48 protein-coding genes and 3 pseudogenes (1 of these 51 only partly in view) are annotated in these 57671 nt (G+C 62.5%); 28 read left to right on the forward strand and 23 right to left on the reverse strand.

Translation table 11 applies throughout. From position 1 onward, the window contains the following. The first annotated feature begins 329 nt into the window (after positions 1–329). A complete protein-coding gene (locus tag H620_RS0119955; protein ID WP_023378274.1) occupies positions 330–515 on the forward strand; it encodes a hypothetical protein in 186 nt (61 codons plus the stop codon). 85 nt (positions 516–600) lie between these two features. Here H620_RS0119955 and ntrC read toward each other — a convergent pair whose 3' ends face one another. The 4 genes from ntrC to glnA form a co-directional block, all read right to left on the reverse strand. After that, the gene (ntrC, locus tag H620_RS0119960) at positions 601–2037 is read right to left on the reverse strand and encodes a nitrogen regulation protein NR(I) (RefSeq protein WP_023378275.1); all 1437 of its coding nucleotides are present in this window, start codon (positions 2035–2037) and stop codon (positions 601–603) included. Beyond that, the gene (glnL, locus tag H620_RS0119965) at positions 2034–3119 is read right to left on the reverse strand and encodes a nitrogen regulation protein NR(II) (RefSeq protein WP_023378276.1); all 1086 of its coding nucleotides are present in this window, start codon (positions 3117–3119) and stop codon (positions 2034–2036) included. Before glnL ends, ntrC begins: the two co-directional genes overlap by 4 nt. 255 nt (positions 3120–3374) lie before the next feature. Then, positions 3375–3917: a chorismate mutase gene (locus H620_RS0119970; RefSeq protein ID WP_027907928.1), complete on the reverse strand. Its 543-nt coding sequence runs from the start codon at positions 3915–3917 to the stop codon at positions 3375–3377. Between the two features lie 148 nt (positions 3918–4065). Next, on the reverse strand, positions 4066–5472 hold the full coding sequence (gene glnA, locus H620_RS0119975; protein ID WP_027907929.1) for a glutamate--ammonia ligase: 1407 nt from the start codon (positions 5470–5472) through the stop codon (positions 4066–4068). Positions 5473–6086: 614 nt separating this feature from the next. Between glnA and thiI the strand changes: the two genes are divergently transcribed. Together thiI and typA are read left to right on the forward strand one after the other, a co-directional pair. Further along, the gene (thiI, locus tag H620_RS0119980; RefSeq protein ID WP_023378280.1) at positions 6087–7541 is read left to right on the forward strand and encodes a tRNA uracil 4-sulfurtransferase ThiI; all 1455 of its coding nucleotides are present in this window, start codon (positions 6087–6089) and stop codon (positions 7539–7541) included. A gap of 129 nt (positions 7542–7670) precedes the next feature. After that, the gene (typA, locus tag H620_RS0119985; RefSeq protein WP_023378281.1) at positions 7671–9491 is read left to right on the forward strand and encodes a translational GTPase TypA; all 1821 of its coding nucleotides are present in this window, start codon (positions 7671–7673) and stop codon (positions 9489–9491) included. A 97-nt stretch (positions 9492–9588) separates the two neighbouring features. Here typA and H620_RS0119990 read toward each other — a convergent pair whose 3' ends face one another. After that, positions 9589–9993, reverse strand: coding sequence for a YkgJ family cysteine cluster protein (locus tag H620_RS0119990; protein ID WP_023378282.1), 405 nt, complete (start codon positions 9991–9993; stop codon positions 9589–9591). Between the two features lie 188 nt (positions 9994–10181). Between H620_RS0119990 and H620_RS0119995 the strand changes: the two genes are divergently transcribed. From H620_RS0119995 to H620_RS0120005, 3 genes are all read left to right on the forward strand, one after another. Next, positions 10182–12632, forward strand: coding sequence for a glycogen/starch/alpha-glucan phosphorylase (locus H620_RS0119995; protein ID WP_027907930.1), 2451 nt, complete (start codon positions 10182–10184; stop codon positions 12630–12632). 207 nt (positions 12633–12839) lie between these two features. Further along, on the forward strand, positions 12840–13850 hold the full coding sequence (locus tag H620_RS0120000; RefSeq protein WP_023378284.1) for a class 1 fructose-bisphosphatase: 1011 nt from the start codon (positions 12840–12842) through the stop codon (positions 13848–13850). A 3-nt stretch (positions 13851–13853) separates the two neighbouring features. Beyond that, positions 13854–14450, forward strand: coding sequence for a DUF924 family protein (locus H620_RS0120005; RefSeq protein WP_023378285.1), 597 nt, complete (start codon positions 13854–13856; stop codon positions 14448–14450). Positions 14451–14513: 63 nt separating this feature from the next. Here H620_RS0120005 and H620_RS27890 read toward each other — a convergent pair whose 3' ends face one another. Together H620_RS27890 and H620_RS27895 are read right to left on the reverse strand one after the other, a co-directional pair. Beyond that, a complete protein-coding gene (locus H620_RS27890) occupies positions 14514–15302 on the reverse strand; it encodes a methyl-accepting chemotaxis protein (protein ID WP_374374106.1) in 789 nt (262 codons plus the stop codon). Between the two features lie 66 nt (positions 15303–15368). Next, positions 15369–16406, reverse strand: a pseudogene (locus H620_RS27895) (HAMP domain-containing protein); the annotation flags it as partial. Positions 16407–16632: 226 nt separating this feature from the next. Here H620_RS27895 and bamE point away from each other — a divergent pair. Beyond that, positions 16633–16887, forward strand: a complete 255-nt coding sequence (bamE, locus tag H620_RS0120015) for an outer membrane protein assembly factor BamE domain-containing protein (RefSeq protein ID WP_023378287.1) — start codon at positions 16633–16635, stop codon at positions 16885–16887. Continuing rightward, entirely contained in the window at positions 16884–17456 is a 573-nt protein-coding gene (locus tag H620_RS0120020) for a lipocalin family protein (protein ID WP_023378288.1), read from the forward strand. The genes bamE and H620_RS0120020 overlap by 4 nt, the downstream gene beginning before the upstream one ends. Positions 17457–17529: 73 nt before the next feature. Here the strand turns inward: H620_RS0120020 and H620_RS0120025 are convergent, their stop codons facing one another. After that, on the reverse strand, positions 17530–18894 hold the full coding sequence (locus H620_RS0120025; RefSeq protein WP_023378289.1) for a formimidoylglutamate deiminase: 1365 nt from the start codon (positions 18892–18894) through the stop codon (positions 17530–17532). A gap of 144 nt (positions 18895–19038) precedes the next feature. On the opposite strand from H620_RS0120025, the gene hutC reads away from it, so the two are divergent. The 10 genes from hutC (at position 19039) to hutG (ending at position 30278) form a co-directional block, all read left to right on the forward strand. Further along, positions 19039–19749 carry a histidine utilization transcriptional repressor HutC gene (hutC, locus tag H620_RS0120030; protein WP_177325254.1) on the forward strand — a complete coding sequence of 237 codons (711 nt, stop codon included), beginning with the start codon at positions 19039–19041 and terminating at the stop codon, positions 19747–19749. Next, positions 19746–20324, forward strand: coding sequence for a HutD/Ves family protein (locus H620_RS0120035; RefSeq protein ID WP_023378291.1), 579 nt, complete (start codon positions 19746–19748; stop codon positions 20322–20324). The genes hutC and H620_RS0120035 overlap by 4 nt, the downstream gene beginning before the upstream one ends. A 317-nt stretch (positions 20325–20641) precedes the next feature. Beyond that, positions 20642–22321 (forward strand): urocanate hydratase, encoded by a 1680-nt coding sequence (gene hutU, locus H620_RS0120040; RefSeq protein WP_023378292.1) that lies wholly within the window; start codon positions 20642–20644, stop codon positions 22319–22321. Positions 22322–22486: 165 nt separating this feature from the next. After that, complete coding sequence (locus H620_RS0120045; RefSeq protein WP_023378293.1) at positions 22487–23455, forward strand: ABC transporter substrate-binding protein; 969 nt, start codon at positions 22487–22489, stop codon at positions 23453–23455. Between the two features lie 26 nt (positions 23456–23481). After that, positions 23482–24333, forward strand: a complete 852-nt coding sequence (locus H620_RS0120050) for an ABC transporter permease (protein ID WP_023378294.1) — start codon at positions 23482–23484, stop codon at positions 24331–24333. Then, the gene (locus H620_RS26020; RefSeq protein ID WP_023378295.1) at positions 24330–25160 is read left to right on the forward strand and encodes a quaternary amine ABC transporter ATP-binding protein; all 831 of its coding nucleotides are present in this window, start codon (positions 24330–24332) and stop codon (positions 25158–25160) included. The genes H620_RS0120050 and H620_RS26020 overlap by 4 nt, the downstream gene beginning before the upstream one ends. Positions 25161–25168: 8 nt before the next feature. Continuing rightward, positions 25169–26692: an HAL/PAL/TAL family ammonia-lyase gene (locus tag H620_RS0120060; protein ID WP_023378296.1), complete on the forward strand. Its 1524-nt coding sequence runs from the start codon at positions 25169–25171 to the stop codon at positions 26690–26692. A gap of 20 nt (positions 26693–26712) precedes the next feature. Beyond that, the gene (gene hutH / locus H620_RS0120065; protein ID WP_023378297.1) at positions 26713–28245 is read left to right on the forward strand and encodes a histidine ammonia-lyase; all 1533 of its coding nucleotides are present in this window, start codon (positions 26713–26715) and stop codon (positions 28243–28245) included. 13 nt (positions 28246–28258) lie between these two features. Beyond that, positions 28259–29464, forward strand: a complete 1206-nt coding sequence (gene hutI, locus H620_RS0120070) for an imidazolonepropionase (protein ID WP_027907932.1) — start codon at positions 28259–28261, stop codon at positions 29462–29464. Between the two features lie 10 nt (positions 29465–29474). After that, positions 29475–30278 carry an N-formylglutamate deformylase gene (gene hutG, locus H620_RS0120075; protein ID WP_027907933.1) on the forward strand — a complete coding sequence of 268 codons (804 nt, stop codon included), beginning with the start codon at positions 29475–29477 and terminating at the stop codon, positions 30276–30278. 69 nt (positions 30279–30347) lie between these two features. Here the strand turns inward: hutG and H620_RS26025 are convergent, their stop codons facing one another. Continuing rightward, positions 30348–35873, reverse strand: coding sequence for a dermonecrotic toxin domain-containing protein (locus H620_RS26025; RefSeq protein ID WP_049818835.1), 5526 nt, complete (start codon positions 35871–35873; stop codon positions 30348–30350). 147 nt (positions 35874–36020) lie between these two features. On the opposite strand from H620_RS26025, the gene pip reads away from it, so the two are divergent. The 7 genes from pip to H620_RS0120115 all read left to right on the forward strand — a co-directional run bounded on the left by pip (position 36021) and on the right by H620_RS0120115 (position 44780). Further along, a complete protein-coding gene (gene pip, locus H620_RS0120085) occupies positions 36021–36992 on the forward strand; it encodes a prolyl aminopeptidase (protein WP_023378301.1) in 972 nt (323 codons plus the stop codon). Next, positions 36989–37426 (forward strand): D-aminoacyl-tRNA deacylase, encoded by a 438-nt coding sequence (dtd, locus tag H620_RS0120090; RefSeq protein WP_023378302.1) that lies wholly within the window; start codon positions 36989–36991, stop codon positions 37424–37426. The genes pip and dtd overlap by 4 nt, the downstream gene beginning before the upstream one ends. A gap of 263 nt (positions 37427–37689) precedes the next feature. Further along, complete coding sequence (locus H620_RS0120095; RefSeq protein WP_209439668.1) at positions 37690–39420, forward strand: glucan biosynthesis protein G; 1731 nt, start codon at positions 37690–37692, stop codon at positions 39418–39420. Beyond that, a complete protein-coding gene (gene mdoH / locus H620_RS0120100; RefSeq protein WP_023378304.1) occupies positions 39413–41986 on the forward strand; it encodes a glucans biosynthesis glucosyltransferase MdoH in 2574 nt (857 codons plus the stop codon). The genes H620_RS0120095 and mdoH overlap by 8 nt, the downstream gene beginning before the upstream one ends. Before the next feature lie 230 nt (positions 41987–42216). Then, positions 42217–43014, forward strand: coding sequence for a transporter substrate-binding domain-containing protein (locus H620_RS0120105; RefSeq protein WP_027907935.1), 798 nt, complete (start codon positions 42217–42219; stop codon positions 43012–43014). Positions 43015–43090: 76 nt separating this feature from the next. Beyond that, positions 43091–44053 (forward strand): amino acid ABC transporter permease, encoded by a 963-nt coding sequence (locus H620_RS0120110; RefSeq protein WP_027907936.1) that lies wholly within the window; start codon positions 43091–43093, stop codon positions 44051–44053. Beyond that, positions 44046–44780 carry an amino acid ABC transporter ATP-binding protein gene (locus H620_RS0120115; protein ID WP_023378307.1) on the forward strand — a complete coding sequence of 245 codons (735 nt, stop codon included), beginning with the start codon at positions 44046–44048 and terminating at the stop codon, positions 44778–44780. Before H620_RS0120110 ends, H620_RS0120115 begins: the two co-directional genes overlap by 8 nt. Positions 44781–45034: 254 nt before the next feature. Here H620_RS0120115 and H620_RS27900 read toward each other — a convergent pair whose 3' ends face one another. The 13 genes and pseudogenes from H620_RS27900 to ubiE form a co-directional block, all read right to left on the reverse strand. Next, positions 45035–45928 (reverse strand): methyl-accepting chemotaxis protein, encoded by an 894-nt coding sequence (locus H620_RS27900; protein ID WP_412458210.1) that lies wholly within the window; start codon positions 45926–45928, stop codon positions 45035–45037. 9 nt (positions 45929–45937) lie between these two features. After that, a pseudogene (locus H620_RS27905) lies at positions 45938–46978 on the reverse strand (methyl-accepting chemotaxis protein); the annotation flags it as partial. A gap of 199 nt (positions 46979–47177) precedes the next feature. Further along, positions 47178–48050 carry a methyl-accepting chemotaxis protein gene (locus H620_RS27910; protein ID WP_409288179.1) on the reverse strand — a complete coding sequence of 291 codons (873 nt, stop codon included), beginning with the start codon at positions 48048–48050 and terminating at the stop codon, positions 47178–47180. Beyond that, a pseudogene (locus H620_RS27915) lies at positions 48033–49094 on the reverse strand (methyl-accepting chemotaxis protein); the annotation flags it as partial. The pseudogene H620_RS27915 and the gene H620_RS27910, both read right to left, overlap by 18 nt. Positions 49095–49196: 102 nt before the next feature. Further along, positions 49197–49904, reverse strand: coding sequence for a 16S rRNA (uracil(1498)-N(3))-methyltransferase (locus H620_RS0120130; RefSeq protein WP_023378310.1), 708 nt, complete (start codon positions 49902–49904; stop codon positions 49197–49199). Further along, positions 49901–50689, reverse strand: a complete 789-nt coding sequence (gene tatC, locus H620_RS0120135) for a twin-arginine translocase subunit TatC (protein ID WP_023378311.1) — start codon at positions 50687–50689, stop codon at positions 49901–49903. Before tatC ends, H620_RS0120130 begins: the two co-directional genes overlap by 4 nt. Further along, positions 50686–51057 carry a Sec-independent protein translocase protein TatB gene (tatB, locus tag H620_RS0120140; RefSeq protein ID WP_023378312.1) on the reverse strand — a complete coding sequence of 124 codons (372 nt, stop codon included), beginning with the start codon at positions 51055–51057 and terminating at the stop codon, positions 50686–50688. Before tatB ends, tatC begins: the two co-directional genes overlap by 4 nt. A 3-nt stretch (positions 51058–51060) precedes the next feature. Then, positions 51061–51333: a twin-arginine translocase TatA/TatE family subunit gene (locus H620_RS0120145; protein WP_023378313.1), complete on the reverse strand. Its 273-nt coding sequence runs from the start codon at positions 51331–51333 to the stop codon at positions 51061–51063. A 167-nt stretch (positions 51334–51500) separates the two neighbouring features. Then, the gene (locus H620_RS0120150; protein WP_023378314.1) at positions 51501–51836 is read right to left on the reverse strand and encodes a phosphoribosyl-ATP diphosphatase; all 336 of its coding nucleotides are present in this window, start codon (positions 51834–51836) and stop codon (positions 51501–51503) included. Between the two features lies 1 nt (position 51837). After that, positions 51838–52230 (reverse strand): phosphoribosyl-AMP cyclohydrolase, encoded by a 393-nt coding sequence (gene hisI / locus H620_RS0120155; protein WP_023378315.1) that lies wholly within the window; start codon positions 52228–52230, stop codon positions 51838–51840. 73 nt (positions 52231–52303) lie between these two features. Next, positions 52304–53923, reverse strand: coding sequence for a ubiquinone biosynthesis regulatory protein kinase UbiB (gene ubiB, locus H620_RS0120160; RefSeq protein ID WP_023378316.1), 1620 nt, complete (start codon positions 53921–53923; stop codon positions 52304–52306). Then, positions 53920–54543 (reverse strand): ubiquinone biosynthesis accessory factor UbiJ, encoded by a 624-nt coding sequence (locus H620_RS0120165; RefSeq protein WP_027907938.1) that lies wholly within the window; start codon positions 54541–54543, stop codon positions 53920–53922. The genes ubiB and H620_RS0120165 overlap by 4 nt, the downstream gene beginning before the upstream one ends. Further along, positions 54543–55313 carry a bifunctional demethylmenaquinone methyltransferase/2-methoxy-6-polyprenyl-1,4-benzoquinol methylase UbiE gene (ubiE, locus tag H620_RS0120170; RefSeq protein WP_023378318.1) on the reverse strand — a complete coding sequence of 257 codons (771 nt, stop codon included), beginning with the start codon at positions 55311–55313 and terminating at the stop codon, positions 54543–54545. Before ubiE ends, H620_RS0120165 begins: the two co-directional genes overlap by 1 nt. A gap of 123 nt (positions 55314–55436) precedes the next feature. On the opposite strand from ubiE, the gene H620_RS0120175 reads away from it, so the two are divergent. The 3 genes from H620_RS0120175 (at position 55437) to H620_RS0120185 (ending at position 57071) form a co-directional block, all read left to right on the forward strand. Continuing rightward, positions 55437–55712, forward strand: coding sequence for a polyhydroxyalkanoic acid system family protein (locus H620_RS0120175; RefSeq protein WP_023378319.1), 276 nt, complete (start codon positions 55437–55439; stop codon positions 55710–55712). Positions 55713–55852: 140 nt separating this feature from the next. Next, positions 55853–56272 (forward strand): phasin family protein, encoded by a 420-nt coding sequence (locus H620_RS0120180; RefSeq protein ID WP_023378320.1) that lies wholly within the window; start codon positions 55853–55855, stop codon positions 56270–56272. A 10-nt stretch (positions 56273–56282) separates the two neighbouring features. Further along, the gene (locus H620_RS0120185) at positions 56283–57071 is read left to right on the forward strand and encodes a phasin family protein (protein ID WP_023378321.1); all 789 of its coding nucleotides are present in this window, start codon (positions 56283–56285) and stop codon (positions 57069–57071) included. 92 nt (positions 57072–57163) lie between these two features. Here the strand turns inward: H620_RS0120185 and H620_RS0120190 are convergent, their stop codons facing one another. Continuing rightward, positions 57164–57671, reverse strand: partial view of a TetR/AcrR family transcriptional regulator gene (locus H620_RS0120190; protein WP_023378322.1) — the 3' portion only. Its footprint extends 107 nt past the window's final position; 508 of the gene's 615 nt are visible here — the last part of the coding sequence; its start codon lies off the right edge, out of view; the stop codon is at positions 57164–57166.

Raw genomic sequence — 57671 nt, forward strand, 5'->3', positions numbered from 1 at the left:
GCGTGTAAAAGAGGGGATGTCTCGGCCTGCCTGTACCAAGGTCCCCAAAACTGGAGCGACTGCGAATAAAAGAGGGGTTCACCCGGCCTGCCTGTACCGAGGCCCCCGAAACTGTAGGTACAGGTCTTATTGCAGATGGCGTGCCAGTTTTGAAATACCCGGAAACAGGCGGGTTTAGGGTGATTTGGCCGACTTTTGAGGGGGTTTGTGCCTTAGCAAGGTGCAGCGGGCACAGGATCGGTGCAGGAAGCCTTACCGAGTTCAGTCAAGGGCGCTTGGGTTTTAGTGTCGATATCGGCATTTGCCATCCATCGAAACGGAGATGAATCATGAGCGAAGACAAGCAGCCCACCACCGTGGAGCAGGCGATGAAGATCCTGGATGATCTGTCCCAGCTGGGGAAAGTCGAAGAGATCGGGAAGGGCGGCCAGCAGTCGCTGGCGCTTCTGGTCGATAAGCTCCTGGGTGTCCGTGGGGCCTTCGACAAGTGGCGGGCCAAAGCCCAAGCAGAGTAATTGATCCAAATGCTGGTCGCCCTACACCACTGGCCTGCCAGATTGGCCGGTGGTGCAGGGCAGCGACGGGTTTGAGGATTGGGACTTAACCTTCCTCGTCTCCATCGTCATCCGCGGCATCGACATTCATGCCCAGTTCCTTGATCTTGCGGGTCAGCGTGTTGCGACCCCAGCCCAGCAACACCGCGGCATCCCGGCGACGGCCAGCAGTGTGCTTGAGCGCTGTCTCGATCATGATCCGCTCGAAACTGGGCACCGCGCTGTCGAGCAAGTTCGACTGCCCGCGTGCCAGTGCCTGGTCGGCCCACTGACGCAGGGCCTGCTCCCAGTTGGTCACCGGGGCGGCGTCCTGAGGCAGGTTGAGCAGTTCAGGGGGCAGGTCGCCAATCAGCACTTCGCGGCTGGATGCCATCACCGTGATCCAGCGGCAGGTATTTTCCAGCTGGCGCACGTTGCCCGGCCACGGCAGGTTACGGATGAACTCCTCGGTCTCAGGCTTCAGCAGCTTCGGCTCGACCGCCAGCTCCTGGGCCGCGCGGCCGAGGAAATGACGAGCCAGGGCCGGAATATCTTCACGACGGTCCGCCAGGCGCGGAATGTGGATACGGATCACATTCAGGCGGTGGAACAGGTCTTCACGGAACTTGCCAGCCTGTACCAGGGATTCGAGGTTCTGGTGCGTCGCGGCGATGATGCGCACATCGACCTTCACCGGAATATGGCCGCCGACCCGATAGAATTCGCCATCGGCCAGGACCCGCAGGAGACGGGTCTGGGTGTCGGCGGGCATGTCGCCGATCTCGTCGAGGAACAGCGTGCCACCGTCGGCTTGCTCGAAGCGGCCACGGCGCAGGTTGGCCGCACCGGTAAATGCGCCTTTCTCGTGGCCGAACAGTTCCGATTCCATCAGATCCTTGGGAATGGCCGCCATGTTCAAAGCGATGAACGGCGATGCCGCTCGCGGACTGTGGCGGTGCAGGGCGTGGGCCACCAACTCCTTGCCGGTACCGGATTCGCCGTTGATCAGTACGGTGATGTTGGAGTGGCTGAGGCGGCCGATGGCGCGGAATACCTCCTGCATGGCCGGCGCTTCGCCGATGATTTCCGGCGTGCGCGCCAGGCTTTGCGGAACATCCAGTCCCTGCTGCTCCTGTGCGTGCTGGTTGGCCCGCTTGACCAGCGAGACTGCCTCGTCCACGTCGAACGGCTTGGGCAGGTACTCGAAGGCGCCGCCCTGGTAGGACGCCACTGCGCTGTCCAGGTCCGAGTGGGCCGTCATGATGATGACCGGCAGGCGTGGGTGCTGTTCGCGGATCTGTGCCAGCAGGTCGAGGCCGCTGGCACCCGGCATGCGGATGTCAGAGATGATCACATCCGGTTGCTGGCGGGCCAGCCGGCTCATCACGCCATCGGCGCTGTCGAAGCTCTGGGTGGCCATGCCTTCCTGTTGTAGGGCTTTTTCCAGGACCCAGCGAATGGAACGATCATCGTCGACGATCCATACGGTTTCACTTCGGCTCATGAGGCAGTGGCTCCTTGTTCCAGGGGCAGGAAGATCGAGAAAGCGGTATGGCCGGCATGGCTTTCGCACTCGATCAGGCCCTGGTGCTGGCTGATGATGTTCTGGGTGATGGCCAGGCCCAGCCCGGTACCGTCCGGGCGTCCACTGACCATGGGATAGAAGAGGGTGTCCTGCAGTTCCGCCGGAATGCCTGGGCCGTTGTCGATGATCTCGACCCGGGCGACCAGGCGGTGGCGCACATGGCCGATGGTGAACTGACGCACCGCACGGCTGCGCAGGGTGATGCGGCCAAGGCGCAGTTCGTTCTGCGAGCTGATCGCCTGCATGGCGTTGCGCACGATGTTGAGCACCGCCTGGATCATCTGCTCGCGGTCGATCAGTACGTCTGGCAGGCTAGGGTCGTAGTCACGCACCAAAGTGATGCAACCCTGGCTTTCGGCCTCCACCAAGCTGCAGACCCGCTCCAGCACCTCATGGATGTTGGTCATGGCCAATGACGGCAGCTTGTTCGAGCCGAGCATCCGGTCGACCAGATTACGCAGGCGATCGGCCTCTTCGATGATTACGTTGGTGTAGTCGCGCAGTCCGTCATCGGGCAGTTCGCGCGATAGCAACTGCGCCGCGCCGCGAATGCCGCCAAGGGGGTTCTTGATTTCATGGGCCAGGCCGCGCACCAGCATCTTGGTGGTTTCCTGCTTGCTCAGCTGGGCTTCTTCCTTGGTGATGCGCAGCAGTCGGTCACGCGGGTGCACCTCCAGCAGCAGCAAGGTATTGCCCAGGTGCAGGATTGGCGTGACGGCATAATCGACGGTGATGGTCTGGCCGGTCAGCGACGTCAGTTGCGCCTCGCGCTTGGTGAACGGGTGTGCCTGTTCCACCGCCTGGCGCAGCGAATTGAGCGCTTCGGTCGATTCGGTGAACAGCTCGCTGATGAACTGCCCGTGGCTGCGCTGACCGCTGACTGCCAGAAGCATTTCGGCAGCCGGGTTCATGTACTCCAGACGCAGCTCCGAATTGAGCAGGAGCGTGGCCGTGGTCAGGTTGTCCAGAAGCAGACGGTGCTGTGCATCGCTGATGGTCATAAGGCGTCGGTGACCTCTTTTTGCGCTGGCGTATCCTTGGCCGTGCCAGGGATGGGGGCGCTATGGATCCGCTGATGCCAGGAAAATGCAAGAAACAAACCAAAGCTCCGAAAAGAAGCGGTATTCCGTGACAAAGTCCCGAAATTGCGCTTATTCGGATCAAAAAGCGGTGGTTTAACGTTTCAAGTGACCTTTTTTGGGCTGCAGCGTGGGGCGTCGATCATTGTTGCGCACCAATATAGAGCATAGCGATGGTCAGGACTTCACGCACAGCTGCGCCGTGGCTCGGACCAGCGCTATGTGCCGTAGCGGATCATTGGTGCGTTGTTGCAGTGCGCTAGCCAGCTTTTTCGGGCAGTCACGCATGTCGAGCAGGTCAAAACGGCGGAGCTCGTCCAGCAAAGTCGCTTGAAGCGTGTCCAGCCGTGGGCGAAGTTCGTGCACGAGGTCGCGGGATGTGCTGGTGGGCTGACTGCCCAGGGCATTCCAACGATCGATCAGCGTGTATTGAACGAGCTTGTTGGCTTCGATCTGGTCGCTGAAGAATGCCGCTGCGCGAGGTGGATCGAGGTCGTAGTCGGGCGCATCCTGGCGGACCTTGGCCAGGACTTGCTGCTCGCGTTCAGGGGCTTGGACCGGTAGCGTGAGTTTCCATTTGTGCGTCGCGACCGAAACAGCAAGGTCCAGGCGGTGTTCGATGGCGGTGAGCAACGGGTCGAATTCGGGCTGGGTGGGCGAGGTTGCGCGGCAGCCGTTAAGGGCCAAGGCCAAGCACATCATGGCGGGGATAAGGCGCATGTTGATCTCCTTTTCGTGGAGACCTGAGTGTGGCCAGTCTGCGGGCTTTCACTTGTAGGAAGCTGCTGATAGGTCTGTGCGTAAACAAAAACGGCCTTCGTATGAAGGCCGTTTCTGGTGATTCAATCAGCGCAGCGCGCCGATGTCATCAAACGCTGTAGTACAGGTCGTATTCCAGCGGGTGAACGAAGGTACGGACCTTGATCTCTTCTTCCGATTTCAGCTCGATGTAGGCATCGATGAAGTCGTCGGAGAACACGCCGCCCTTGGTCAGGAACGCACGGCCATTGTCCAGCTCTTCCAGAGCTTCCTTCAGGCTGCCGCAAACCTGCGGGATTTCCTTGGCCTCTTCAGGCGGCAGGTCGTACAGGTTCTTGTCGGCTGCATCGCCGGGGTGGATCTTGTTCTGGATACCATCCAGACCAGCCATCAGCAGGGCGGCGAAGCACAGGTACGGGTTGGCAGCTGGGTCCGGGAAGCGCGCTTCGATACGGCGGGCTTTCGGGCTGGAAACGTAAGGGATACGGATCGAGGCCGAACGGTTACGGGCCGAGTAGGCCAGCATGACCGGCGCTTCGAAGCCAGGTACCAGACGCTTGTAGGAGTTGGTCGCCGGGTTGGTGAAGCCGTTCAGGGCCTTACCGTGCTTGATGATACCGCCGATGAAGTACAGGGCGGTGTCGGACAGGCCGGCATAGCCTTCGCCCGAGAAGGTGTTCTTGCCGTCTTTGGAGATCGACATGTGAACGTGCATGCCGGAGCCGTTGTCGCCGTACAGCGGCTTCGGCATGAAGGTAGCGGTCTTGCCGTAGGCATCGGCAACGTTGTGCACGCAGTACTTCAGGGTCTGAACTTCGTCAGCCTTGGTGACCAGGGTGTTGAAGCGCACACCGATTTCGTTCTGGCCGGCAGTGGCCACTTCGTGGTGGTGAACTTCGACGACCAGGCCCATTTCTTCCATGGCGTTGCACATGGCGGTACGGATTTCGTGGTCGTGGTCGCACGGCGGAACCGGGAAGTAGCCGCCTTTCACGGCAGGGCGGTGGCCCTTGTTGCCGCCTTCGACGTCCTGATCGGTCATCCAGGAGCCTTGCTCGGAGTAGATCTTGAACATCGAGCCCGAGATGTCGGACTTGAACTTCACCTGGTCGAAGATGAAGAACTCAGGCTCCGGGCCTACCAGTACGGTGTCACCGATACCGGTCGACTTCAGGAATTCTTCGGCACGCTTGGCGATGGCGCGTGGGTCGCGGTCGTAGCCTTGCATGGTGGACGGCTCGATCACGTCGCAGACCAGGATCAGGGTCGGCTCTTCGGTGAACGGGTCCAGGACGGCGGAGGAGTCGTCCGGCAGCAGGATCATGTCGGAAGCTTCGATGCCTTTCCAGCCTTCGATCGACGAGCCGTCGAACATCTTGCCAGCTTCGAAGAAGTCGTCATCCAGCGCGTCGCGAGCGGGCATGGTGACGTGGTGCTGCTTGCCTTTGGTGTCCGTGAAACGCAGATCAATCCACTTGACGTCATGATCTTTGATGAGTTGAACCGACTTCGACATGTTGTCCTCCGGATGGTCTAGGGCGCTTAGCCGCTGCCCTGGAAAAAGGGTGTCGCCGGGCGCGCATAGTCGGCCAAGCTTACCTGCCTCACAAGAGAGCAAATTGCATGCCAGTGCCCAAAAATGGCGAGGGCGGGATAAAAGGGGGCGTTTACGGGCATCTGGCCGGCGTCTGGCGTACAAAAGTGCATCTTTTGAGGGCGCTTTCTGGTGCTCGCGCACCAAATATGTGCGTGTCGTGGTTTTTGTGGTGCGCCTGAGGTCGCACCGCCCGCGCGGCGCATCGCGAGCAAGGCTCGCTCCTACATTTGTTTCTGGCCTATGAGGTCTGTGGGATCTACGCGCGAACGCCTTGGTGCCCGGCACGATATCGCGGCGTACACACAAGGCGGTCGCGCGCGCCTGTCATTGACGTTAGTGGCCAGGAACAAATGTAGGAGCGAGCCTTGCTCGCGATGCGTCGCGCGGGCGGCATTCGATCTCACAGGCAGCGGAAAACCCGCCCCCGGCATCCCCTCCCAAACGCGCTGACCAAAAGTTGGTCAAAACCTGAGCAATATCCGCTATAATTCGCGCCCCTCATTTTCGGCAGGCCCTGCGCGCGCTGTTAACCAATGAAACTTATCGTCAAAGTCTTCCCAGAGATCACCATCAAGAGCCGGCCGGTGCGCAAGCGTTTCATCCGTCAGCTCGGCAAGAATATCCGTGTCGTGCTCAAGGACCTGGACCCTGAGCTCGCGGTCGATGGTGTCTGGGACAATCTCGAAGTGGTCACCCGCATCGAGGACGAGAAAGTCCAGCGCGAAATGATCGAGCGCCTCACCTGCACGCCGGGTATCACCCATTTCCTGCAGGTCGAAGAATACCCGCTGGGCGACTTCGACGATATCGTCGCCAAGTGCAAGCAGCACTTCGGCCACCTGCTGGCCGGCAAGCGTTTCGCCGTGCGCTGCAAGCGCGGCGGCCATCACGATTTCACCTCGATGGACGTTGACCGCTACGTCGGCAGCCAGTTGCGTCAGCAGTGCGGCGCCGTCGGCATCGACCTGAAGAACCCGGAAGTGCTGGTGCGCATCGAAATCCGCGATCAGCGCCTGTACGTCATTCACAACCAGCACAACGGCATCGGCGGCTACCCGCTGGGTGCCCTTGAGCAGACCCTGGTGCTGATGTCCGGTGGCTTCGACTCCACCGTGGCGGCCTATCAGATGATGCGCCGCGGCCTGATGACCCACTTCTGCTTCTTCAACCTGGGCGGCCGTGCCCACGAGCTGGGCGTGATGGAAGTGGCCCATTACTTGTGGAAGAAGTTCGGCAGCAGCCAGCGCGTGCTGTTCATCAGTGTGCCGTTCGAGGAAGTGGTCGGCGAGATTCTGAACAAGGTCGACAACAGCTACATGGGCGTGACCCTCAAGCGCATGATGCTGCGCGGTGCCGCGCGCATGGCCGAGCGTCTGGAAATCGATGCGCTGGTCACCGGCGAGGCGATTTCCCAGGTTTCCAGCCAGACCCTGCCGAACCTGTCGATCATCGATTCGGCTACCGACAAGCTGGTACTGCGTCCGCTGCTGGCCAGCCACAAGCAGGACATCATCGACACGGCCTCCCAGATCGGCACCGCCGAGTTCGCCAAGCACATGCCCGAGTACTGTGGCGTGATCTCGGTGAACCCTACTACCCATGCCAAGCGTCACCGCATGGAGCATGAAGAGAAGCAGTTCGACATGGCCGTGCTTGAGCGCGCCCTGGAGCGCGCCAAGTTCATCTCCATCGACCATGTGATCGACGAGCTGGGCAAGGACGTCGAAATCGAGGAAGTGGCGCAGGCCTTGCCTGGTCAGATCGTCATCGACATCCGCCACCCCGATGCCCAGGAAGACGAACCTCTGGTCATCGACGGTATCGAAGTCCAGGCCATGCCGTTCTATGCGATCAACAGCAAGTTCAAGCACCTGGATGCCAACCGCCAGTACCTGCTGTATTGCGACAAGGGTGTGATGAGCCGTCTGCACGCACACCATCTGCTCAGTGAGGGACATGCCAATGTGCGTGTTTATCGTCCGACATAAGACGCCAGGGCTGTATGGCGGCAGCATCCGCCATCGCCCTCCCGACAGCCGGCCCCGCTGAGCCTTATGCCTTACATATTGGCCGCCTAGACTGGGCGGCAACCCGAATCCTCTGATCGAGATACAGTTGTGATCGAAAATCTGCGTAACATCGCCATCATCGCCCACGTTGACCATGGTAAAACCACCCTGGTCGACAAACTCCTGCGCCAGTCCGGCACCCTGGAGCGTAACGAGCTCAACGACGAGCGCGTCATGGACTCCAACGACCAGGAAAAAGAGCGCGGTATCACCATCCTGGCGAAAAACACCGCCATCCGTTGGAACGACTACCGCATCAACATCGTCGACACCCCCGGCCACGCCGACTTCGGTGGCGAGGTTGAGCGTGTCATGTCGATGGTCGACTCGGTGCTGCTGCTGGTCGATGCCCAGGACGGCCCGATGCCGCAAACCCGCTTCGTGACCAAGAAGGCCTTCGAAGCTGGCCTCAAGCCGATCGTCGTGATCAACAAGGTCGACCGTCCGGGCGCGCGTCCTGACTGGGTACTGGACCAGATCTTCGACCTGTTCGACAACCTCGGCGCCACCGACGACCAGCTGGACTTCCAGGTTGTCTACGCCTCGGCCCTGAACGGCATCGCCGGTCTGGACCACACCAACATGGCCGAAGACATGACCCCGCTGTACCAGGCCATCGTCGACCACGTTCCGGCTCCGACCGTTGACGTCGACGGCCCGTTCCAGATGCAGATCTCCGCGCTGGACTACAACAGCTTCCTGGGTGTTATCGGCGTAGGCCGTATCGCCCGTGGCCGCGTCAAGCCGAACACTCCGGTCGTCGCCATCGACACCGAAGGCAAGAAGCGCAACGGCCGTATTCTCAAGCTGATGGGCCACCACGGCCTGCACCGTGTCGACGTCGAAGAAGCTACCGCTGGCGACATCGTCTGCATCAGCGGTTTCGACGAGCTGTTCATCTCCGACACCCTGTGCGACATGAACCACGTCGAGGCGATGAAGCCGCTGACTGTCGACGAGCCGACCGTTTCGATGACCTTCCAGGTCAACGACTCGCCGTTCTGCGGCAAGGAAGGCAAGTTCGTCACCAGCCGTAACATCAAAGAACGTCTGGACAAAGAACTGCTGTACAACGTTGCCCTGCGCGTCGAAGAAGGCGACTCGGCTGACAAGTTCAAGGTTTCCGGCCGTGGTGAGCTGCACCTGTCGGTACTGATCGAAACCATGCGCCGTGAAGGCTTCGAGATGGCTGTAGGCCGTCCTGAAGTGATCATCCGTGAGGTGAACGGCGTCAAGCAGGAACCGTACGAGAACGTCACCATCGACATCCCTGAAGAATCCCAGGGCAAGGTCATGGAAGAAATGGGCCTGCGTAAGGGCGACCTGACCAACATGGCGCCGGATGGCAAAGGCCGTGTTCGTCTGGAGTACAACGTCCCAGCTCGCGGTCTGATCGGTTTCCGTAACCAGTTCCTGACCCTGACCAACGGTGCAGGCATCCTGACCTCGATCTTCGATCGCTATGACACCATGAAGCCTGGCCAGATGTCCGGCCGTCTGAACGGTGTTCTGGTTTCGATCGAGACCGGCAAGGCCCTGACCTACTCGCTGGAAACCCTGCAGGCTCGTGGCAAGCTGTTCATCGAGCACGGCCAGGATATCTACAACGGTCAGATCATCGGTCTGAACAGCCGTGACAACGACCTGGGCGTCAACCCGACCAAAGGCAAGAAGCTCGACAACATGCGTGCTTCGGGCAAGGACGAAGTCATCGCCTTGGTTCCGCCGGTTCGCCACACGCTGGAACAGGCCCTGGAATTCATCCAGGACGACGAGCTGTGCGAAGTCACGCCGAAGTCGATCCGTCTGCGCAAGAAGATCCTGGACGAAGGCGAGCGTACCCGCGCTGCCAAGAAAGCCAAGGCTTGATCGTCTAGCTTGAGTTGAAACGAAAACGCCCCCGGTCGAAAGGCCGGGGGCGTTTTTGTTTGCCTGCTGTTCCTGAGAGAACAGGGCAGGCAGGCGATCAGCGGGTTGTGGCCTTGGGCTTGTAGGCGCAGTACCCCGGGCGAGGCCCGACCTTCGGATGGTTCCGGCAGGTATCCGGTCGCTTGTCATAAATGGTGCACAGCCGGCTCTTGCGATCCAGATAGAGGCAATCGTCGTTGCTCATCCGCGTCAGGGTGAAAATGCCTGACTTCTGGTTGAAACGCTCGATGATGCCGTCTTTCTGCAGGCGTTTGGCGATGTTCTTCGGCGGCTCGTCCTTCTCGAACTCGTCTACCACGCCGATGCGGATCAAGTCTTTGATCTTCACTTCAACCGGCAGGGTGCAGCAGGTCGAATGGCAGCCCCCGCACATGTGGCTGGCATAGCGCTGCCAGGTTTCCAGGCGGTCTACTTCGGCCGCGGCAATCAGGGTCGTTTTCATCGTTTTTTAAGAGGTGAATCACGGTCTTGGGGCGCGCGATCATACCGGAGTTGTTCAAATTGTGAACAACCTTTTGCCGGAATCGTAAAGCGGGCATGAAAACTGCGAACAGGTGCTGTCACTCCTTGTCGAAGGGTCTAGTCTCAACACTCTCCCTCCGCTTTCGTCAACTTGCCCGAGGATGCCGCATGTCCCAGGAACCCAAAGCACGTGACGCCGAGGTGGCCGAGTTCCGTGCCGCTGTACTGGCCAAACTGACCTATGCGGTCGGCAAGGACCCAGAGCACGCTTTCGACCATGACTGGTTCGAAGCCATCGCCCTGGCTGCCCGCGACCACATGGTCGAACACTGGATGGATCACACCCGTCGCGCCTATAGACGCAGTCAGAAACGGGTCTATTACCTTTCCCTGGAGTTCCTCATCGGTCGGCTGCTGTATGACAGCCTGAGCAATCTGGGCCTGCTGGACATTGCCCGTGAAGCCTTGGAAGGGCTGGACGTGGACCTGGAGCGGATTCGCCTGCTGGAGCCGGATGCAGCGCTGGGCAACGGTGGCCTGGGCCGGTTGGCGGCGTGCTTCATGGAGAGCATGTCGACCCTGGGCATCGCGGCCCATGGCTATGGCATTCGCTACGAGCATGGCCTGTTCCGTCAGGCGGTGGTCGATGGCTGGCAGCAGGAACAGACCGAGAACTGGCTGGATTTCGGCAACCCCTGGGAGTTCGAGCGGGCAGAGGTCATCTACCCGATCAGCTTCGGTGGCAGCGTCGAGACGGTACACGATGCCAATGGCCAGCAGCGCCAGGTATGGTGGCCGGGCGAAACGGTGCGGGCGGTGGCCTACGATACGCCGGTAGTCGGCTGGCGTGGCGCCAGCGTCAATACCTTGCGGCTATGGCGTGCCCGGGCGCTGGAAGAGCTGCATTTGGAGCGCTTCAATGCGGGCGACCACCTGGGCGCGGTGGCCGAAGTGGCAAGGGCCGAGAGCATTTCGCGGGTACTGTACCCCGCGGACAGCACCGAGGCCGGCCAGGAACTGCGGCTGCGTCAGGAATACTTCTTCGTGTCCGCCTCGCTGCAGGATTTGCTGCGCCGCCACCTGAACATGCACAAGGACTTCCTCAACCTGCCTGATGCGGCCGCCATCCAGCTCAACGATACCCACCCCTCGATTGCCGTGGCCGAGTTGATGCGGCTGTTGGTCGACCAGCATGAAGTGCCTTGGGACAAGGCCTGGGAGCTGACCGTCGGCACGCTGGCCTACACCAATCACACGTTGTTGCCCGAGGCACTGGAAACCTGGCCTGTGGCCCTGATGGAGCGCATGCTGCCACGGCACATGCAGATCATCTATCTGATCAACGCCTACCATATCGACGCCTTGCGCGCCAAAGGCCTGCACGATTTCGACGTGCTGCGCGCGGTCTCGCTGATCGAGGAGGACAATGGCCGCCGTGTGCGCATGGGCAACCTGGCGTTCCTCGGTTCGCACAGCGTCAACGGTGTTTCGGCGCTGCACAGCAAGCTGATGAAAAGCACCGTGTTCGCTGAGCTGCACAAGCTCTACCCGCATCGAATCAACAACAAGACCAATGGCATCACCTTCCGCCGCTGGCTGTATCAGTCCAACCCGCCGCTGACCGCGATGCTGGTCGAGGCGCTGGGGCCAGAGCTGTTGGATGACCCGGAAGGGCGCCTGGCCAATCTGGTGCCTTTCGCGGACAAAGGCAGTTTCCGCAAGCAGTTCGCCGCCCAGCGCCTGCACAGCAAGCGTGCGCTGGCCAGCATCATCCAGGACCGCCTGGGGGTGACGGTCAATCCCGAGGCGCTGTTCGACGTGCAGGTGAAGCGTATCCACGAGTACAAGCGGCAATTGCTCAACCTGCTGCACACCGTGGCGTTGTACCAGGCGATGCGCGCCGAGCCCGGTACCGCGTGGGTGCCACGGGTGAAGATCTTCGCCGGCAAGGCGGCAGCCAGCTATCACCAGGCCAAGCTGATCATAAAGCTGGCCAATGACATCGCCCGTGTGGTCAACAACGACCCGACCGTGCGCGGGCTGCTCAAGGTGGTGTTCCTGCCCAACTACAACGTCAGCCTGGCCGAAAGCATTATCCCGGCGGCAGACCTTTCCGAGCAGATCTCCACAGCCGGGTACGAGGCGTCGGGCACCAGCAACATGAAGTTCGGCCTCAACGGCGCACTGACCATCGGGACCCTGGACGGCGCCAACGTGGAGATGTGCGAGCAGGTCGGTGCCGACAACATGTTCATCTTCGGCCTGACCGCCCAGCAGGTGGAGACGCGGCGCCGTGCCGGGGACTTCGGTGCCGGTGCCGCCATTGCCGCCTCCACGCGCCTGAGCGACGTATTGCAAGCAATCCGCAGCGGGGTGTTCTCGCCAGACGACCCCTCGCGCTATGCTGGGCTGATCGATGGCCTGGTGGCCCATGACCGGTTTCTGGTATGCGCCGACTTCGACGCCTATTGGGATGCCCAGCGACGGGTGGAGGAGTTGTGGCACAAGCCGGAGGAATGGTGGCGCATGGCGGTACTGAATACGGCGCGAATGGGCTGGTTCTCGTCTGACCGGACCATACGCGAGTACGCCACCGAAATCTGGAAGGCGCTGGATTGATGCAAAGGGGCCGCGACGCGGCCCATCGCCGGCTATTCGGCACCTGCCGTAAGCTCGCGCGGGAGACGGCTTGCCGGCGACCGGCCCCGACCATTGGCAGGGCGGTGGCTGAACTCAAGGCAGCAAGATGAGTCTCTTTGCTCGCTAGCATTGAACACTCCCTGTAAACTGCGGGGGTTTTCTCCCCCTATCCTTTCGGAGCCATACATGTCCCGCGTTACCCTGAGTCGCTATCTGATTGAGCAGACCCGCAGCAACAATACCCCTGCCGATCTGCGCTTCCTGATCGAAGTGGTGGCGCGTGCGTGCAAGGAAATCAGCCACAACGTGTCCAAGGGCGCCCTGGGTGGCGTGCTGGGTAGCATGGGCACTGAAAACGTGCAGGGCGAAGTACAGAAGAAACTGGACGTCATCTCCAACGAGATCCTGCTCGAAGCCAACGAGTGGGGCGGTCACCTGGCCGGCATGGCCTCCGAGGAAATGGACAACGCCTACCAGATCCCGGGCAAATACCCCAAGGGTGCTTACCTGCTGGTCTTCGACCCGCTGGATGGCTCGTCCAACATCGACGTCAACGTCTCGGTCGGCACCATCTTCTCGGTACTGCGCTGCCCGAACGAGTACCTGAGCCAGAACGAAACCCTGAACGAAAAAGCCTTCCTGCAGCCAGGTACCCAGCAGGTCGCCGCCGGTTATGCCATCTATGGCCCGCAGACCATGCTGATCCTGACCCTGGGCAATGGCGTCAAGGGCTTCACCCTGGACCGCGAGCTGGGCAGCTTCGTCCTGACCCACGAAAACATTCGCGTACCGGAAAGCACCGCCGAGTTCGCCATCAACATGTCCAACCAGCGTCACTGGGAAGCCCCGGTTCAGCGCTACGTGGGCGAACTGCTGGCTGGCGAGACCGGCCCGCTGAACAAGAACTACAACATGCGCTGGATCGCCTCGATGGTGGCCGACGTACACCGCATCCTGACCCGTGGTGGCCTGTTCATGTACCCGCGCGACGCGCGCGAGCCGAGCAAGCCGGGCAAGCTGCGCCTGATGTACGAAGCCAACCCGATGTCCTTCATCATCGAGCAGGCGGGTGGCGCTTCCACCAACGGTTACGATCGCATCCTCGATATCCAGCCAGAAAGCCTGCACCAGCGCGTGTCGGTCATCCTGGGCTCGAAGGAAGAGGTCGAGCGCGTTACCGCTTACCACAAGGAGTAAGACATGCTCGCACCTTGGCAGCCGTTGCTGGAGTGGTGGTTCGGTTGGGGCACCAGTCCCCAGGCCGTGGCTGACGAGAAGAGCACGTTGTGGTTCGGCAAACACCACGACGGCGAGGCTCAGGCGCTGTTCGGCGAGCTCGTCGAGCAGGCCTTGGCCGGCGGCCTCGATGAATGGCAGCAAAGCCCGCAAGGCTGGCTGGCCCTGCTGATCCTGCTGGACCAACTGCCGCGCATGATCTACCGCGACACGCCGCGCGCCTTCGACGGCGACCGGCGTGCCCAGGTGGTTGCCATGCAGGGGCTGCAGAAGGACTGGGATTACCAGCTGCTGCCTATTCAGCGGGTGTTCGTGCTGCTGGTGCTGGAGCATGCCGAGGTGCTGGACTGGCAGAACCTGTGCGTCGAGCGTTACCAGATCCTGCTCGATGAACAGCCGGAGGCGAACCGCCGGTTGTTCGAAGGGTTCCTCGACTATGCCGAAAAGCACCAGCGGGTAATTGCCCGGTTCGGGCGTTTCCCGCATCGCAACCTGGTGCTGGGGCGGCCGAGCACCAGTGAAGAGATGGACTTTCTGCTGGAGCCTGGGTCCAGGTTCTAGCGCCGTGCGCCGGCTCCCACAAGACGCGTAGGAGCCGGTTTGCCGGCGATGCGGCCCGCCATCTCAGATCCGGAAACTCCCCACCAGCTGTTTCAACCGCTCCACCTGGTGTTCGAGGTCGGTGCAGGCACGCAAGGTGCTCTGCAGGTTTTGCACGCCTTCCTGATTCAATGCATTGATCTCGGTAATGTCGACGTTGATCGACTCCACCACGGCAGTCTGTTCTTCGGTAGCGGTCGCGACCGACTGGTTCATGCCATCGATTTCCCCAATGCGCTGGGTCACGCTGCTCAACCGTTCACCCGCCTGATTGGCGATGCCAACGCTGTGGTCGCTGTGCTGTCGGCTCTGGTTCATGGTGCTGACCGCCACCTGCGCGCCGGCCTGCAGCTCTTCGATCAGGCGCTGTACCTGCTGTGCCGATTCCTGGGTGCGATGGGCCAGGTTGCGTACCTCATCGGCCACCACGGCAAAACCACGTCCGGCCTCGCCCGCGCGAGCAGCTTCGATCGCGGCGTTGAGCGCCAGCAGGTTGGTCTGCTGGGAAATACCGCTGATCACATCGAGAATCTGGCCGATGTTCGCGGTGTGTGCGTTCAGCGTTTCGATGTTGCCGCAGGAGTCGCTGATGCGCGCCGACAGCTGGTTCATCACCTCTATCGTGCGACCAACCACCTGGTGGCCATCCTCGGCCAGGCCTCGTGCTTCGCTGGAATGCTGCGAGGCCAGCGCCGCGTTCTGGGCGATTTCCTGGGCCGCGGCACCCAGCTGGTTGATGGCCGCGGCCACGCTGCTGGTGCGGCTGGACTGCTGGTCGGCATTGTCGATCGAGGCATTGGAGGCCGACACCACCTGTGCCGCTACCGCATTGACCTGGCCAGTGGCCGAGGCGACTTCGCGGATGGACTCGTGGATTCGCTCGACGAAGCGGTTGAACGATTTGCCGAGGCTGCCGAATTCGTCCTGAGCATGAATGGTCAGGCGGCGGGTCAGGTCACCTTCACCTTCGGCGATGTCATGCATCGCGCGTCCCATCAAGTGCAGTGGCTCCATCAGCACGCGTATCAGCAGGCTCAGCAGGCCAATGATCACCACCACCGCAATCAGGGTCGCGACGATGGCCGAGGTGCGTAGCTCGCCCAGCATGGCGAAGGCCGCGTCTTGGTCGAGGACCAGTGCCACGTACCAATCAGCAGAGGGTACGCCGTCGACATGGGTGAAGCTGATGAACTGCTTGCGCCCGTCCAGCTCGACCTCCTGCAGGCCGCTGGTGGTGCGCGGCGGAGTGCCTGGATAGACGTCGGCCAAGGTCTTGAGCGCAAGTTCGGCCTTGGGGTGGATCAGGATCTTGCCTTCGCCGTTGACGATAAATGCATGCCCGCGGCCATCGAAGTCCAGGGTGTTGATCAGGTTGCTGATGGTCTGCAGGTCGGTGTCTACGCCGCTGACGCCAATCAGCTTGCCAGCCTGTTGCACCGGCGTGGCCAGGGTGATCACCAGCTTACCGGCGGATGCCGAGATGTAGGGTTCGGTGACGATGGTCCGGTTGGCGGCGCTGGCGGCCTTGTACCAGCCTCTTGCACGAGGGTCGTAGTCGGCGGCGCGGTTGCCGACCGGTACCGACTGCATGCTGCCATCCTGGCCGCCGAAGTAGGTGAGTTGGAAGTTGCTGCCATACACCGGCAGCGACAGGCTGCGGTCGAGGCTGGCCTTGCCAGGGCCGTCCAGCGCGACTTGCTGGGCCAGCGAGTCGAGCAGTTGGATGCGGCTGTCGAGCCAGTTGTGGATGTTGCCCGCCGTCAGATTGCCCAGGTCCCTCAGGGTAGCTTGCGTATCGCTGCGCAGCGACTGACGTTGTCGGTAGTCGTTGAACAGGACGAAACAGGTGAAGGCGACCGCTACCACGAGGGCGGCGGCCAGCAGAATCTTGTGGCTGAACTTCAGGTTCTTGGTCATGAATACGGTCTGCGCAAGGCAAGTCGGAGGGAGAGGGTGTGGCAATCCGCCACAGCGCCGCTCGCTGTGTCGACCTGGCGCAAGGAAACCTTAATCGTTTGCGCAGCGCCAGCCGACCGACGGTGCATGTGTAAAGGGTGGCATCCAGGGAACCAGGGAGGGTTTTTCCCGTCGAAGGACACTGCAGGCCACTCGCCTGCACCTACTTGTCCAGGAGTGTCCCTTCATGTCGTTGCGTTCCCTCGCCCTGTTGTCCTTGTGCGTCGTCCTGACTGCGTGCAGCAAGATCAATCAGGAAAACTATTCCAAGCTCAAGGCCGGTATGAACAAGGCCGAGGTCGAGCAACTGCTCGGCACGCCCACCGAGTGCTCTGGCGCACTGGGCATGAGCAGCTGCACCTGGGGGGACGAAAAGAGCTTCATCAGCGTGCAGTACGCAGCTGACAGGGTTCTGATGTACTCAGGGCAGGGTCTCAAATGAAGCGTCTGCACCTGCTGCTGGGTCTGTGCCTGGTGATGCTGCTGGGGGGGTGCGCCACGTCGGCCAACGACCCGCTGGCACCAAAGACCGCAGGCAACGTCGACCTCAAGCGTTACCAAGGCAAGTGGTACGAGCTGGCCCGACTGCCAATGCCTTACCAGAGCGAATGTGCCCAGTCAGAGGCCCATTACAACCTCAAGCAGGATGGCTCGTATGGCGTGCTCAACCGGTGCCGGACAATGGGCGACGAGTGGTTGCGCGCCGAGGGGCATGCCAACATTCAGGAGCCTGGCCATACCGACAAGTTATGGGTGGAATTCGATAACTGGTTCACCCGCCTGGTACCGGGTCTGACCAAGGGCGAGTACTGGATCCTGTACGTGGATGACCGTTACCGCACGGCAATCGTCGGCAGCCCGGACCGCAAGTACCTGTGGATTCTTTCGCGCACGCCGACCTTGCCGGCCTGGGAGCGCGAGAACCTGTTGTCCAAAGCCCGGCAGCAGGGTTATGACACCAGTCGCTTGATCTGGCGCACGGCCGACAAGCAGATCGTGCAGATGCATTGATGCCAGCCTCCTCGCCGGCATCCAGCTCCTCGTAGGAGCCGGCTTGCCGGCGAAAGGGCCATTTCTCGACACGTCATCCCAACAGCTGCCGCAACACCTGTGCGAACGCCCGCGCGCTTTCCTCTTCCTGGGCATGTCGCCCCTGACGCACTACCCACTGACCATTGACCATTACATCCCGTACCTGACGATCTCCACCGGCAAACAGCCAGCGGTTCAGAATGGCGTCGCCATCGGCAGTGGCGATGTACGGGTCCTGCCCGTCGAGCACGAGCCAGTCGGCCCGTTTGCCCCGTTCCAGGGTGCCGATGGTCTGGCCCAGCGCCTGGGCCCCGCCGCTTAGCGCTGCGTCATACAGCGTACGTCCCACCATCGGCTGGCGTTCACCATGCAGACGGTTGCGCCGCTGGTCCCGCAGGCGCTGTCCGTATTCCAGCCAGCGCAGTTCTTCCACTACGCTCAGCGAGACATGGCTGTCCGAGCCGATGCCCAGTCGTCCACCTTCAGCCAGGTAATCCACCGCCGGGAAGATGCCATCACCCAGGTTGGCTTCGGTGGTCAGGCACAGGCCTGCGACGGCACCGCTGCGGGCCATGGCCGCCACTTCATCGGCAATGGCGTGGGTGGCATGTACCAGGCACCAGCGCGGGTCGACGCTTACGTGCTCGTACAGCCACTGCAGTGGGCGCAGGCCGCTCCAGGCCAGGCAGTCATCCACTTCTTTCTGCTGTTCGGCGATGTGGATGTGAACCGGGCACTGCTGATTGGTCGCTGCCAGCACCTGGTCGATCTGCCCAGGGGTAACCGCACGCAAGGAGTGGAAGCACAGGCCGAGCTGCTGCGCGGGTTGGGCCGCCAGGACAGGGGCGAGCTGTGCCTGCAGGGCCAGGTACTGTTCGGTGGTGTTGATGAAGCGGCGCTGGCCTTCATTGGGGGCCTGGCCGCCGAAGCCTGAATGGCTGTAAAGCACGGGCAGCAAGGTCAGGCCGATACCGCTGCTGGTGGCGGCGGCGCTGATGCGCCGGGACAGCTCGGTGGGGTCGGCGTAGGCCTTTCCTGCCTGGTCATGATGGACATAGTGGAACTCGGCCACCGAGGTATAACCGGCCTTGAGCATCTCGATGTAAAGCTGGCGGGCGATGACGTGCAGTTGCTCCGGCGAGATCTTGCCGACCATCCGGTACATCAGCTCGCGCCAGGTCCAGAAGCTGTCGTTGGGATTGCCGGCCACCTCGGCCAGGCCTGCCATGGCGCGCTGGAATGCGTGGGAGTGCAAGTTCGGCATGCCCGGCAACAGCGGCCCGTGCAACCGTTCGGCGCCCTCAGCGCTGGCATTGGCTTGCACGTCTGTCAGGTGGCCATCGACAGCGACCTCCAGACGGACATCGTTAGCCCAACCGTTGGGCAGGAGGGCGCGTTCGGCGAAGTAGGCGGGCATGTGGCGATCCTGTTATTGTTCAGCTTGTATATACATATACAGCCGTTTGCCTGCCGGGTAAACTCCGGCAAGCTACCGCTCAATCAATTCGCACAAGGACCAAACGCCGTGCCGACACCTCCTGTCTCCACGCTGGTCGCCCAGATGGGCGAAGGGCCGGCGCCGCTGTATGCCCGGGTCAAGCAGATGATCGTCCAGCAGATCGAAAACGGCAGCTGGCCGCCACACCACCGGGTTCCCTCGGAAAGCGAGCTGGTCAGCGAACTGGGCTTCAGTCGCATGACCATCAACCGCGCCCTGCGCGAGCTGACCGCAGAGGGCTTGCTGGTCCGCATGCAGGGCGTAGGTACCTTCGTCGCCGAACCCAAGACCCGCTCGGCACTGTTCGAAGTCCATAACATCGCCGACGAAATTGCCGCCCGGGGCCACCAGCATAGCTGTCAGGTGATCACCCTTGCCGAAGAGGCGGCCGGTTCCGAGCGGGCGCTGGCCCTGGACATGCGCGAAGGCCAGCGGGTGTTCCACTCGCTGATCGTGCACTACGAGAATGGCGTACCGGTGCAAATCGAGGACCGCTATGTCAACGCTGCCATCGCCCCGGACTACCTCAAGCAGGATTTTACCCGGCAGACCCCGTATGCCTACCTGTCCCAGGTTGCGCCACTGACAGAAGGCGAGCATGTGGTCGAGGCCATTCTCGCCGAACCCGATGAGTGCCAATTACTGCAGATCGAGCGTGGCGAGCCTTGCCTGCTGATCCGTCGGCGTACTTGGTCCGGTCGTCTGCCCGTGACCGCCGCTCGGTTGATTCACCCCGGTTCCCGTCATCGCCTGGAAGGACGTTTCAGCAAATGAGCCAGCTGCAGTTGTTACGCGCACGGGACTACCCGCGCATGCCTTGGAAGAACGGTGGCGGTTTCACCGAAGAAATCACGCGCGATGCGGGTGATGGCCTGGACGGTTTCGGCTGGCGCCTTTCCATTGCCGACATTGAAGCATCCGGCGGATTTTCCAGCTTCGCCGGCTACCAGCGGATCATCACCGTGCTGCAGGGTGACGGCATGCGCCTCAGTGTCGATGGCGTCGCGTCACGGCCATTGTTACCGCTCGATGCGTTCGCCTTCGATGGCCAGAGCCAGGTGAGTTGTCACCTGCTGGGTGGGCCGATCCGTGATTTCAACCTCATCTATGCCCCCGAGCGTTACCGTGCGCGCCTGCAATGGTTCAACGGCAGTACCCGGCTGTTCAGTGCTGCCGGCACTGTGTTGGTGTTCAGCGGGCAGGCGCAACTGCAAGTCAGTGTCGGTGGCCAGCCTGTGGATAACCTCGACCGCTATGACTGCCTGCACCTGAGCGGTAATGAGCGCCTGATGGAACTGGCGATCACTGGCTTGTGCTGTGTCATCGAACTGAGCGACGTTTCCCGGTAACGCACTGCGATCGCACAATTTGTTACCGAATGCCCCAGGGTGGCGCAATGCCGCCTTGGCCTGAATCCTCTACCGCAACGCCTCCCCAGATTTTTCTCACATCCCGTAACCCTTGAATGACGTGGCTTTCAAGCAGCCGCGGGGCCGCTGTCGCGCGCTGGGAAAAGTGACTTGGCAATTCAATTGCATATGCTTGTATGTACAAGTAAAGCCAAGTGCGCGAAAGTGGATAGGCCGTCCCTCTCGCGTTTGACCCAACGCACCACTGGCCCGCCGATCACGTCGGGTTTGGATAGATCGCTCAAGGAGCACTTTTCGTGACTGACAACAACTTGAACAAATTCCGTGACGTCGAGATCCGCGCCCCGCGTGGCAACAAGCTGACCGCCAAAAGCTGGCTGACCGAAGCGCCGCTGCGCATGCTGATGAACAACCTCGACCCACAAGTGGCGGAGAACCCCAAGGAGTTGGTGGTATACGGTGGTATTGGCCGCGCCGCGCGCAATTGGGCGTGCTACGACAAGATCGTCGAGAGCCTGACCAACCTGAATGACGACGAAACCCTGCTGGTGCAATCGGGCAAGCCGGTCGGTGTGTTCAAGACCCACGCCAACGCCCCGCGTGTGCTGATCGCTAACTCCAACCTGGTGCCGCACTGGGCCAACTGGGAACACTTCAACGAGCTGGATGCGAAGGGCCTGGCCATGTACGGCCAGATGACCGCTGGCAGCTGGATCTATATCGGCAGCCAGGGCATCGTTCAGGGCACCTATGAAACCTTCGTCGAAGCAGGCCGCCAGCACTACAACGGCAGCCTCAAGGGCAAGTGGGTACTGACCGCCGGCCTTGGCGGCATGGGCGGCGCCCAGCCGCTGGCCGCGACCTTGGCAGGTGCCTGCTCGCTGAACATCGAATGCCAGCAGAGCCGCATCGACTTCCGCCTGCAGACCCGCTACGTGGATGAGCAGGCCACCGATCTGGACGATGCCCTGGCGCGCATCGCCAAGTACACCGCCGAAGGCAAGGCCATCTCCATCGCCCTGCACGGCAACGCCGCCGAGATCCTGCCCGAGCTGGTCAAGCGTGGCGTACGTCCGGACATGGTCACCGACCAGACCAGCGCCCACGACCCGCTCAACGGCTACCTGCCAGCCGGTTGGACCTGGGAGCAGTACCGTGATCGCGCCCAGACCGAGCCCGCCGCTGTGGTCAAGGCCGCCAAGCAGTCCATGGCCGTGCACGTCCAGGCCATGCTCGACTTCCAGAAACAGGGCATCCCGACCTTCGACTATGGCAACAACATCCGCCAGATGGCCAAGGAAGAGGGTGTGAGCAACGCCTTCGACTTCCCAGGCTTCGTGCCGGCCTACATCCGTCCGCTGTTCTGCCGGGGCATCGGCCCGTTCCGCTGGGCGGCGCTGTCCGGCGACGCCGAGGACATCTACAAGACCGACGCCAAGGTCAAGGAACTGATCCCGGACGATGCCCACCTGCATCGCTGGCTGGACATGGCCCGCGAACGCATCAGTTTCCAGGGCCTGCCGGCGCGTATTTGCTGGGTTGGCCTGGGTCTGCGCGCGAAGTTGGGCCTGGCGTTCAACGAAATGGTACGCAGCGGCGAACTGTCGGCACCGATCGTGATTGGCCGTGACCATCTGGACTCGGGTTCTGTATCGAGCCCCAACCGCGAAACCGAAGCCATGCGCGACGGCTCGGATGCGGTGTCCGACTGGCCGCTGCTCAACGCCCTGCTGAACACCGCCAGTGGCGCCACCTGGGTGTCGCTGCACCATGGTGGCGGCGTGGGGATGGGCTTCTCGCAGCATTCGGGCATGGTAATTGTCTGCGATGGTACCGACGAAGCCGCCGAGCGTATCGCCCGCGTACTGACCAACGACCCGGCCACTGGCGTGATGCGCCATGCCGATGCGGGGTATCAGATTGCGATTGATTGCGCCAAAGAGCAGGGGCTGAACCTGCCGATGATCACTGGCTGACGGGCCCTGAGGCTGCTGTGCAGACCATGGCCGGTACGCCGGCTCCTACAGGTACGGTGTTGAGCCCTGAGGGAGCCGATTTGCCGGCAATGGTCCGTCACGTGGCCTCGTCCCCCTTTTTCGAGCCCTGCCGATTTCCACTTTCAAGTTTGGGAGCGTCACGCAATGAAAACCAACAAGACCCTGCTCGCCTCGCTGTTCGCCCTTGGTCTGCTCGGTGCTGCCGGTAGCAGCCAGGCCGCGGGCTGGTGTGAATCCGGCAAGCCGGTGAAGTTCGCCGGGCTGAACTGGGAAAGCGGCATGCTGCTGACCGACGTGATGCAGTTCGTGCTAAAGCACGGCTACGGCTGCGAGACCGACAGCCTGCCCGGCAACTCCATCACCATGGAGAACGCCCTGGGCACCAATGACATCCAGGTGTTCGCCGAGGAGTGGGTAGGCCGCAGCGAGGTCTGGAACAAGGCCGAAGCCGCCGGCAAGGTGGTAGGTGTCGGCGCCCCTGTGGTGGGCGCGCAAGAGGGCTGGTACGTGCCGCGCTACGTGATCGAGGGCGATGCCAAGCGCAAGCTCGAAGCCAAGGCGCCAGACCTGAAGAACGTCGCCGACCTGGCCAAGTATTCCAGCGTGTTCAAGGACCAGGAGGAGCCGAGCAAAGGCCGCTTCTACAACTGCCCTGCCGGTTGGACCTGTGAGCTGGACAACACCAAGATGCTCAAGGAGTACGGCCTGGAAAGCAGCTACACCAACTTCCGTCCAGGTACTGGCCCGGCACTGGATGCTGCCGTGCTGTCGAGCTACAAGCGCGGCGAGCCGATTCTTTTCTACTACTGGACCCCAACCCCGCTGATGGGCCAGGTCGACCTGGTCAAGCTGCAAGAGAAGGAAGGCGTGGACAAGTCCGTGACCATCAAGGTCGGTCTGTCGAAAGCGTTCCACGAGCAAGCCCCCGAACTGGTCGCGGTGCTGGAGAAGGTCAATCTGCCGATCGACCTGCTGAACCAGAACCTGGCGCGCATGACCAAGGATCGGATCGAATCGCCAGAACTGGCCAAGACGTTCCTCAAGGAACATCCTGAAGTTTGGCAGTCCTGGGTCAGCACGGATGCCGCCAAGAAGATCAACGCGGCGCTCTGAGCGTCCTCAGCTGATGAGTGGAACCTATGTTTCCTGACAACCTGACATTCTCCATCGCCGACTGGGTCAACGGCTGGGTCGACGCCCTGGTGACCAACTACGGCGATGTGTTCCGGCACATTTCCGACACCCTGCTATGGGCCATCGTCAGTCTCGAAGGCCTGCTGCGTGCCACACCCTGGTGGCTGATGCTGGGGGTGGTGGCGGTCATCGCCTGGCACGCCACCCGGCGTGTACTGCCGACCTTGGTGATCACCGGCTTGTTGTTCCTGGTCGGCGCTGTCGGCCTCTGGGACAAGTTGATGCAGACGTTGGCACTGATGCTGGTCGCCACCGTGATCTCGGTGCTGGTGGGCATTCCGCTGGGCATCCTGTCGGCGCGCAGCAACCGCTTGCGCGCAGTGTTGATGCCATTGCTGGACATCATGCAGACCATGCCAAGCTTCGTGTACTTGATTCCGGTGCTGATGCTGTTCGGCCTGGGCAAGGTGCCGGCGATCTTCGCCACGGTGATCTACGCCGCGCCGCCCCTGATCCGCCTGACCGACCTGGGGATTCGTCAGGTCGACGGTGAAGTGATGGAGGCCATCAACGCCTTCGGCGCCAACCGCTGGCAACAGCTGTTCGGCGTGCAGTTGCCACTGGCATTGCCCAGCATCATGGCCGGCATCAACCAGACCACCATGATGGCGCTGTCGATGGTGGTGATTGCCTCGATGATCGGCGCCCGGGGGCTGGGCGAAGACGTGCTGGTCGGTATCCAGACCCTGAACGTCGGCCGCGGCCTCGAAGCGGGTCTGGCGATCGTCATTCTCGCGGTGGTGATCGACCGCATTACCCAGGCCTATGGCCGGCCACGCCACGAGGTGAGCAAATGAGCACGCAGGCGATCAGCAAGATCGAGGTGAAGAACGTCTTCAAGATCTTCGGCGACCGTGCCGAGGAAGCCTTGCAACTGATCCGCAACAAGCAGGGCAAGGAGCAGGTGCTGGCGCAGACGGGTTGCGTGGTCGGGGTCAACGACCTGTCGCTATCCATCGGCAGCGGCGAGATCTTCGTAATCATGGGCTTGTCCGGTTCCGGCAAGTCGACCCTGGTGCGCCACTTCAACCGGCTGATCGACCCCACCAGTGGGCAGATCCTGGTCGATGGCGAGGACATTCTGAAATACGACATGGAAGCATTGCGCGAGTTTCGCCGGCGCAAGATCAGCATGGTGTTCCAGAGTTTTGGCCTGTTGCCGCACCGCAACGTGCTGGACAACGTCGCCTATGGCCTGAAGGTGCGGGGCGAGAGCAAGCAACTGTGCGCAGAGCGCGCTCAGCAGTGGATCGAGACCGTCGGTCTGAAGGGCTACGAGAAGAAGTATCCGCACCAGCTGTCGGGCGGCATGCGCCAGCGCGTCGGCCTGGCCCGGGCCTTGGCGGCGGACACCGACATCATCCTCATGGACGAGGCGTTCAGCGCCCTGGACCCGCTGATCCGCGCTGAAATGCAGGACCAATTGCTCGAACTGCAGAAAACGCTGCACAAGACCATCGTGTTCATCACCCATGACCTGGATGAAGCCGTGCGCATTGGCAACCGCATCGCCATTCTCAAGGATGGCCGCCTGATCCAGGTCGGTACGCCGCACCAGATCCTTCACAACCCGGCCGACGAATACGTCGACCGTTTTGTCCAGCGCCGCGCGGTTGCGGTATGAGGAGCGCCATGTCGCAAGCTGAAACCGTCGTCATCACTGGCGCCCCGGTGCGCTGGCAGGACATCGCCGCCGTCGCCCGCCATGGCGCGCGCCTTGAGCTGGCACCTTTGGTGTGGGCGCGTATCGACAACGCCCAGGCCATCGTGCGGCATATCGTCGACAGTGGTGAGCGTGCCTATGGGGTCAACACCGGCCTCGGCGCGCTGTGCAACGTATCGCTGCAAGGCGAGCAACTGAGCGCGCTGTCGCGCAACACCTTGCTCAGTCACGCCTGCGGCGTGGGGCCGGCGCTGCCCGATGAGCAGACCAGGGCGATCATCTGCGCCGCCATCGTCAACTACAGCCATGGCAAGTCCGGCCTGCAGCGTGGCGTGGTCGAAGCGCTGCTTGCACTGCTCAACCACGGCATCACCCCGCAGGTGCCGTCCCAGGGTTCGGTGGGCTACCTGACCCACATGGCCCATGTCGGTGTGTGCCTGCTGGGTATCGGCAGGGTCAGCTATCGCGGGCAGGTCGTGGAAGCCGCCCAGGCCCTGAGTGCCGAAGGGCTGGAGCCTGTCCAGCTGGGTGCCAAGGACGGCCTGTGCCTGGTCAATGGCACGCCGTGCATGACCGGCTTGGCCAGCTTGGCCGTGGACGATGCCAGCCGCTTGCTGCAATGGGCCGATGTGATCGGGGCCATGAGTTTCGAAGCGTTGCGTGGTCAGATCGCCGCCTTCGACCCCGAGATCATCGCCCTCAAACCTCATGCGGGCATGCAGGTGGTGGGTGCGAATCTGCGCGCCTTGCTCGAAGGCAGCGAAGTGATCGCCACCAGCAAGGGTATCCGCACCCAGGATGCGCTGAGCATTCGTTCGATCCCGCAGGTGCATGGCGCTGCCCGTGACCAATTGGCCCACGCGGTGCGGCAGATCGAGGCGGAACTCAACGGTGCCAACGACAACCCGTTGCTGCTGGGCACGCCGGACGATTTCCGCGTGGTCTCTCAGGCCAACCCCCACGGCCAGTCGGTGGCCATGGCGGCGGACCTTCTGGCAATCGCCATGGCCGAGATCGGCTCGATCGCCGAGCGCCGTCTGGACCGTCTGGTGAACCCGCATGTCAGCGGCCTGCCGGCATTCCTGGTCAGCGACCCTGGAGTCAACTCGGGCATGATGATCGCCCAGTACGTCGCGGCCTCGCTGTGCGCACAGAACCGTCAGCTGGCGCAACCGGCGGTGCTCGACAACTTCGTCACCTCGGGCTTGCAGGAAGACCACCTGAGCCTGGGCACCAACGCCGCCTTGAAGCTGCACCAAGTCCTGGAAAACTGCACGCAGATCCTCGCCATCGAGTACCTGCTGGCAGCTCAGGCCTTCGAGTTTCTCAAGGAGCAGCGCTTCGGCGTCGGTACCGACGCTGCCTGGCGCCTGCTGCGCAAACAGGTTCCGGCCTACCTGCAGGATCGTTGGCTGGCACCGGACATCGCCTGTGCCGCAGCCCTGCTCAAAGATCCCCGGTTGCCGCAGCCTGTGCTGTCGGCGCTGAACTGAAAATAACAAGGAGCCAGCACATGGAAGCTTTCAACCTCGTTCCCGGCAGCCTGACTTTGGCCCAATTGCGCCGGATCCACCATGCACCGGTTCGGCTGACGCTGGACCCAAGTGCTGACGCTGGGATCGACGCCAGCGTCGCCTGTGTCGAGCGCATCATCGCCGAAGACCGCACTGCCTACGGCATCAACACCGGTTTCGGTCTGCTCGCCTCGACCCGTATCGCCAGCCACGACCTGGAGAACTTGCAGCGCTCGCTGGTGCTGTCCCATGCAGCCGGCATCGGCGCGCCACTGGACGATGCCATGGTGCGGCTGATCATGGTGCTGAAGATCAACAGCCTGAGCCGCGGTTTCTCGGGCATCCGGCGCAAGGTGATCGATGCGCTGATTGCCTTGGTCAACGCCGAGGTCTACCCGCACATCCCGCTCAAAGGGTCGGTCGGTGCTTCCGGCGACCTCGCACCGCTGGCGCACATGTCGCTGGTCTTGCTGGGCGAAGGTAAGGCGCGCTACCAAGGTGAATGGCTCCCCGCCAACCAAGCCCTGGCTGTGGCGGGCCTCGAGCCGCTGACCCTGGCTGCCAAGGAAGGTCTGGCGCTGCTCAACGGCACCCAGGCCTCCACCGCCTACGCCTTGCGCGGGCTGTTCCAGGCCGAAGACCTGTTCGCCGCGGCCATCGCCTGTGGTGGGTTGACCGTGGAAGCCGCGCTGGGCTCGCGTGCACCGTTCGATGCCCGCATCCATGCGGCGCGCGGCCAGCCTGGACAGATCGACACCGCAGCCTGCTTCCGTGATTTGCTGAGCGACTCGACCGAAGTGTCGCGCTCGCACCAGAACTGCGGCAAGGTCCAGGACCCGTACTCCCTGCGGTGCCAGCCTCAAGTCATGGGGGCTTGCCTGACCCAGTTGCGTCAGGCAGCGCAGGTGCTGGCAGTGGAGTCCAATGCCGTGTCCGACAACCCATTGGTATTCGCCGAGCAGGGCGATGTGATTTCCGGTGGCAACTTCCACGCCGAACCGGTAGCCATGGCCGCGGACAACATCGCCCTGGCGATTGCCGAGATCGGTGCGCTGAGCGAGCGCCGCATCTCGCTGATGATGGACAAGCACATGTCCCAGCTACCGCCGTTCCTGGTGGAAAACGGCGGGGTGAACTCAGGGTTCATGATCGCCCAGGTCACCGCTGCCGCATTGGCCAGCGAAAACAAGGCCCTGTCCCATCCGCACAGTGTCGACAGCCTGCCGACCTCGGCCAACCAGGAAGACCATGTGTCCATGGCGCCGGCCGCTGGCAAGCGTCTGTGGGAAATGGCCGAGAACACCCGGGGCGTGCTGGCCATCGAATGGCTGGGCGCCTGTCAGGGCTTGGACCTGCGCGAGGGGCTGAAAACCTCGGTGAAACTGGAGCAGGCGCGCCAGGTGCTGCGCCGCGAGGTGCCGCACTATGACCGCGACCGCTTCTTCTCGCCGGACATCGAAGTGGCCAGCGCCTTGTTGGCTGAAGGCAAATTGACCGCGCTGTTGCCGGCCGGCGTGCTGCCAAGCCTCTGACAGGAGTACCCATATGAGAACGCTTTGGCAGCACTGCCACGCGGCAACCATGGCCCAAGGCAGCTACTCGATCATCGAGGACGCGGCCATTGTCAGTAGCGCAGGGCTGATCGAATGGATCGGCCCGCGTGGCGAACTGCCGACGCTAGAGATCGACCGCACGGTGGACCTGAACGGCGCCTGGGTCACTCCAGGCTTGATCGACTGCCACACCCACGCCGTGTTTGGCGGCAATCGCAGCGGTGAATTCGAGCAGCGCCTGCAAGGCGTGAGCTACGCCGAGATCGCCGCGCAAGGCGGCGGCATCGCCAGTACCGTGCGGGCCACACGTGCAGCCAGCGAGGACGCGTTGTTCGCCAGTGCCAGGCAGCGAGTCCAGGCGCTGATGCGCGATGGCGTGACGGCGATCGAGATCAAGTCCGGCTACGGCCTGGACCTGGCCAACGAACGCAAGATGCTGCGCGTCGTGCGGCGCTTGGCCGAAGAGCTGCCGGTGGCCGTGCGCGCCACCTGCCTGGCGGCCCACGCCCTGCCGCCGGAGTATGCCGGCAGGGCGGATGACTACATCGCCCACATCTGTGACGAGATGCTGCCTGCGCTGGCCGAGGAAGGGCTGGTGGACGCCGTGGATGCCTTCTGCGAACACCTGGCGTTCTCGCCCGACCAGGTGGAGCGGGTGTTCATAAAGGCGCGCGAACTGGGCCTGCCGGTCAAGCTGCATGCCGAACAGTTGTCGTCACTGCACGGTTCGAGCCTGGCGGCACGCTATCAGGCGTTGTCGGCAGATCATCTGGAGTTCATGACCGAAGACGATGCAATTGCCATGGCCAAGGCCGGCACGGTGGCCGTCTTGCTGCCAGGCGCCTTCTACTTCCTGCGTGAAACCCAACTGCCGCCGATGGATGCCCTGCGCCGTCATGGCGTGAGAATCGCCCTGGCCAGCGACCTCAACCCCGGCACCTCGCCTGGGCTGTCGTTACGGCTGATGTTGAACATGGGCTGCACGCTGTTTCGCATGACGCCGGAGGAGGCGCTGGCAGGGGTGACCCTGCATGCCGCCATGGCGTTGGGCCTGGGGGCCAGTCACGGTTCGCTGGAGCCTGGCAAGGCGGCGGACTTCGTCGCCTGGCGGATCGAGCGCCCCGCCGACCTGGCCTACTGGCTCGGGGGGGACTTGCCCAAGCGTATCGTGCGCATGGGTCACGAGATTTCCAATTGAGCGAGACGAGATGGACAAGGTACTGAGTTTCCACCAAGGCACGCTGCCGTTGCTGATCAGCATGCCCCATGCCGGCCTGAAACTGTCTGCCACGGTGCGTGATGGGCTGGTCGATCAGGCCCGCAGCCTGCCGGATACCGACTGGCATATCCCCCGGTTGTACGATTTTGCCCGTGAGCTGGGTGCCAGCGTCGTAGCGGCGGAGTACTCGCGGTTTGTCATCGACCTGAATCGTCCCGACGATGACAAGCCCCTGTACGCTGGTGCTACCACTGGCCTTTATCCGGCCACGCTGTTCGACGGCGAGCCTCTGTTCAAGGACGGCCTGGCGCCCAGTGGCGAAGAGCGCAAGACCTACCTGGAGCGAATTTGGCGTCCCTACCACGACACTGTCCGTCACGAGCTGGCGCGCCTGCGTGAAATCCATGGCTACGCCCTGTTGTGGGATGCCCACTCGATCCGTTCGGTGATTCCGCACTTGTTCGACGGCACGTTGCCCGACTTCAACCTGGGGACCTTCAACGGCAACAGTTGCGATGCTCAGCTGGCCGAGCGGCTGGAGAAGGTTTGCGCCGAGGCCAAGGGTTACACCCACGTTCTGAATGGGCGTTTCAAGGGCGGGCATATCACCCGTCACTACGGTCAGCCGGCCTCGCATGTCCATGCGGTGCAGCTTGAGCTGGCGCAAAGTACCTACATGGAGGAGGTGGAACCCTTCGCCTACCGCGAAGACCTCGCAGCGCCAACCCAGAAGGTGCTGAGGCAATTGCTCACGGCGATGCTCGATTGGGGGCGTGGACGCTACCCTGGCTGATGGCCGGGTACGGCCTGCGCAGTGCCGTGGAGCAGTCTGCGCAGGCTGGCCTGGTGAGGTGGGTGGCGGCTACGCGCTTGTCGAGCGTGGTCGGCGATCAGGGTTTGCAAAAGCGGTGAGTTCACGGATCAGCCGTGATTCGCGAGCTTTCTTGCTGCGATCCAAGGCTTCGAGCGCTTCGGTAAGGGTGCTGAGCGGGCTGTCGGCATGTTGCTCCGACAGTTCGGTTACCTGGGCGCGATAGGTGTTCTCGATATCGGCGAACCGTTCGGCGTGGGTCAGGCGCAGGTGTTGCACCCAGCGCTCGTTCCCTTCGGCGAAGTGCAGGAAGTCCTCGCCCAGTTCGCCACGCTGTACCTGCAACTCCGCATCGGTCAGTTCCTCGATGCTGGCGTTGATCGCATAGCGCAGGCTGTCCACGGGTTGGCCGAGTTCCAGGGGGACGTTCAACTCGCGCAGGTAGGTCAGGCGCACCTCCGCTTCGTCCCTGTCGCCGGTCTCCCGCTTGGCCACTTCGTCCAGCGTGTGCAGGCGATACAGGCGTCGTACCTCCCGGTACAGGTTGGCCTCGGAATCGACCCCGTCGATCTGCAAGCGTTGGTTGGCCATGTAGAACTCGATGTTCTTGAAAGCCAGCAGTGCCCCGTCATGGCAGGTCTGGCTACCGTTCTCCTGGGGCAGGGCTTCCCTGGCCTGGAGGTTGAACAACACCAGGTCGTCCGGGTTGAGCAAGGCCTGGACCAGCACCTTGCGCACCCGCTCGCAGAACGCCAGGCGAGTGCTGCCGTTCTGGTAAGACGCGGTATTTTTCAGGCGACCCACCAGCATCAACAGGTCGTTTGCCGCGCCGGATGCTTCGAGTTGCTGCCAACAATCGCTCATGGCCTGATTTTCGACCTCCGATGCCAGCAGCCAGTCGTCCAGGCGTGGCTCATCGCTGAGCGTGTCGAGCACGGGCGAATGGAAATGGCCGAACCAATCGCCGTCGTCCGAAGAGTCTGGAGCATCCATGGCGAAGGTAAAACTGCGCTGACTGTCCGAAGACAGCCGGGCACGGTAGACCGTTTCGTCGGTCAGTGGGTTGTTCAGCAACAGGATCGAGCTGATGGGAAGGTCGCTATCGAGGTTGGCCAGGACATTCGCCGGCAATTCGGTGAGGCGGTTGTCACTCAGGTCCAGCATCTCCAGGGGAAGCAGACTGTCGACCCAGCTGGGCCAATGCCTCAAGCCCATCTCGTTCAGGTCCAGTCGACGCAACGAGCGCAGGGCCGGCGGCGTGGTGGTGATCTGGCCCATCCGGTTACCGCTGAGGTCCAGTGTATCGAGGCTGTGCAGGCGCCCAAGCGTATCGAGTACGGCCTGGTCGATCTCCAGCCCCGAGTTGCGCAGTGCGAGTTCGGTCAGGTTGGGCAGACGCAGCAGTGCCGACGGCAGTGTCTGCTGTGCCTGGAGATAACTGTCGACGGTCAGGCGAGTGACCTGCGCGAAGCGGCCTAGCAGTTCGCTCAACTGGTTGCTGGTGCCTCTGACGCGCTCCAGTGTGAGGCTGCGTACCTGGTCTGTGAAGAACGCGGGCAAACGCCTGGGGAAATGTTCCAGTGAAATGCCCTCCAGGCGCAGTGGCGAGCGCGTCAGGCCGATCTCTTGGTTGTGCCAGAAATCGGACAGGGCCGTTGCGATGCGCATTCGACTGGCCATTACCGCCTGACTGAGGATAGCGGTCGAGCTGGAGGCATTGACGTAGTTATCGATAAGGTCGCGCAACTGCTGCCGCCGCTCCAGCAGCAGCGCGAGGTGGGCCCTGAAATCGGCGGTCTGGTCCATTTCGAAGCGGGCTGCGCGACCATCTTCGCTCAGCAGCACACGTTGCATCTCGTCCTCGAAGATCTGGTTGCCCTGCAAAGAGAGCTGGGCATGCTCGGCGACGCTGACGCGGTTGCTCAGGAGCAGGTTGGGCAACACCCTGATCTGATTGTTGCGCAGGGAAATGTGACGTATGTGGCTGACGGCGTTGTAGCCCAGGCCGCGTGGCCAATGGTCCAGGTTCATATTGTCCAGGCCGAGGTAATCCAGCGTCAGTTCGTCGAAGCTGGGTGGGTATTCCTCCGACAGCCGATTACCGCTCAGGTCCAGGCGTCGCAGGCTCGTCAGTGTCATCAGGCTGTCGATGTCCGTTGCCGACAGCGACAGGTTCTGATGGGTAAGGCTGAGCGATTCGAGTGAATGAACGTGCTGGGCAATCAGTGGCAGGCTGAACTGGAACGGAGAGGGCGGCGCATCAGGTCGATAGGCGCGGCTGATGTCCAAGGTCCTCAGGTTCGAAAACTGTCGCAGCAGGTTGTTCAGTTGTGGCGCGTGCCGAGTCCAGCCTTCGAAGGCTTCGGGTGATGTGTCGACCAGTTGCAGGTCGGTAACGCCCTCGGTGAAGAACTCCGGCAAATTGAGCGGGAATTCGAGCAAGGACAGGCGTTCGAGCCGCAGCGGCTGACTGGCCGGAGCAAATGCACTGTCGTACCAGTACTGCGAAATGGTGCTTAGCAGTCGCTCCAAGTGATCAGCCGGCTGATGGGGCATGCGTTCGGCCAGTCGCCGCCATTGCCCGAGGCTGCTGTGCAACTGATTGCGCTGGCCCATCAGGTTTTGTAGCAGGTCGTTGATCGAGGTGCGTGTCATGCCTCGGCTTTCCAGGGCGGCCAAGGTCTGTTCGGCAGGCCTGGGGACTGGTGCGTGAAGCCCTATCTGGCGGATGGCGTTGAGCAACGTTTGCCGGGAAATGCTGGTGATGCGAGGGCGAGTGCCACCCAGCGGGTAGCCGATGCGGCCATCCGCCAGGCGCATGGGCGAGCGAAAACCTGGACGCACAGGCTGCATTCCCAGCACCTTGCGCAAGGCCGCACGCGTTAATGGAGTGCCTTGCTGAACCAATCGTTTGAGCGCCTGCCCATGCGTTACGCCCAGCGCCTGGCGCTGCGTGGGTGCAAGCACTTCGAATAGAGCCCCGTACAGTGAGCCGTGAGCGAAAATCGGTTGGTCGAGGCTGTCACTGTCCACCACGACGTAACCGGTGTGCGTGCAGATGATCGTTTTGCGTCCCGACGCATCATGCGGGCCAATGCTGTCGGCCTGGGTCGGTGAATGCAGGCGCTGCTCCAGGGTGATAGCGATATCGGGTGACCAGCCAGGCAGGCCTTCCAGGGTGTGCAGGACCAGCAGGTCGGTATCCCAGTTGCGCACATTCTCCAGGTACAGGCCTTCATAGGCGCGATTGAGCCTTACCTGCTGTTGCAGCAGGCGGGCCTCTTCGGCGAGGCGCCGAGGGATTCTTCCCGTGCGCAGCTCGGCCAGTTCGTCCGGCACGACGTTTTGCAGCAGCTCTTCGATGACCGGCTTCGGGAGGTTCGGGTAGCGCGAGCGGACAGTATCGGCGCCGGGGAAGACGCTGACGGGTTGCTCCAGGTACTGCGCCTGGAATGCGGCATGGATGTGGCCGGGCTCTGTCAGCGCGGGCTGCTGGGTGATCGACTGGTACAACTCGAAGCGGGTCATCGAGTCTTGCAGGGGCCCCGGCAGTCGGTGCTGCTCGATGACTGTCCGTCGCAGGACATCTTCATCGGTACCACTCACACGCAGCAGGCGCACCGCTGTCCGATCATCGAACCTTGTGCTCAGGTGGCTGGCGCGGCGGAACAATGCCAGTTCCTGCCATTGCTCGGGGCGGTCCAGGGGATGCAACCAGGCGCCCGCGCCATTATGACGCAGCGGTGGTTCATAGCTCAAAGGACGGACGGGGTGAACGAGGCGATATTCATTCTGGGGAGGTGACTGTTCGACCCTGTAGGTTTCGCCGTCGATGGGTAGCCAGGTCTTGCCGTCATGGTGGTACAGACCGGCCTCGTCAGGTTCGAGGCCGGCAGGCAGCACAATGTCATGAGCGAACGGCTTGAGGTCTGGCTGCCACAGGCGAGTATCGCCGTCGGGCAGGGTGACAGGTTCGAGCGCTTCGATGAACGAAGGCGTTTCCACCGAAATACGCTCGATGGCGGGCGTGCCATTGGCTCCGCCCGTTGCGCCCAGCACGCCTAGGAGAGCGACGTTTTCCACCACGTCCAGCAAATAGTCGAATGCTTGATCCCGGTCGCCGTCTGCCCAGCTCTCGACGCCTTCGTACACTTCGTAACTCAGTTGGATGGCCGAGAGGCCCAGCATCAGCGCGCCCAGGCCGGGTACGACGAACGCACCGATATTCAGTGCGGTGAATGCCAGTTGCTCGAAATAGGCACGCCGTTTCTGCGCACTTTTCTGGTCCTCGAACGCAGTCGGTACGGCATGGAACAGCGCGTCATCCTTGAACCGAAGCTGTTTCTGACGGGCCAGTTCATCGGCGAGCGGACGGGTGATCGGTTGCAAGGTGACCGGGACCCAGGCGTCGGGGTCGCGTACCCGCTGGGCCTGGCCACCCTGATGCCCCGGCTTCGGGGTGTACGTGGTCCAGTCGATCGGTTGCAGGCAATCGCGCAGCCTGGTGATGAACGTGGCGCTGTCGCGAGCCGCTACGGCCTGCTGCAGGTGGCGCACCTCCATGGCCCACAATTGCTCCCGCAGATGCGCCTGAGCCTGGTGTACGCCAGCATGGGCCTTCAAGGGTATAGGCGCGCCTGGCAGATAGGTGAGCAGAACGTCCTGGTAGGGCAGGGTGGTCGCGTCGTACCACAGGAGCTGCTCTGGGGACGGCACGACACCGATGACCAGCGCGCCAGTAAGCGGTATTTCAAAAAGGTTGAGGAACGCGCATCGCAGGTAGCCACCCTGGTAGTCGCCCTGGCCATGATCGACGAAGGCCAGAAGGGCTTCATGCAAGGTCTGGTCGATCAGCTCGCCGAGATAAGCCCTATGGATCTCGAGGCGGAACGCCGATTGCTCCGCCGCTGCGAGGGCTGTCGAAGCGTCCTGGATCAAGGCCTGGTATTGGCCGCCAATGTCCAGTTCGCGCACCCGCGCAGCGAACGCGTGTGGCGCAAGCCGCACAGGGTTGCCAGTCGGTTGAAGCCCCTGGAAAGCGTTGCTGTCCAGCACGCTGGACACCAGCGTTTCGCCATCGAGCCCCCCAGGCAGCGCTTCGGCTGCTTCAAAATTCTGCAGGGCACAGTGCAGCAAGGACTGCGTCGCAAGCCTGAAGGCCCGCTGGGCGCCAATGAGCGGATCGCCATTGACGGGCGCCTGGTAGGCTTGGGCCTTGCTTGCGTTGAACAGAAAGGTCTGGGTGACATCCAGGTCGAGGTCGAATCGCGTTTTCATTGCCGCCGTCAGCTGTTGCCTGGCGAACTGCTCCAGGTCGGGCAAGGACTCGAAGTGGGACCGTGCCTGCGCCTGTGCGGTTCGGTAGACCTCATAGTCGCGGGCCAGGCGGCGTGCGACCGTCGGTTTGCTGGCGCATGCTTGCAGGAAACCGTGTGGCGCGTCTTTGATCGCCGCACGCATTTGCTCGAACGTGTGTGGCGCAGCGCTGAGCATCCAGGTGGGGAGCTTGGCGAGGATAAGGTCGTGGGGATGAAGGTGCTGGTGGTTATCCAGCGGCAAGTCGCTAAAGGTGGTCATTCGGGCGCCTCGTTCGGTAAAGCGCCGATGCTAGGGACCGCTGTTCTGCTCAAGCACATAACATGATCTATCCATAGACACATGCTCAAAGGCCAATTCAGGTTTATGATGCCCAACGGCAGATTAAATCCTCACACGGAGTGCGTAATGCAGACCCTGTACCCGCAGATCAAACCCTACGCCCGGCACGATCTGGCCGTGGAAGCGCCGCATGTGCTGTATGTCGACGAGAGCGGTTCGCCAGAAGGTCTGCCGGTGGTGTTCATCCACGGGGGGCCAGGCGCGGGCTGCGATGCCCAGAGCCGTTGCTACTTCGATCCCAACCTGTATCGCATCATCACCTTCGACCAGCGCGGCTGTGGCCGCTCCACGCCTCATGCGAGCCTGGAGAACAACACCACCTGGCATCTGGTCGAGGACCTGGAGCGCATTCGCAAGCACCTGGGTATCGACAAGTGGGTGCTGTTCGGTGGCTCGTGGGGTTCTACCTTGGCCCTGGCCTATGCCCAGACCCACCCCGAGCGGGTCCACGGCCTGATCCTGCGCGGCATTTTCCTGTGCAGGCCGCAGGAGATCGAATGGTTCTACCAGGAAGGTGCCAGCCGCTTGTTCCCTGACTACTGGCAGGACTACATCGCACCGATTCCGCCGGAGGAGCGAGGTGACTTGGTCAAGGCCTTCCACAAGCGCCTGACCGGCAACGACCAGATCGCCCAGATGCATGCCGCCAAGGCGTGGTCCACCTGGGAGGGTCGCACCGCTACGCTGCGCCCGAATCCGCTGGTGGTCGATCGATTCTCCGAGCCTCAGCGGGCGTTGTCGATCGCCCGCATCGAGTGCCATTACTTCATGAACAACGCCTTCCTCGAACCGGACCAGCTGATCCGTGACATGCCGAAGATCGCCCACTTGCCGGCGGTGATCGTGCATGGTCGCTACGACGTGATCTGCCCGCTGGACAACGCCTGGGCGCTGCATCAGGCCTGGCCGAACAGCGAGCTCAAGGTCATTCGCGATGCCGGTCATGCCGCTTCCGAGCCGGGTATCACCGATGCGCTGGTGCGTGCCGCCGACCAGATGGCCCGCCGTTTGCTTGATCTGCCACTGGAAGAAGCATGAAGGGGTTGTTGCAACGGGTACGCGGCGCAAGGGTAGAGGTAGCGGGCGAGATCGTCGGGGCCGTCGACCAGGGTTTGTTGGTGCTGGTGGCCGTCGAACCTGGGGATACCCGCGAACATGCCGACAAATTGCTGCACAAGCTGCTCAACTATCGGGTGTTCAGCGACGAGCAGGGCAAGATGAACTTGTCCCTCAAGGATGTAGCGGGTGGTTTGCTGCTGGTGTCCCAGTTCACTCTGGCCGCCGACACACGAAGTGGGATGCGTCCGAGCTTCTCGACAGCCGCTTCACCTGCCTTGGGCGCCGAGCTGTTCGACTATCTTTTGCAGCAAGCCAAGGGCCAGCACGCCGATGTGGCCAGCGGGCGCTTCGGTGCCGACATGCAGGTGCATCTGGTCAATGATGGCCCCGTAACATTTATGTTACAAATATGAGGTCGAAAAACCCCTTGTTTGTAGGAAAACAAGGGGTTTTGTACGATAAATAGTTGCTCCAGCCTGATGCGTTGTAACGCGACCTGCTGGATAATCGCGCGCTGCGTGGACCTGCGTTCGCAGGTTCGTTTTACTCTGACTTGAGCATTGTCTGGATCCGTCTGGGGAATCATTGCGCCCTTACGGGGTCCGAACAGTGCTCGCCAACCCGGCATTGGTCGCTGGCCGTTGGTTTCATGATCTGTTTTCGGCGAGGGTTGCTCGTGATTGTTAGTCCCCATAATGCATCAAGAATCCCCGGCAATCGGTTGCGCAAGGCTCTGATGGCCAGCGTGGCGCTGGTTGGCCTGATGAGCGCGGGCCAGCTGTGGGCATTCAATCTTGACGATGTTGCAGCCAAGGCAAAGGATCTGGCCGGCCAGAAGTACGAAGCACCGAAAAGCAACCTGCCTGCGGTTTTCCGCGACATGAAGTTCGCCGACTACCAGAAGATTCGCTTCCTGCAGGAGAAAGCGGAGTGGGCCACGGACAAGACCCCCTTCAAGCTGTCCTTCTATCACCAGGGCATGCACTTCGACACCCCGGTGAAGATCAACGAAGTCACCGCCACCAAGGTCGAGGAAATCAAGTACGACCCGAGCCGCTTCGAGTTCGGTGACGTCCCGCATGACCCGGAAACCACCAAGAACCTGGGCTACGCCGGTTTCCGCGTGCTGTACCCGATCAACAAGGCCGACAAGCAGGACGAGATCATGACCCTGCTTGGTGCCAGCTACTTCCGCGTTGTGGGCAAGGGCCACGTGTACGGCCTGTCGGCCCGTGGCCTTGCCATCGACACCGCGCTGCCGTCGGGCGAGGAGTTCCCGCGCTTCACCGAATTCTGGGTCGAGAAGCCGAAGCCTGCCGACAAGCACCTGGTGATCTACGCCCTGCTCGACTCGCCACGCTCCACTGGCGCCTACAAGCTGACCCTGCGTCCGGGCACCGACACCATCGTCGACGTCAAGTCGCGTGTGTTCCTGCGTGACCAGGTCAGCCGCCTGGGCATCGCGCCGCTGACCAGCATGTTCCTGTTCGGCCCGAACCAGCCGTCGAAGGTCCTGAACTACCGTCCGGCCCTGCACGACTCCGAAGGCCTGGCCATCCATGCCGGCAACGGCGAGTGGCTGTGGCGCCCGCTGAACAACCCGAAACACCTGGCTGTGAGCAACTTCAGCATCGAGAACCCGCGTGGTTTCGGTCTGATGCAGCGTCAGCGCGCGTTCAGCGACTATGAAGACCTCGACGACAACTACCAGAAGCGCCCAAGCGCCTGGATCGAGCCCAAGGGTGACTGGGGCAAGGGTACCGTCGATCTGGTCGAGATCCCGACCGCTGACGAGACCAACGACAATATCGTGGCGTTCTGGAGCCCGGAAAAGCTGCCCGAGCCAGGTAAGCCGTTCGAGTACGACTACCGCCTGCACTGGACCATCGACGATGCCAAGTTCCAGGCCCCTGAGTTGGGCTGGGTCAAGCAGACCCTGCGCTCCACGGGCGATGTCAAGCAGTCCAACCTGATCCGTCAGCCTGACGGCAGCGTGGCCTTCCTGGTCGACTTCGCCGGCCCGGCGCTGGCCAGCTTGCCGGAAGATACCCCGGTGCGTAGCCAGATCAGCGTTGGCGACAACGCCGAGGTGGTCGAAAACAACCTGCGTTACAACCCCGAGACCAAGGGCTGGCGCCTGACCCTGCGCTTGAAGGTCAAGGAAGCCAACAAATCCACCGAAATGCGCGCGGCATTGGTACGCGACGTTCCGGTCGAGCCGGCCAAGGATGCCAAGCAGGACAAGGCTGCCGCCAAGCATGCCAAGGCTGAGAAGGCCGCCAAGACCGAACAGCCAGCCAAGGCCGAACAACCTGCCGCCGATGCGGCGTCCACCAACGGGACCCCGGCCACCACCGAAAAAGTGCTGACCGAGACCTGGAGCTATCAGTTGCCTGCCGATGAGTAACTCAAGCGCACGGCCAGAGTCGCTTCGCGAATACCTGGCCCATCTACCACTGAGCGACGAGCAGCGTGCGGAACTCGCCAGCTGCACATCGTTCAGTGAGCTGCACCAACGTCTGGCGGCCAAACCGGCCGCCGACCCAACCGAGGCCGTGCAGGCCTCGGTCGGCCCGCGCCTGACCGTGGGCAGCGCCGCCGAGCTGGAAGACGCCGAGATGCTCAGCGTCGACGGCAGCGGCCGCCTGTGCCTGAAGATCGCCCCGCCGATCAAACGCACCAAGGTGGTGCCCGAGCCGTGGCGTACCAACGTACTGATTCGCATGTGGCGGCGCATGACCGGCCGCACCAACGCGCCGCAGCCGCCCAAGCGCGAGCTGCCGCCTGCGCGCTGGCGCACCGTGGGCTCGATTCGCCGCTACATCCTGCTGGCCTTGATGATCGGCCAGACCATCGTAGCCGGCTGGTACATGAAGGGCATCCTGCCTTACCAGGGCTGGTCGTTCGTCGACTTCGACGAAGTCGTGCAGCAACCGCTCTGGGATACCGTGGTGCAGGTTTGGCCCTATGCGCTGCAGACGTCCATCCTGATCCTCTTCGGCATTCTGTTCTGCTGGGTATCGGCAGGCTTCTGGACCGCGTTGATGGGCTTCCTCGAGTTGCTCACCGGGCGTGACAAGTACAAGATTTCGGGCAGCAGCGCTGGCAACGAGCCGATTGCCCCCGAAGCGCGCACCGCTCTGGTGATGCCAATCTGCAACGAAGACGTGCCGCGGGTGTTCGCCGGTCTGCGCGCCACCTTCGAGTCGGTGGCCGCCAGCGGTAACCTCGACCGCTTCGACTTCTTCGTGCTCAGCGACACCAACGACACCGACATCGCCGTCGCCGAACAGCAGGCCTGGCTGGACGTATGCCGCGAAACCAAGGGTTTCGGCCGCATCTTCTACCGCCGTCGCCGTCGCCGCGTGAAGCGCAAGAGCGGCAACCTCGACGACTTCTGCCGTCGTTGGGGTGGCGACTACAAGTACATGGTCGTGCTCGACGCCGACAGCGTCATGAGCGGCGAGTGCCTGAGCAGCCTGGTGCGCCTGATGGAGGCCAACCCCGACGCCGGCATCATCCAGACCGGGCCGAAAGCCTCGGGCATGGACACCCTGTATGCACGTCTGCAGCAGTTCGCCACCCGTGTATACGGCCCGCTGTTCACCGCCGGCCTGCACTTCTGGCAGCTGGGCGAGTCGCACTATTGGGGCCATAACGCGATCATCCGCATGAAGCCGTTCATCGAGCACTGCGCCCTGGCGCCGTTGCCCGGCAAGGGCGCCTTCGCCGGTGCGATCCTGTCCCATGACTTCGTCGAAGCCGCGTTGATGCGCCGCGCCGGTTGGGGCGTATGGATCGCCTACGATCTGCCGGGTAGCTACGAAGAGCTGCCGCCGAACCTGCTCGACGAGCTCAAGCGTGACCGTCGCTGGTGCCACGGCAACCTGATGAACTTCCGCCTGTTCCTGGTCAAGGGTATGCACCCGGTCCACCGCGCGGTGTTCCTCACCGGCGTGATGTCGTACCTGTCGGCGCCGTTGTGGTTCCTGTTCCTGGTGCTGTCGACGGCATTGTTGGCGACCAACACGCTGATGGAACCGCAGTATTTCATCGAGCCGTACCAACTCTACCCGCTGTGGCCGCAGTGGCACCCGGAGAAGGCTGTTGCGCTGTTCTCCACCACCATCGTGCTGCTGTTCCTGCCCAAGCTGCTCAGCGTCATCCTGATCTGGGCCAAGGGCGCCACCGAGTACGGCGGTCGCATCAAGGTCACCCTGTCGATGCTGATGGAGATGCTGTTCTCGATGCTGCTTGCCCCGGTGCGGATGATCTTCCATACCCGCTTCGTGCTGGCCGCCTTCCTTGGCTGGGCCGCGACCTGGAACTCGCCGCAGCGTGACGACGACTCCACCCCATGGAGCGAGGCGGTGCGCCGCCATGGCCCGCAGACTTTGCTGGGTATCGCCTGGGCGGCGCTGGTTGCTTGGCTGAACCCCAGCTTCCTGTGGTGGCTGGCGCCGATCGTCGGCTCGCTGGTGCTGTCGATTCCGGTTTCGGTGATCTCCAGCCGTACGCGCCTGGGCCTGGCGGCCAAGGACGAGAAGCTGTTCCTCATCCCTGAGGAATACGCGACGCCACAGGAACTGCTGGCGACCGACCAGTACACCCATGAAAACCGCTGGCACGCCCTGCACGATGGCTTCGTGCGCGCGGTGGTCGACCCACGGCAGAACGCCCTGGCTTGCGCCATGGCCACGGCCCGTCACGGGCAGGCTGCGCCGATCGAGGCGTTGCGTGCCGAGCGTGTGGCCAAGGCGATGGAGGTCGGGCCCAAAGGACTGGATCTCACTACCCGCCTGGCCCTGCTGAGCGACCCGGTGGCGCTCACCCGCCTGCACGAGCAGGTGTGGGCCGAGCACAACGCAGCGTGGATCGACGTGTGGCGTGCTTCGATCAAGAACGACCCGCATTCGCCGCTGTTGCCGCTGCACCCGGAGAACGAAGGCCAGCCGGCGCTGGTCGGCGCCTGATCGGGCCTCTTCGCGGGTGAGCCGCTCCCACAGGGTATTCAACGTCCCTGCAGGAGCGGGTTACCCGCGAAGCGTTTCGGGCCCCACCGATTTTGGCCAACAAAGTCCCCCCCGGCTCTAGGTCCCAGAGCCGCCATGCGTTAGCATCCTTCTCCGATATTCCGCATAGGCCTGTAAGGCCGTGCCAACAATAAGATTCGATTATTTTCTTGCTAGGGGACCTGGTGATGATCAAGAAATACCTCTCGCGACTGCTGGTCGGTGTCACCGCCCTGGTCGCCGTGACGGCGGCCCAGGCTGGCGCCATCGATGACGCGGTCAAGCGTGGCACCCTGCGTGTGGGCATGGACCCCACCTACATGCCGTTCCAGATGACCAACAAGCGCGGCGAAATCATTGGTTTCGAAGTCGATATCCTCAAGGCCATGGCCAAGTCCATGGGCGTCAAGCTGGAGACGGTCTCCACCGCCTATGACGGGATCATCCCGGCCCTGCTGACCGACAAGTTCGACATGATCGGCAGCGGTATGACCCTGACCCAGGAACGTAACCTGCGCCTGAACTTCAGCGAACCCTTCATTGTCGTGGGCCAGACCCTGCTGATCCGCAAGGAGTTGGCGGGCGAGATCAAGTCGTACAAAGACCTGAACAACGAGAAGTACCGCATTACCTCCAAGCTTGGCACCACCGGTGAGATGGTCGCCAAGAAGTTGATCAGCAAAGCCAAGTACCACGGCTACGACAACGAGCAGGAAGCGGTGATGGACGTGGTCAACGGCAAGGCCGACGCCTTCGTCTATGACGCGCCTTACAACGTGGTTGCGGTGGAGAAGGCCGGCGCTGGCAAGCTGCTGTTCCTCGACGAGCCCTTCACCTACGAGCCACTGGCTTTCGGCCTGAAGAAAGGCGACTACGACAGCATCAATTTCATCAACAACTTCCTGCACCAGATCAAGCATGACGGGACCTACGATCGTATTCACGACAAGTGGTTCAAGAACAAGGACTGGCTGAAGGAAATGGAATAAGGCCAGGCCACAAGCCCAGGCTTTGACCCCGACGCGCAGGCAAACCCTGCGCGTTCGCATTTACGGAAGTACCCTCGTGATCAAACACAAGAAAGCCCAGTGGCCCTGGCATGCGCTGACCGCGCTGGTCCTGGTGGGCCTGGCGTTCAGCCTGTACCTGGCCACCTCGATGATTTCCTACGAGTGGCGCTGGAACCGCGTGCCGCAATACTTCGCCTACCAGGCCGAAGAAGCCCAGCGCGCCGCCAGCTACGGCACGGTCCAGGACATCGTCGTTTCCGGTGACACCGCGCGTGTCACGCTCAAGGACGAAAACGGCGACCAGCAGGTGCTCGACGTGGCCAAGGACAGCCTGCAACTGAGCCGCGGTGACGATGTCTCCGAAGGCGATCAGATCGGTGTGACCCGTCACTGGGCAGCCGGTCCTCTGGCGTGGGGCTTGTGGACCACGCTGTGGATTTCTGTGGTTTCCGGGGCACTTGGCCTGGTGATCGGCTTGTTTGCCGGATTGTGCCGGCTTTCCAGCAACCCGACCCTGCGCGACCTTTCGACGGTCTATGTCGAGTTGGTGCGCGGTACGCCGCTGTTGGTGCAGATCTTCATCTTCTACTTCTTCATCGGTACGGTGCTCAACCTGTCCCGCGAATTCGCCGGGGTGGCGGCCCTGGCGCTGTTCACCGGCGCCTACGTCGCCGAAATCGTCCGTGCCGGCGTACAGTCGATCGCCAAAGGCCAGAACGAAGCTGCGCGCTCGCTGGGCCTGAACGCCAGCCAGTCGATGCGTCACGTGATCCTGCCTCAGGCATTCAAGCGCGTGCTGCCGCCCTTGGCCGGGCAGTTCATCAGCCTGGTCAAGGACACCTCGCTGGTTTCGGTGATCGCCATCACCGAACTGACCAAGAGTGGCCGCGAGGCCATTACCACCTCGTTCTCGACCTTCGAGATCTGGTTCTGCGTGGCAGGCCTTTACCTGCTGATCAACCTGCCGCTGTCGCACCTGGCCAGCCGGCTCGAGCGGAGGCTTGCGCAAAGTGATTGAAGTTCGTGACCTGTTGAAAGTCTTCGACACGCGTGGCCAAGTGGTGCGCGCGGTGGACAAGGTGACCACGCACGTGGCCAAGGGCGAAGTGGTGGTGGTGCTGGGCCCTTCGGGGTCGGGCAAGTCGACCTTCCTGCGTTGCCTCAACGGCCTGGAGCACTTCGACGACGGCCACGTGGCCATCGACGGCCTGCAGCTGGACGACCCGAAGACCGACATCAACGCCTACCGCCGTGAAGTCGGCATGGTGTTCCAGCATTTCAACCTGTTCCCGCACATGACCGTGCTCGAGAACCTGTGCCTTGCCCAGAAAGTCGTGCGCAAGCGTGGCAAGGCCGAGCGCGAGGCCAAGGCCCGGGCATTGCTGGAGAAGGTCGGGATCGCGCAGAAAGCCAACGAGTATCCGTCCCGGCTCTCGGGCGGCCAGCAGCAGCGGGTGGCGATTGCCCGGGCGTTGGCCATGGAGCCCAAAGTGATGCTGTTCGACGAACCGACCTCGGCGCTTGACCCGGAAATGGTCGGTGAAGTTCTCGATGTCATGAAGACCCTGGCCCAGGAGGGCATGACGATGGTCTGCGTGACCCACGAGATGGGCTTTGCCCGGGAAGTGGCGGATCGGGTGCTGTTCTTCGATCACGGCAAGCTGCTGGAAGATTCGTCGCCAGCGGAGTTCTTCGCATCGCCTAAGGACCCACGGGCACAGGCGTTTCTGCGGCAGGTGCTGTAACTGCGGGGCGCGTGATGCAGGTCATGCGCTTGCCGGGGGTGCTTCAGCGTTTATCCGACCAAGCGCCGCCCTCGCGGCGCATGGCGAGCGAGGCTCCTACGTTCGTTTCTGGCCAATTGACAGAGGCGCGCGCAGTTCGCGCAGGGAAAACTGGCCCGAAACAGCCGTAGGAGCGAGCCTCGCTCGCGATGCGCCGCGCGAGCGGCGCTCGATTCACGCAACACCTCAAGACTCAAGACCGGCGCCGCAACCTCTCAAAGGCTGAACCGCCCCACCATCCCCCTCAGCTGTCGCCCCAACTGCTCCAGCTCACCACTGGACGCTGCGGTCTGCTCGCTCGCCGTACTGGTCTGGTCCGACGCATCGCGGACGTTGATCACGCTGCGGTTGATCTGCTCGGCCACCACGCTCTGTTCTTCGCTGGCCGTGGCGATCTGCTGATTCATGCCCTGGATACTCGAGACGGTATCGGTGATTTGACTCAACGCACAACCTGCCTTGCGACTCAACTCGACGCTTTGCTCGGTCAGGAGCTTGCTGCTGTCGAGCAGTGTGGTGACCTCATCGGTCCCGCTGTGCAGGTTCTCGATCAGTTGCTCGATTTCTTCGGTCGATTGCTGGGTGCGCTGGGCTAATCCGCGCACTTCGTCGGCGACCACGGCAAAACCGCGACCGGCCTCCCCAGCGCGGGCCGCCTCGATGGCCGCGTTCAGCGCGAGCAGGTTGGTTTGCTCGGAAACCGACTTGATCACATCGAGAATGCTGCCGATCCGCTCGCTTTCTCCGGCAAGGTGCTGCATGGCGGCCAGGCAGCGGTCCATTTGCCCCGCCAGTTGCTCGATGCGACCAATGGCTTGCGCCACCACCTGATCGCCCAGCTGTGCCTGGTGATCGGCGTTGGTGGCCGCCAGCGAGGCCTGTTCGGCATTCTGTGCCACCTCTTGCACGGTCGCGCTCATCTGGTTCATGGCCGTGGCCACCTGGTCGGTTTCCTCGCGTTGCTGATTGATCCGTTGCTTGGTGTCTTCGCTGCTGGCAGCCAGCTGTGTCGCGGCCTGGGACAGGTGGCTGACGCCCTGGTCGATACCGCCGATCAGCTCACGGAGGCTGATGGTCATCTCGCGCATGCTCGCTTGGAGTTGCCCCATTTCGTCGCGCCGTTGTACTGGCTCCAGTTGACTGAGGTCGCCACGGGCGATGCGTGCAGCCAAGGCCAGGGTCTGGCGCAGGGGTTGGGTGATCTGCAAGGTGATCAACCAGCCGGCCACCACGCCCACCACCAAAGCCAGCATGGCGACGCTAGTAAGCAGCGAACGGGCCGCCAGAGCCTCGCTGTCTCGCTGCTCGATCTTTCTCTGGCTCAGTTCCAGACTGGTGGCGCCCAGCTCATCGCCCATTGTTTCCATGCGCTCCTGCAGTTGCTCGACAGCCAGGGCAGCGTTGCGGTATTCGTTCAAGCTGGTCCGGTACTTGGCCAGTTCGACGCCGGGCTGCTCTCTCAATGCGCGGGATAGCCCTAGGGGAGCAAGGCCGACAAGCAACTGGGCGAGGCCTTTGTCGGCCGCATCCAGTGCTGAGTCCCCGACCTTGGCGAAGTCACTGAGCGGCGAGAAGGTGTAGGCCGGCATCTGGCTCTGCTGGTTGGCCCCATCTATGTGCCGGCCAAGCGTGTCCATCAGCCCCAGTACGCTTGCTTGCTGGCTGTCGGCAGGCATTTTCAGCAAGGCCTGGGTCTGTAGCTCGTCGATTACCTCGCTGAGTGTCTGCTCCTGCATCGCCATGGCCTGGCGTAGCGTCTGGCGGCTCTCGACCGTGCGTTGCAGGGTGGCGAAATCCTCGCGCAGACGCTGCAACTGCTGCAGCTTCTGCGTGAGCATCTGGCGTGAGGCATCCACGCCACTGCGCTGATGCAGGGTGGTCAGCATGCTTTCGAGTTGTTCGAGTATCTGCCCGATGCGGGCCTTGCTGGTGTCGTCGCTGAGGACACGGTAGGTAATGCGCTCGGCGCGCAGGTCCTTGACCAGGTCGTTGATCAGGCCGATTTCACTGAGCTGTTCCGAGCGCTCGATGGCGCCGTCCAAGGCGGTCCAGCCGGTGACGGTGGTGGTCAGGGTAAGCAGCAGGACCACGGCGAAGCCCATGGCGAGCTTCGCGGCGACGCTGATGTTGCCGAGCTTGCGATTGAGGTAGCCGAACATGTTGAGTCTCCGTGCGATTGAGAGGGGGATGAGGGCGCATTGCCAGCATCACACCTCTGCCAATCGGCAGCGGAGCTGTAGGACTTGACCTGAAAATCAGGTAGGAAATTTCACCGCAGCATGCAAGAAAATTCTGCCTGTACTGGCCTCCGCACGGGACTACCCCCGAAGAGGCCAGTACAGGCGCCCCCCGGGCAGCCTAGAGCCTGAACCGCCCCACCAACCCTTGCAGGTGCGTACCCAGGCGTGCCAGTTCCACGCTGGAGCTGGCTGTTTCCTCGCTCGCCGCCGAGGTCTGGTCGGAGATGTCCCGCACATTCATCACGCTGCGGTTGATCTCCTCGGCCACGGCGCTTTGCTGCTCGGCAGCCGTGGCGATTTGCTGGTTCATCGCCTGGATCGACGACACGGTGCGGGTGATGGTCTCGAGCGAGCTGCCGGCACGGCGGGTCAGTTCGACACTGCTGTCGGTGAGTCCGCGGCTGCTGTCCATGACGTTGGCCACGCGCTCGGTGCCACTTTGCAGGCCGGCGATCAGCTCTTCGATCTCTTCGGTCGACTGCTGAGTGCGCTGGGCAAGGCTGCGTACCTCGTCAGCGACCACGGCGAATCCGCGCCCGGCTTCGCCTGCGCGGGCCGCTTCGATGGCGGCGTTCAGGGCCAGCAAATTGGTCTGCTGTGCCACCGACTTGATCACGTCCAGCACGCTGCCGATCTTGTCGCTCTCGGCCTTCAACTGGTTCATGGCTTCGCTGGAATTGACCACCTCGTTGGCCAGACGCTCGATCTGGGCAATGGCTTCGCCGACCACCCGATCACCCTCACGGGCCTGCTGGTCGGCCATGACTGCCGCTTCCGACGCCTGCTCGGCGTTACGCGCCACTTCGTGAACAGTGGCCGACATTTCGTTCATGGCCGTCGCAACCTGGTCGGTCTCGACCTTCTGGTTGCTGACCCCGGCGCTGGTCTGTTCCGTGACAGCCGACAGCTCCTCGGCGGCACTGGCGATCTGGGTGACGCCGTCGCCTATACCGCCGATCAGCTCTCGCAGGCTCTTGGTCATGCGCTGCATGGTCGCTTGCAGTTGGCCAAGCTCGTCGCGGCGATCGACCGGCAGATCGTGGCGCAGGTCTCCATCGGCCACGCGCTCGGCGGCGGTCAGCGTATTGCGCAGCGGAATGATGATTTGACGGGTGATGACCCAGGCGGCCAGCACGCCCAACAGCAGAGCCAGGCCCGTTGCGGCGGCCAGCATCATCTTGGCCTGGCGAGTGCCGGCATTACGCACGTCAGTCTGCGAAACCGTCATTGCCTGGCTGGCCTGCAGCAACACCGTGCCTTGCTCAGCCATGCGTTGCAGGGCCTGTTCGCTGGCCGCCTGGGCAGTACCGAACTGGCTGACCGCATCGCGGTAGCCCGCCAGCGCGGTGGCTGCGTCGTCGAGGCTGGAGGCGTGTTCGGCGCCCACTTTGGCAGGCAGTGCCTTGAGTTCGGCCATGGCCTGGTCGATAGCTTGCAGAGCGGTCTGCTGGAAGTCGGCATTGCCGCTGTAGGTGTAGCCCCGTACCTGGAAGCGCGCTTGCTGCAGCAGGGCGCTGACTTCAACGGCGTACTGGTACTGGTTGATGTCGCCGCCTTGCAGCAGGCGCTGCTGGACCTTGCCGATCAGGTCGGCAGCCTTGTCGGCACTGTCACCCAGCACGCTGCGGCTGGCTTCGCGGCGTTGGCTGGACTGCTTGAGCTGGTTGAAAGCCTGCTGGTACTGGCGAACGGCTTCCTGTTGTTGTTCCAGGCGCTGGCGATCGACTGGCTGTTCGATCTGGCCGAGCATCAGTTGCACCTGGCGCTCCAGGTTCGTCAGGGACTTTTCCAGCTCGCCGATGGAGGTCTCATCACGTTTGCGCTCATAGTGCTGGCGCGCGATGCGTAGTTCCTGGGTGTACTGGTAGATCACGGAAATATTGCCTAGCTTGTCGCCACGGTCGATGACGCTGTCCAGGCCTTTCCAACCGGTCAGCGTGATAGCCAGGGTCAGCAGCAGCACCAGCCCGAACCCCAGCCCCAATTTGCGATTGACGCTCATATTTCCCAGCGATTGGGCAAACCAACGGTACATGATCGACTCCCCGGTTAACTCGCAACACGGATTATTGTTGTGTTGTTAAACCATCGGCCTGCGCGGAGGAAACTTGATGGGCAGAAATATCTGACTTAACTGTCAGAATATTCGCGATAACAGTGCAGTGACGGCAGTTTCGACTCGCAGGATGCGGTCACCCAGTTGCACAGGTGTCAGCCCGGCCTTGCCCAAGAGCTCGATTTCATAGGGAATCCAGCCGCCTTCAGGGCCGATGGCCAGTGTCACGGGGCCTTCGACAGCGCGTGGGCACGCCGGGTAAGGGCCAGGATGACCGACCAGGCCAAGGGTGTTTTCGACGATGGCTGGCAGGCGGTCTTCGACGAACGGCTTGAAGCGCTTCTCGATGATGATCTCGGGCAGCACCGTGTCGCGGGCCTGCTCAAGGCCGAGGATGAGGTTTTCGCGGATGCTGTCGGGGTGCAGGAAAGGCGTTTGCCAGAAGCTTTTCTCGACCTTGTAGCTGTTGACCAGGACCAACCGGGGCACGCCAAGGGTGGCAACGGTCTGGAACAGCCGGCGCAGCATCTTCGGCCGTGGCACGGCCAGCACCAGGGTCAATGGCAGCTTGGCCGGTGGCGGCTGGTCGAAGCTGACGTCCAGCTCCGCCTGGTGTTTCTCCAGGCGGACCACTGTCGCTTTGCCCATCAGGCCACCGATACGTCCGACGCGCAGGGTATCCCCCACCGCGACCCGGTGGATCTCCTGCATGTGGGTGAAACGGCGGTCGGCCAGGACGACGCGGTCGGCCGAAACGAAGTCGGCCTCCTCCAGTAACAGCAGGTTCACGATTGCGTCGCTGGCGGTTGGTCGTTGTGGTCGTCTGCGGCTTCGTTCTCGTGGCCGCGTTTACGGATCAGGCTGCCACACAGCACGCCGATCTCGAACAGCAGCCACATGGGGACCGCCAGCAAGGTCTGGGAGAAGATATCCGGTGGCGTCAGGACCATGCCGACCACGAAGCAGCCGATGATCACGTAGGGGCGGATCTTCTTCAGGTACTTCACGTCGACCACGCCGATCCACACCAGCAGCACCACGGCCACTGGGATCTCGAAGGCGACGCCGAAGGCGAAGAACAGCGTCATGACGAAATCCAGGTAACTGGCAATGTCCGTCATCATCGACACGCCTTCCGGCGTGGCGCTGGCGAAGAAACCGAAGATCAGCGGGAACACCAGGAAATAGGCGAAGGCCATGCCGGCATAGAACAGCAGGATGCTCGACACCAGCAATGGGATAGCGATGCGCTTTTCATGGCGGTACAGCCCTGGCGCGATGAAGCCCCAGATCTGCTGGAGGATGAACGGGATCGCCAGGAACAGCGAGACGATCATGGTCAGTTTGAACGGCGTCAGGAACGGCGAAGCCACGTCGGTGGCGATCATCGTCGCATTGGCTGGCAGGTGTTCGCGCAGCGGGGCCGAGACCAGGGTGTAGATCTGCTGGGCGAACGAGAACAGCCCGGCAAAGATCAGGAAGATGACCGCCACGCAGCGCAGCAGGCGGGTACGCAGTTCAGTCAGGTGCGAAACCAGCGGCATCGGCTGGTCGTGTTCCGGATTTTCGCTCATGGGGCTCGCGGCGGTTGGGGCTGTTCGGACGTTTCCGGCGCACCGCCGGAGGTTACAGGCGTTGTCGCGGCTGCGGCGGGCGGTTGGCCAGGCGCGGCGGTCGGCGGCTGAGCGGGCGGCGTCTGTGGGTTGAGGATGCGCCGTGCTTCCTGCTCCATCTGCAGGATGTGCTCGTTGTGCAGCTGGCGGCGGATGTCGTCGGCGCCGATTTCACGCTCGACTTCCATCTTGATGCTGTTGAAGCTGCGCTTGAGGCGGCCGATCCACAGCCCAGCGGTACGGGCGGCGCCGGGCAAGCGCTCGGGTCCGAGCACCAGCAGGGCAACCAGGCCGACGAGCAGCAACTCGCTGAAGCTGATGCCGAACATGGGTCAGTCTTTCCGTTGCGGCTCTTGGACCGGCTGGGCCTGGCCCTCGATGGTCTGGCCCTGAGCTTGTTGCGGCGCGCTTTGCACCGGCGGCACGGGTTGGGCTGGGGGAGGCGTCTGTTCGGCTGGCTTGTTCTCTTCTTCGTTCATGGCCTTGCGAAAGCCCTTGATCGACTCGCCAAGGTCGCTGCCGAAGTTCTTCAGCTTCTTGGTGCCGAAGACCAGGACTACGACGACCAGCAGGACAATCCAGTGTTTCCAGTCAAAAATACCCATTTCGTACTCCTGAAATTTACAGGTACAGCGAAATTGTCTGGCAGCGCGGTCCCTGTGGGAGCGGTTTCACCCGCGAACACCGGCTAAGCCGGGCGATGCACCGCGTTGCACTCTTCGCGGGTAAACCCGCCCCCACGATAGGCGCGCCAAGCGCCCTCGAAAACGTATCAGGCAGAAGGCTGACGCGCGGCCTTCTCGTCATGCCCGGAAAGACCGAAACGGCGCTCCAGCTCATCGAGCACCGCTTGCGGATGCTGGCCCAGCGCACTGAGCATCACCAGGCTATGAAACCACAAGTCGGCGGTTTCATAGATGACATCGCTGTAATCCTTGCTGACGGCAGCATCCTTTGCAGCGATGATGGTTTCGACGGACTCTTCGCCAAGTTTCTCAAGGATCTTGTTCAGGCCCTTGTGGTACAGGCTGGCCACGTAAGAGCTGTCGGGGGCCGCTTGCTTGCGTTGCTCAAGCACTTCGGCCAGGCGGTTCAGGGTGTCGCTCATGTCAGTGTCCTGCGCTGTAGATGGCGTGCGGGTCCTTCAGGACCGGGTCGACGGTTTTCCACTGGCCGTCTTCGTAGACGCGGTAGAAGCAGCTTTCGCGTCCGGTATGGCAGGCGATATGGCCCAGTTGCTCGACCATCAGGATGATCACATCGGCATCGCAGTCCAGGCGCATTTCGTGCAGCTTTTGCACATGGCCCGACTCCTCGCCCTTGCGCCACAGCTTGCCACGTGAGCGCGACCAGTAGATAGCGCGTTGTTCGGCGGCGGTCAGGGCCAGCGATTCGCGGTTCATCCAGGCCATCATCAGCACGCGTCCGGTCTTATGGTCCTGGGCGATTGCCGGTACCAGGCCATCGCTGTTCCACTTGATCTCGTCCAGCCAGTCTTTCATCGTCGACTCCAAAACCGGGCCCGCGCCTGTGCCGAGCCCTTTGCGCTAGTGTGCCAGCCAGCCACGCTGCTGGCTATTGGCGCACGATCAGGTAAAGCCCCGCGGCCAGCATCAACCAGGCCGGCCAGGCGACAGGGGCGGCCAGGCTGGCAGTCTCGGCAGCGCCCACCGCCAACACCGCGCCACCGCCGAGCAGTCCCGCACCGAGCAGGCGCAGCGCCCAGCGGTCGCCCTGGCGACGACGCTCCGGCAACTGCGGATCGTGCAGGTGCGGTTGTGACAGGCGTTCGAGCAAGTCGCGGGTCATGTCGGCCAGGTGCGGCAGTTGCTCGACCTGGCTGTGCAGGTTGCCCAGAACCGCCTTGGGGCTCATGCGCTCGCGCATCCAACGCTCCAGGTACGGCTTGGCGGTGCTCCACAGGTCCAGGTCCGGGTACAGCTGACGGCCCAAGCCCTCGATGTTGAGCAAGGTCTTCTGCAGCAGCACCAGTTGCGGTTGCACTTCCATGTTGAAGCGCCGTGCGGTCTGGAACAGGCGCATCAGTACCTGGCCGAAGGAAATGTCCTTGAGTGGCTTCTCGAAGATCGGTTCGCATACGGTGCGGATAGCTGCTTCGAACTCATTGACCTTGGTGTGCGCCGGTACCCACCCAGAGTCGATGTGCAATTGCGCGACACGGCGGTAGTCACGCTTGAAGAAGGCGATCAGGTTGCGCGCCAGGTAGTCCTGGTCCTCGGCGGTGAGGCTGCCGACGATGCCGCAGTCGATGGCAATGTACTGCGGGCTCCACGGCTTGACCGTGCTGACGAAGATGTTGCCTGGGTGCATGTCGGCATGGAAGAAACTGTCGCGGAACACCTGGGTGAAGAACACCTCGACACCCCGTTCGGCCAGCATCTTCATGTCGGTACGCTGGTCGGCCAAGGTCACCATGTCGGTCACCGGTACGCCATAGATGCGCTCCATCACCAGCACCTTCGGGCGGCACAGGTCCCAGTAGACCTGGGGCACGTACATCAGCTCCGAGCCCTCGAAATTACGCCGCAACTGGCTGGCATTGGCCGCCTCGCGGAGCAGGTCGAGCTCGTCGTAGATGGTTTTTTCGTAATCGCTGACCACTTCCACCGGGTGCAGGCGGCGCGCATCGGCCGACACCCGTTCGGCGCCCTTGGCGATCAGGAACAGCCACGCCAGGTCCTGGGCAATCACCGGCTTGAGGCCGGGGCGTACCACTTTGACCACCACCTCTTCGCCGGTTTTCAAGCGCGCGGCGTGCACCTGGGCCACCGATGCCGAGGCCAGGGGCTCGACATCGAAGCGACTGAACACATCGCTGACCCGGGCGCCCAGTTGCTCTTCGATCAGGGCCACGGCCTTTTTCGGGTCGAAGGGCGGGACACGGTCCTGCAGCAACATCAGCTCGTCGGCGATGTCGGTGGGCAGCAGGTCGCGGCGGGTGGAGAGCAACTGGCCGAACTTGATGAAGATCGGCCCCAGGTCTTGCAAGGCCAGGCGCAGGCGCGCACCACGGCTGAGCTCGGAAGGCTTGCGCGGCAGCCAGCGCCAAGGCATCAGCAGGCGCAGGCTCATCAGCCACCAGGGCAGGGGCAGGTCGAACAGCAGGTCATCGAGGCGGTAGCGGATCACGACGCGCTGGATGCGCAACAGACGGCGGACGGCAAGCAGCTTCATGCTTTATCGCTGGTATCAAGGGTTCGGGAAAGGCGCTGGAGGCGCGCCTCGAGGCGTTCGATGTCGACTTTAAGGGCGTCGAGCTCGCTGAAGGCGGCTTCGGCTTCGCGCTTGCCCACGAGGGTGCGCGACTCTTCGGCCAGGTACTCGGACAGGTTCTGGCTGAAGCGGGTCAGGCCTTGGCGGGTCCAGCGCGCGCGCAGACGAAGGTGGCCTGCGAGCAGCGAGGTGGCCACTGGTCCCAGCCAGCGCGACAGCTCGAACTCCCAGTCCAGTTCCAGGTCCTGCAGCACCCCGACCAGGTCGAGCAGCACGGCACTGTCACCATGCAATTCGACCTGTGGGCTGTGCAGCACGGCGTTCTTGTCTTTGGCCAGAGCCAGTTGGGCCAGGCTGCCCGCCGGGGCGCGAAGGCTGCAGTCGACCTCGCCCTCCCAGTGGGCTGCGAGCATCAGGCCTTCCTCGTCCGGCAGGATGAATACCTGCAGGGCGGGTTGGCGACAGTCGATTTCGATGACCTTGCCTTCCAGCGCAGCCAGCCGCGGCAGGGCGGTGCTGTCCATGCGCAGGACGCGGTTCAGGCCATGTTCGACGCTGGCGAGCAGCCCGGCCAGCAACATCAGGGCTTGATTCCCCGGTGCACGGCAACGATACCGCTGGTCATGTTGTGGTAGGTGACGCGGTCGAAACCGGCATCGACCATCATGGCCTTCAGGGTTTCCTGGTCGGGGTGCATGCGGATCGACTCGGCCAGGTAGCGATAGCTCTCCGAGTCGTTGGTGATCAGCTTGCCGGCCAGTGGCATGAAGGCGAACGAGTAGGCGTCGTAGGCCTTGGACATCAGCTTGTTGGTCGGCTTGGAGAACTCCAGTACCAACAGGCGACCACCGGGCTTGAGCACGCGCAGCATCGAACGCAGGGCTTCGTCCTTGTGGGTGACGTTACGCAGACCAAAGGCAATGGTCACGCAGTCGAAGTGGTTGTCGGGGAACGGCAGCTTCTCGGCATCGGCCTGGACGAACTCGATGTTGCCGGCAACACCACGGTCGAGCAGGCGGTCGCGGCCGACCTTGAGCATCGATTCGTTGATGTCGGCGAGCACCACCTGGCCGGTAGGGCCCACGAGACGGGAAAACTTGGCCGCCAGATCGCCGGTCCCGCCAGCGATGTCCAGCACGCGGTTGCCGCTGCGCACGCCCGACAGCTCGATGGTGAAGCGCTTCCACAGGCGGTGCATGCCGCCGGACAACACATCGTTCATCAAGTCGTACTTGGCCGCCACCGAGTGGAACACCTCGGCGACCTTCTTCGCTTTTTGGCTTTCAGGCACGTCCTGGTAGCCGAAATGGGTGGTGGGTTCGGCGTGTTCGCCTTTGCGCTGGTCGTTCATATCGCTTCACCGGAAAAAATTACCGCCATTCTAGGGCGAACGGGCGGATTTGTCTTGGCGGGGTGTGCCTGGGGGAGGGGACGGGCATAATGGCGAGCATGTCTCATATCCAGGATCGTCCCCATGACCCAGATCAGCGTTGAACGCAAGCACTCCCTCGGCCGCGAAGCCGCCCGCGCCAAGGCCCAAGCGCTGGTGGAAAAGCTGTCCCGCGAATACGACCTCAAGGCCAACTGGAACGGTGACCGCGTCGATGTGACGCGCAGCGGCGCCAATGGCAGCGTCCATATCGGCGAGGACACCATTCGGGTCGAACTGAAGCTGGGCATGATGCTGTCGATCATGGGCAGCACCATCAAAAGCGAGATCGAGCGGGCGCTGGACAAGGCGTTGGCCTGATTCCACGGCCAGGGCGGTGCCCTCGCCAGTACCACCGCCCCACCTTAGGGTGAAGATTCTAATTTCACCCCCTACCTTATGCTCAAGCCCACCCCCCATGGGCTCATCCTCCCTCCACTCATGAGCATGAGGTACAGAGCATGGCCAAAGTGAACGTGAAGAAAAAGGACGAAGTCCTGGGTACCTTGGGCGAGGTACGCGGCTACGCACGCAAGATCTGGCTGGCGGGCATCGGCGCTTACGCCCGTGTCGGCCAGGAAGGCTCCGATTACTTCAAGGAGCTGGTAAAAGCCGGTGAAGGCGTCGAGAAACGTGGCAAGAAGCGCATCGACAAAGAGCTCGATGCCGCCAACAGCCACATCGACGAGGCCACCGAGGAAGTGAGTCGCGTACGTGGCAAAGTCGAAGTTCAACTCGACAAAATCGAAAAGGCCTTCGACGCACGCGTCGGTCGCGCCTTGAATCGCCTCGGCATTCCGTCTAAACATGACGTTGAGGCGCTGTCCATCAAGCTTGAACAGCTTCATGAGCTGCTCGAGCGCGTCGCGCACAAACCATAAGGAGAGCAGGATGGCTGGCAAGAAGAGTACCGACAAAGAAAGCAGCTCCTGGATCGGCGGGATCGAAAAGTACTCCCGCAAGATCTGGCTGGCAGGCCTGGGTATCTATTCGAAGATCGACCAGGATGGCCCCAAGCTGTTCGACTCGCTGGTGAAGGACGGCGAGAAGGCTGAGAAGCAGGCCAAGAAGACCGCTGAAGACGTGGCGGAAAGCGCCAAGTCCACCACCACCTCGCGTGTGTCCGGCGTCAAGGACCGTGCCTTGGGCAAGTGGAGCGAGCTCGAGGAAGCCTTCGACAAGCGCCTGAACAGTGCCATCTCGCGTCTGGGCGTGCCGAGCCGCAACGAGATCAAGGCCCTGCACCAGCAGGTGGACAGTCTGACCAAGCAGATCGAGAAACTGACTGGTGCGTCCGTCACCCCGATCTCCTCCCGTAGCGCGGCCAGCAAGGCTTCCGCAACCAAGACAGCGGCCAAACCGTTGGCCAAGGCTGCTGCCAAGCCTGCGGCGAAAACCGTAGCTGCCAAACCCGCCGCCAAGACCGCTGCAGCCAAACCAGCAGCTGCCAAGCCAGCAGCAGCCAAGCCAGCAGCGAAGCCGGCTACCAAGCCTGCGGCCACCAAGCCTGCTGCCGCGAAGAAACCGGCAGCGAAGAAGGCCCCGGCCAAACCGGCCGCCGCTAAGCCAGCAGCACCCGCTGCGAGCGCTGCTCCGGCCGCTACCGCCGCTCCGGCGCCTGCTGCCACTGCGGCCAGCAGCACGCCGTCGGCGCCGCTGAGCGTGGTCGGCCAGGCCTGATACCGCGCCGTGCCATCGCCGGCAAGCCAGCGCCTACACCTGAACCGTAGGAGCCGGCTTGCCAGCGATCGCGTCAACCCTTGTGCTCGCTTTCATCCTTCCAGATACCGCACCGCCAACTGTTCCGCCGCCACGCGCGCGGGTGGCTGCAGATGCGGCGCCACTAGCATCATCACCTGGTAGACCACGATCCCCACATCGCCTTCCCGGCCTAGTACCCGCTGGTAATCCAGCGAACACATCAAGGTCAGGGTGATCTGTTCCACCAGTTGCCCCAGCGCCTGCGTTTCGCTGACGACCTGCCCCTGGGCCTTGAGGCTGGCCAGCAAGGCAGCGAGCGTGCGCTTGAGGGCATTGATCAGGCTGCGGATGCCACGGGCCAGCTTCGGCAGGCGTCCGATCAGATTCGACAAGTCTTGGAACAGAAACCGGTACTGGGCCATGCGCTCGACGATCAGGTGCAGGAACAGCCAATAGTCCTCGGCGTCCAGACGTACATCCAGCGGAGGATCGAGCAGCGGCAGCAGTTCCTCTTCGAAGCGCTCGAACAACCCAATCACCAGTGGCTCCTTGCCATGGAAGTGGTAGTACAGGTTGCCG

Origin of the sequence: Pseudomonas taiwanensis DSM 21245 (assembly GCF_000425785.1) — a bacterium.
GTDB lineage: Bacteria > Pseudomonadota > Gammaproteobacteria > Pseudomonadales > Pseudomonadaceae > Aquipseudomonas > Aquipseudomonas taiwanensis.

Excerpts from the sequence above, each read along its gene's own strand:
- H620_RS0119955 (WP_023378274.1), top strand. The coding sequence starts at position 330 with ATGAGCGAAGACAAGCAGCCCACCACCGTGGAGCAGGCGATGAAGATC.
- ntrC (WP_023378275.1), bottom strand. The coding sequence starts at position 2,037 with ATGAGCCGAAGTGAAACCGTATGGATCGTCGACGATGATCGTTCCATT.
- glnL (WP_023378276.1), bottom strand. The coding sequence starts at position 3,119 with ATGACCATCAGCGATGCACAGCACCGTCTGCTTCTGGACAACCTGACC.
- H620_RS0119970 (WP_027907928.1), bottom strand. The coding sequence starts at position 3,917 with ATGCGCCTTATCCCCGCCATGATGTGCTTGGCCTTGGCCCTTAACGGC.
- glnA (WP_027907929.1), bottom strand. The coding sequence starts at position 5,472 with ATGTCGAAGTCGGTTCAACTCATCAAAGATCATGACGTCAAGTGGATT.
- thiI (WP_023378280.1), top strand. The coding sequence starts at position 6,087 with ATGAAACTTATCGTCAAAGTCTTCCCAGAGATCACCATCAAGAGCCGG.
- H620_RS0119990 (WP_023378282.1), bottom strand. The coding sequence starts at position 9,993 with ATGAAAACGACCCTGATTGCCGCGGCCGAAGTAGACCGCCTGGAAACC.
- H620_RS0119995 (WP_027907930.1), top strand. The coding sequence starts at position 10,182 with ATGTCCCAGGAACCCAAAGCACGTGACGCCGAGGTGGCCGAGTTCCGT.
- H620_RS0120000 (WP_023378284.1), top strand. The coding sequence starts at position 12,840 with ATGTCCCGCGTTACCCTGAGTCGCTATCTGATTGAGCAGACCCGCAGC.
- H620_RS0120005 (WP_023378285.1), top strand. The coding sequence starts at position 13,854 with ATGCTCGCACCTTGGCAGCCGTTGCTGGAGTGGTGGTTCGGTTGGGGC.
- bamE (WP_023378287.1), top strand. The coding sequence starts at position 16,633 with ATGTCGTTGCGTTCCCTCGCCCTGTTGTCCTTGTGCGTCGTCCTGACT.
- H620_RS0120020 (WP_023378288.1), top strand. The coding sequence starts at position 16,884 with ATGAAGCGTCTGCACCTGCTGCTGGGTCTGTGCCTGGTGATGCTGCTG.
- H620_RS0120025 (WP_023378289.1), bottom strand. The coding sequence starts at position 18,894 with ATGCCCGCCTACTTCGCCGAACGCGCCCTCCTGCCCAACGGTTGGGCT.
- hutC (WP_177325254.1), top strand. The coding sequence starts at position 19,039 with ATGGGCGAAGGGCCGGCGCCGCTGTATGCCCGGGTCAAGCAGATGATC.
- H620_RS0120035 (WP_023378291.1), top strand. The coding sequence starts at position 19,746 with ATGAGCCAGCTGCAGTTGTTACGCGCACGGGACTACCCGCGCATGCCT.
- H620_RS0120045 (WP_023378293.1), top strand. The coding sequence starts at position 22,487 with ATGAAAACCAACAAGACCCTGCTCGCCTCGCTGTTCGCCCTTGGTCTG.
- H620_RS0120050 (WP_023378294.1), top strand. The coding sequence starts at position 23,482 with ATGTTTCCTGACAACCTGACATTCTCCATCGCCGACTGGGTCAACGGC.
- H620_RS26020 (WP_023378295.1), top strand. The coding sequence starts at position 24,330 with ATGAGCACGCAGGCGATCAGCAAGATCGAGGTGAAGAACGTCTTCAAG.
- H620_RS0120060 (WP_023378296.1), top strand. The coding sequence starts at position 25,169 with ATGTCGCAAGCTGAAACCGTCGTCATCACTGGCGCCCCGGTGCGCTGG.
- hutH (WP_023378297.1), top strand. The coding sequence starts at position 26,713 with ATGGAAGCTTTCAACCTCGTTCCCGGCAGCCTGACTTTGGCCCAATTG.
- hutI (WP_027907932.1), top strand. The coding sequence starts at position 28,259 with ATGAGAACGCTTTGGCAGCACTGCCACGCGGCAACCATGGCCCAAGGC.
- hutG (WP_027907933.1), top strand. The coding sequence starts at position 29,475 with ATGGACAAGGTACTGAGTTTCCACCAAGGCACGCTGCCGTTGCTGATC.
- H620_RS26025 (WP_049818835.1), bottom strand. The coding sequence starts at position 35,873 with ATGACCACCTTTAGCGACTTGCCGCTGGATAACCACCAGCACCTTCAT.
- pip (WP_023378301.1), top strand. The coding sequence starts at position 36,021 with ATGCAGACCCTGTACCCGCAGATCAAACCCTACGCCCGGCACGATCTG.
- dtd (WP_023378302.1), top strand. The coding sequence starts at position 36,989 with ATGAAGGGGTTGTTGCAACGGGTACGCGGCGCAAGGGTAGAGGTAGCG.
- mdoH (WP_023378304.1), top strand. The coding sequence starts at position 39,413 with ATGAGTAACTCAAGCGCACGGCCAGAGTCGCTTCGCGAATACCTGGCC.
- H620_RS27900 (WP_412458210.1), bottom strand. The coding sequence starts at position 45,928 with ATGGGGCAACTCCAAGCGAGCATGCGCGAGATGACCATCAGCCTCCGT.
- H620_RS27910 (WP_409288179.1), bottom strand. The coding sequence starts at position 48,050 with ATGCAGCGCATGACCAAGAGCCTGCGAGAGCTGATCGGCGGTATAGGC.
- tatC (WP_023378311.1), bottom strand. The coding sequence starts at position 50,689 with ATGAGCGAAAATCCGGAACACGACCAGCCGATGCCGCTGGTTTCGCAC.
- tatB (WP_023378312.1), bottom strand. The coding sequence starts at position 51,057 with ATGTTCGGCATCAGCTTCAGCGAGTTGCTGCTCGTCGGCCTGGTTGCC.
- H620_RS0120145 (WP_023378313.1), bottom strand. The coding sequence starts at position 51,333 with ATGGGTATTTTTGACTGGAAACACTGGATTGTCCTGCTGGTCGTCGTA.
- H620_RS0120150 (WP_023378314.1), bottom strand. The coding sequence starts at position 51,836 with ATGAGCGACACCCTGAACCGCCTGGCCGAAGTGCTTGAGCAACGCAAG.
- hisI (WP_023378315.1), bottom strand. The coding sequence starts at position 52,230 with ATGAAAGACTGGCTGGACGAGATCAAGTGGAACAGCGATGGCCTGGTA.
- ubiB (WP_023378316.1), bottom strand. The coding sequence starts at position 53,923 with ATGAAGCTGCTTGCCGTCCGCCGTCTGTTGCGCATCCAGCGCGTCGTG.
- H620_RS0120165 (WP_027907938.1), bottom strand. The coding sequence starts at position 54,543 with ATGTTGCTGGCCGGGCTGCTCGCCAGCGTCGAACATGGCCTGAACCGC.
- ubiE (WP_023378318.1), bottom strand. The coding sequence starts at position 55,313 with ATGAACGACCAGCGCAAAGGCGAACACGCCGAACCCACCACCCATTTC.
- H620_RS0120175 (WP_023378319.1), top strand. The coding sequence starts at position 55,437 with ATGACCCAGATCAGCGTTGAACGCAAGCACTCCCTCGGCCGCGAAGCC.
- H620_RS0120180 (WP_023378320.1), top strand. The coding sequence starts at position 55,853 with ATGGCCAAAGTGAACGTGAAGAAAAAGGACGAAGTCCTGGGTACCTTG.
- H620_RS0120185 (WP_023378321.1), top strand. The coding sequence starts at position 56,283 with ATGGCTGGCAAGAAGAGTACCGACAAAGAAAGCAGCTCCTGGATCGGC.